This window comes from Rhodococcus sp. IEGM 1306 (assembly GCF_036541985.1).
GTDB lineage: Bacteria > Actinomycetota > Actinomycetes > Mycobacteriales > Mycobacteriaceae > Rhodococcus_F > Rhodococcus_F qingshengii.
The window spans coordinates 1,473-57,328 of sequence record NZ_JAZHFF010000011.1 but is presented as its reverse complement, the minus strand read 5'-3'; the positions used below and the strand labels follow the sequence as shown (position 1 = coordinate 57,328).

The window sequence follows — 55,856 nt, the reverse complement described above, 5'->3', positions numbered from 1 at the left end:
GCGCTGTCGAGGGGATTCTCTGCTATCTGCTTGCTCCGGTAGCGCCACAAGCCCTGGCATTCTTCGCCGAGGAGATACGGGGTCAGGAGGTCGGGTGCGAGTTCCATTGCAAGAGTGGCGTTGTCTTCACCCAGTGCGTGCAGGGCGAGTGATGGAACCTGGACCAGTTGAAGTCCACGTCCGCCGAGTGTCCAGGGTAGTTCGGTGACTGTCACAGGTCGGCGATCGGAGTCGACAGCGTTATGTCGACACCGATGCTCCGGAGATTGCCGTCGAGGACTTGCCAGATGGAGCGTTCGAGGAATTCGGCCAATTCCGCACTGGTCACATCGGAACCCGGCTGGCTGAGCCAACGGTTGACGCTGACGTCGACCAATCCGATGACGCCGAAAGCCAAGGGCTCCGCCATCTTCGACGGTTTGCCACGGCTGGTGAGGATCGTGCCCAACAAATTTCCCAATTGGACGGCGATTGCCGTCTTGGTTCCGGTCACCACTTTCGAACCGGTGGCCCGCGTACTCGGCGAGCCCTTGCCTAAAAAGTGGTGCAGTCGTGGATATTTCACAATCCACTGAAGGTAGGTCTCGACGGCCCGTGAGATGGCCTCGCCGACGGTGCCCTTCGGCGTGAGAGTGGGGGCCAGGTCGGTCATCATCATCTCGAGGATGCGGACTCGCAGCTGCTCGTCGAGGTCGGCTCGATCCTTGAAGATCCGGTAGACAACAGAGCGGGGGACGTCGGCGCGCTCGGCGATCTGCTGGACGCCGACGTCGGCGCCACCTTCGTTGACTGCATCGAGTGCTGCGTCGAGGATCCGCGCTTTGCGCTGCTCCTTGTGATCGTTCCAGCGAGTGCTGCGCCCGTCGGGCTGCGCCGACTCGGCTGTTTTTGTCATAAATCGAACGATACTCACCCCGCCATTGACTGGACAAGATGTCTCACATACTTTGGTGGGACAGCGTGTCACACACAGATACCGTTCTCTTCAGGAGTGGCAATGAGTAACAGGGTTTTTGTCGTCGGCGTCGGCATGACGAAGTTCGAGAAGCCGGGAGCCCGCGAGTGGGACTACCCCGACATGGCACGCGAGTCGGGTACCAAGGCGCTCGAAGACGCGGGTATCGACTACACCGAGGTCGAGCAGGCATACGTCGGCTACGTCTACGGCGAGTCCACCGCAGGTCAGCGGGCTGTCTATGAGCTGGGTCTGACGGGCATCCCCATCGTCAACGTCAACAACAACTGTTCGACGGGATCGACCGCGCTCTACCTCGCCACGCAGGCAGTCAAGAGTGGTCAGGCAGACTGCGCACTGGCGCTGGGCTTCGAGAAGATGCAGTCCGGGTCCCTCGGATCCACCTACGACGACCGTGAACAGCCACTCATGCGGCACCTCCTCGCTCTCGCCGAGCTGCAGGAGTTCGCGATGCCGCCCGCTCCGTACATGTTCGGCGCGGCCGGCGTCGAGCACATGGAACGCTTCGGAACCACTGCAGAGCAGTTCGCGAAGATCGCCGTCAAGAACCACAAGCACTCACTGAACAACCCGTACGCGCAGTTCCAGGACGAGTACACCCTCGAGCAGATCCTCGAAGCACGCCAGATCCACGGGCCGCTCACCAAACTCCAGTGCTCGCCTACCTCGGACGGATCCGGCGCGGCGATCATCGCCAGCGAAGCATTCGTCGAGAAGCACGGGCTCACTGCTCAGGCGATCGAGATCGTCGGGCAGGCCATGGTCACCGACATGAACAGCACCTTCGAGGACAAGAGCGCGATCAGTCTCGTCGGCGCGGACATGACCCGTAAGGCCGCTGAGAAGGTGTACGCGCAGGCCGGGATCACCGCCGACGACGTCGACGTCATCGAACTCCACGACTGCTTCTCCACCAACGAGTTGCTGACCTACGAGGCACTCGGACTGTGCGCCGAAGGTGACGGCGGCAAGCTCGTCGACGCCGACGACACCACCTACGGCGGACGCTGGGTGGTCAACCCGTCCGGCGGCCTCATCTCCAAGGGTCACCCCCTCGGCGCAACCGGTCTTGCCCAGTGCGCCGAACTCACCTGGCAGCTCCGCGGAACCGCCGACAAGCGTCAGGTCGACGGCGCGAAGGTCGCTCTCCAGCACAACATCGGACTCGGCGGCGCAGTTGTCGTGACCGCATACAAGCCCTACGCACGCTGAATCACACCCACAACCCGCCAGCTACCCACTAGGAGTTTCATCATGGCTTCCGTTTCCGTCTCCGCTGTACTGCCCGCATCCCCCGAGAAGACCTGGGATGCGCTCTCCGACCTGTCTCGCTGGGAAGAGTGGCTCACCATTCACCAGGGCTGGAAGAGTGAACTCCCCACCCAGGTTGCGTTGGGCGCCAAGTTCACCGAGGTCGTCTCCGTGATGGGTATGGCAAACAAGATCGAGTGGACCGTCGAAGAGGTCGAGGTTCCGAAGATGGTCAAGATTGCCGGTACCGGAATGGCCGGCGTCACCGTCGAATTCGTTCTCTCGGTCGAGGCCGACGGCGCCGGTTCGAAGGCAACCGTCGACGCCAGCTTCAAGGGCACCATGATCGTCGGGCCGATCGGCAAGGCAGTAGCCAAGAACGCCAAGGCTGATCTCGAGGCCTCGCTGGCCAAGTTCGCCGAGTTGGTCGGGTAACGGCTCAATGACGACACCGAAGACCAACGCGGTCGAATTCGATACGTCCGGGCTGGACGTATGGACCGATCCGGAGCACTTCGAGGTGACAGCTGAGCGCATCGCTGAATACGCCGCTGCCACCAACGATCCCATCGAGCGACACCTGAAGGGCGAGATCGCTCCACCGGTCTTCGCGGTGGTACCCGTCTTCATGTCGATGGCACCCGCTGCGCTGTCGGTGGCGCCGGTCGAACTGCTGATGAAGCTCGTTCACGGTGAGCAGGACTTCCTGTTCCACCGTCCGATCTACCCTGGCGACCATCTGGTCGCTCGCGCCAAGCCCATCGGATTCGAGGGCCGGGACAACGGATCCACCGTCGTCATCTACGTCGAAACCAAAACCGACAAGGGTGAATTGGTCAACGAGCAATGGATGACGGCCTTCTTCCGCAAGGTCGACGCGGGCCCCGGACTGGGCGAGAAGGCTCCCGAACACCGATTCGGCGACGCTCTTCGCGCGGGTAGTCCCGCAGCGGTGGTGAACCAGCATATCGACGAGGACCAGACGTTCCGGTACTCACCGGCTTCCGGCGATCCGATGCCGATCCACCTTGACGAGGAGATCGCTCGGATGTCCGGGCTCCCCGGAATCATCAACCACGGACTGTGCACGATGGCGTTCACGTCGTGGGGAGCCCTGACCGAACTGGCAGGCGGCGAGACCGAGCGGTTGCGCCGTCTCGCAGTGCGATTCGCGAAACCCGTACTCCCGACACAGGACATCGAGACGGTGTTCTACAAGTCGAGTTCGGCAGACGGAGCCACGTCGTACTCGTACGAAACCAGTGCGGTCGGCGACCTCGTGATCAAGGACGGCCTCGCGGTCATCGCCGACAAATGAGTCTTCATGTCCGACAACTGAACTGATGGGAATCTGAACTGATGGGAAGTCTCGACGGTCGCGTAGCGATCATCACCGGAGCAGGACGCGGCATCGGCCGTGAGCATGCGCTGCTCTTCGCTCGTGAGGGTGCGAGCGTCGTGGTCAACGACCTCGGCGGCGCAAACGACGGTTCCGGTGCAGATGCCGGCCCCGCGCAGCAGGTAGTCGACGAGATCGTCGCTGCAGGCGGCAAGGCTGTTGCCAACACCGACAACATCGCCACCTGGGACGGCGCCGAGGGCCTCGTCAAGCAGGCCGTCAGCGAGTTCGGCCGACTCGACGTACTGGTCAACAACGCCGGCATTCTTCGTGACGCCTTCATCGCCGGTATGGACGAGAGCCAGTGGGATGCAGTCATTGCCGTGCACCTCAAGGGGCACGCAGCGACGCTGCACCACGCTGCCGCGTACTGGAAGGACCAGAGCAAGGCAGGCGAGACCGTCAACGCTTCGGTCATCAACACCGCTTCGGCTTCGGGTACCTTCATGCCCAACGCGGGCCAGGGCAACTACGGCGCCGCCAAGGCGGGCATCGCAGCCCTGACTCTGGTGGCCGCTGACGAGCTCGATCGATACGGCGTGCGTGTCAACGCTATTGCGCCGATCGCGCGTACTCGGCTGACGCTGGCGACACCCGGTATGGGCGCGTTGTTCGCCGCCGAGGTCCCCGAGGGTGAGTTCGACGCGTTTGCGCCGTCCAACATCTCCCCGCTGGTGGCCTATCTAGCGGCAGCGGATTGCAAGCTGACCGGCAAGGTGTATGCCGTTCAGGGTGGGGCCATCACGGAACTCGCCGGCTGGCACGGTGTGAACACCATCGAGAGCGAGGGTCCCTGGACCACCGCCGACCTCGCAGAACGACTGTAAGCGCATGGCACGCAACGCATACGAACTCGGTCTCGGGCTGAGTGAGGAGCACACCGCGCTTGCAGATTCGGTGCGCTCCTTCGCCGAGCGCACCATCACCACCGAGCAGGTGCGCGCGGCCGTGGAGTCGCGGACCGAGGACAAGTTCCCCCAGTTCTGGACGGCGCTCGTCGGGCAGGACCTTCTCGGGCTCGCGGTTCCGGAAGAGCAAGGTGGTCACGGCGCCGGCCTGCTGACCTTGGCAGTGGCACTGGAAGCATTGGGCCGCACAGTCTCTCCCGGCCCGTTCGTTCCGACGGTATTGGCAAGTGCCGTTCTCGGTGTCGCCGATTCCAAGGCGGGACCCGAGTTCCTGCCCGGTCTGATCGACGGAAGTCGTACGGCAGCAGTCGCCTTGGGTGCACCGTTTGCGGCCGAGTCGTCGGACGGTGGGTACAAGATCACGGGCGCACTCGACGGTGTGCTCGGTGGTGAGCACGCCGACGTACTGCTGGTTCCGATCCAGTTGCCCGAGGGCGTTCGCTACGCGGTGCTCGAGAGCAGCGCAGTCGCGATCACCGTTCAGGACAGCATCGACGTGCTGCGCGGTAGTGCGCGGATCGAAGCTGACAATGCTCAGATCAGCGCCGAACGGATACTCGACGGTCTCACCGAGGCGCGGGTACGGTCCATTGCCGCAGTCGTTCTCGGCGCCGAAGACGTCGGCGTCATGTCCTGGTGCGTTTCCACTGCGTCGGAGTACGCCAAGACACGCGTGCAGTTCGGGCGACCCATCGGCCAGTTCCAGGGCGTCAAGCACAAGTGTGCGCAGATGGGCATTGCGCTCGAGCAGGCACGCGCCGTTGTGTGGGATGCGGCAAGCGCATTGGACAAGGGCGACGACACGGCAGATTTTGCCGCCGATATCGCAGCAGTCATCGTGCCGGACGCCGCAGTGCAGGTAGCGCAGGATTGTGTGCAGGTCCACGGCGGCATCGGCTTCACGTGGGAGCACGACGCCCACCTGTACTACCGGCGCGCGCTCTCGATCCGCGGCATTCTCGGTACCCGCGAGGATCGTGCCAACCGTGTTGCGCAGCAGGCACTTGACGGTGTCAGCCGGGCTTCGGTTCTCGAACTGCCGCCGGAGGCAGAGGAGATCCGCGGCGGCATCGCGGCCGAGCTTGCCAAGTTGGTCGAGCTCGACGAGGACGACCAGCTGATCGCGCTCGGCGACGGCGGCTGGGTTCAGCCTCACCTGCCGAAGCCGTACGGGCGCGGCGCCGCTCCGCTCGAGCAGATCGTCATCTCCCAGGAAATCAAGGCTGCCGGTATCTCGATGCCGCAGCTTCTGATGGGAACGTGGGCAGTGCAGGCCGTCGTGGCACATGGTTCGGACAAGCAGAAGCAAGAGCTGGCCGTGCCTACCCTGCAGGGTGAGCTGGTGTGGTGCCAGCTCTTCAGCGAGCCCGGTGCTGGTTCCGACCTTGCGTCATTGTCCACGAAGGCCGAAAAGGTCGACGGCGGTTGGAAGATCACCGGTCAGAAGATCTGGACCACGGTTGCGCAGTTCTCCGACTGGGCAATGCTGATCGCCCGCACGGACGCCACCAAGCCGAAGCATCAGGGCATCACCTACTTCGTGCTCGATATGTCGACACCGGGCATCACCGTCCGCCCGCTGCGTGAGATGACGGGCTCGGCGTTGTTCAACGAGGTGTTCCTCGACGACGTGTTCATCCCCGACGAGAACGTGGTCGGTGAGGTCAACGACGGGTGGAACGTCGCCCGGACGACGCTGGCCGGCGAGCGCGTCGCGCTCAGCCAGAAGATGGAGGCGTACGCCTCGGACTCCGATCTGCTGAAGTTCGCGAAGTCGGCAGACCTGAGCCCGATCGGACGCTACCGTGTCGGCGAGCTGGTTGCGGAGAGTCAGGCGATCGATCTCATCGGTTCCCGCGTTGTGCTCAAGCAACTTTCGGGAATCGACGTGAGTACGACGTCGAGCGTCGGCAAGCTGTTGGCGATGAAGATCAGCCAGTCGATTGCCGAGTTCGTCGTCGCCGAACTGGGTGCTGCCGGAGCGGTCAGCATCCCAGGTCAGCCAAGCGACAAGGCGATGGAGCAACTCATTTCGGGCCGTGCCACCACCATCTACGGTGGCACAACCGAGGTGCAACTCAACGTGATCGGTGAGCGCATGCTCGGATTGCCGCGAGACTGAGGGTATTTACCGGCGAGGCTCAGTCCTGGATTCTTCTCCAGGGCTGAGCCTCTTCCAGTTCGAAGGCCAATTCGAGGAGCGTGCGCTCGTCGCCGAGATCGGCGGAGAAATGCGCAGCCAACGGCAAACCGTTGCTGGTCTGATGCATCGGTAGCGAAATCGCGGGACCTCCGGAGATGTTGTTCAGTGGCGTGAACGATGTGTACGCGATCAGCTTGTCGAAGAGTTCCTCGAAAGGCTGAGCGGGAGAGAGGTATCCCAGCTCGGGGGTGGTGTGCCCCAGGGCCGGCGAGAGCACGACGTCGTACTTCAAGAACATGGCGCTGTATTGCTGCTGGAGCCGTCGCAGACGATAGAGCACGCGCGGCGTCTTCACCAGGTTCTTCCGGTACAGCGTGTAGAGGCCCTTGGTGAGATTGTCGGTGCCGGACTTGTCGAAGTCGGGTCCGAGCATTTGTTTGCCACCGGTGGAGATGGCAAACGACAGAAAGCCCCAGTAAATGCTGAAGTCGTCGATGAATTCGGGGCCGACGGGCAGTGCTGCGTCCTCGACATGATGGCCAAGGCTTGCAAGGAGTTCGGCCGTAGCTTCGACGGACTTGCGCGTCTCGTCGTCCGTCTTGGTGACGGTGACGGAATCGGCGATCACGCCGACGCGCAGGCGGGTTGAGCTGGGTCCTTCGATCAAGCGAACCGGTGCGAGTCGCGGATTGCGGTAGTAGTTCTCAGCCGCAGACATCCATCGTGCAGTGTCGCGAACAGTCCGAGTAACGGCGCCCTGGGCAATCAACCGGATCGGCATCGACTTGTCGGCCGGATCGGCGATGGTGCGTCCGCGAGTGGGTTTGAGTCCGACGAGTCCGCAGGCAGCGGCGGGAATGCGAATCGATCCACCGCCGTCGTTGGCGTGCGCGATCGGGAGTACGCCGGCAGCAACAAGCGCGGCTGCGCCTCCCGAGGAAGCGCCCGACGAGTACGCCGGATTCCACGGGTTGTGCACGGGTTCTTCCGTCATGTATTCGGTGGACGCACTGAACCCGAACTCGGGCAGTCGGGTCTTGCCGATCGAAATGGCCCCGGTGGAGAGGAACTGCTTCGCAAAATCGCTGTCGGCTTTGGCGGGGACCGCGGTGAAGGCGGTACTGCCCTGCTGGGTGGGAAGGCCGGCGCTGTCGGTGTTGTCCTTGATCGCGGTGGGGACACCGGCAAAGACGCCCTTGGCGGGCCGGTTGCTCCTGGCGAGGGCACGATCGAAATCAGTGCAGGCCAGACCGTTCAATTGCCCCTGCACTGCCTCGGCGCGGGCGATCGATGCCTCCATGACTTCCCGTGCGGTCACCTCGCCTGATTCGATCCGGGCGGCGACGCCGGTGGCGTCGAGGTCGCCCAGGGCGTCGTCGGTGAAAGCGTGGATGGGGGTGTTCGCGGTCATGGGGATCCTTGTCAGGCGGAGGCACTCAGGTCGTCCGTCCAGCATATTGGACGGACGACCCCTGAGTGGCGCTATCTGTGGATTGCGGTATCAGCTACCGAAGATCGTCACTGCCTGCTCTGCTGCCTGCGGCGCCTGCTGGAACACTCCCTGTGGGATGAACTGCTGCGGAATGAACTGCTGGGGGCCCAACTGCTGGAAGTTCGTGACCATCGGGTGGATCACGTTGTTGAATACATCGTTGAACATGTGTTGTGTCCTTCGGTTACAGCGTTTTTCGAACTTCTGACTCCATCGACACTAAGCACGGTTCTGACGAGTTTCAACGAAAATTGCTGATACACAGGCAAGTTCAAGTTCATTGCCAGCTGGGGGCCAGGAACCGGTCTTCCTTCACAGCTTGGACGCTGCGCCGTGCAGGTTCTTGGCTGTCGGGGAGGTCTCGACGGATTTGGGATCGGGGTACGTGCCCAGTACTCGATCGGCAGTTCCCGCGGTGGTGACGGTGAACCAGTAGTGCTCGTTCTTGAAGTGGTGGTTGCGGTGGTTGCGCCAAACTGACCGGTAGAGAGCAGTTTTCGGCTTGTAGTCACTGTGGATGAGGAAATGTGTCCACTCGTAACCGAGGCCGAGCACGGAAATGCAGGTCAGGAACGTCAGACCGAGTTCGACGCGGGGAAATGCCAGGAGGGCGACGGCTGTCAGAACGGGAATCACGATCAGGAGCGTCTGCCACGGGATGAAGATGAGTGAGACGGTTCGCGGCGCAAAGTGGTGTTCCCGATGGCTGCGCGCCAGCCGTGAATCGAGTGTGACGCCGGCAATGGTTCGTGGCTTCCAATGAAGAACGAAGACGTGAATGATCCACTCCACGAAGGGGAATGCGGCAAGCATCACGAGCGGAACGAGGGCGTCGGTGATCTGCCAGTTGCCCACTGCGATGCGCGCCGCCGCGGCGGCCAGCAGCATGGTGCCGATCATCCACGGCGTCGGTGACTTGCGGAACGTCCGTGCCGCATCGGCGAGAGTAAGAGGCTTGCTCATGGTTTCAGTCCTTCCAGGAAGGTGAGAGCGTCGCCGATTGCCGTCGTGCCGGTGTGAAGGAGCTGTGCGGCTGACGCCTCGGCAGTTGGCTCGTCGTGTGAAGTGATGGCGGAGGCCAGTTTTCGATACAGGTCGGTCTGGCCGACTTCGGCGACCATGACGGATGCAAGTGCAGTCATAGCCGGCTCGTATGCAGCCCGAAGGCTGTTGAAGATCAAACGGAAGGCAATGGAATCTGCGCTGTCGACGACGACGTCCCAGAACGCCAGAGCGCGGTCTTGCAACTCCACTGGATCTTCGGTGGCGCCTAGTTGATCAACGGCCGTGTCGAGTTCTCGGGCGGATTCCGCGGAGATGCGACGGGCGGCCAGCACAGCGATCTGCGGTCCCATCAACTCGCGAGTTTCCAGGACGCTGCGCACCACGCTCAGGTCGGGGACGCCGTCGCGCACCAGCAGCTGGGGGAGAAGTTCGGGTCCGGCCTGGCGTCGAAAATCGCGCACCGACGTGGACTCGCCCTGGCGGACCTCGACGAGTCCGGCCTGGGCGAGCTTCTGAATTGCCTCGCGGACTGCGGGCCGCGAGACGCCGAATGCCTCGGCGAGCTTGCGCTCGCTGGGTAGTGCCTCACCCGCAGCCAGCTCTCCGGCCAGCACTTTCACCGATATCTGATCGAAGACTGCGCCGGAGGCCGAGGTACGTGCAACGGGTTGGAACATGTACCGACCTTAAGCGCTTGCTGGTGAGAGGTCAAGTGGTATTACCAGTTGAGCACTAGCGTGAAAGAGATACCCCTTGGCCAACAAGCTTTACCGTAACGGCGCAGGTGAGAGTAATTTTAGGCGACCCTAATTCGGAATACCGTCAGGAAGCCCATGACACCTCTCCTGTTACCGACGCTAGACACCGACGCAGAGTTCGCTCGCATCACCGCGGCCTTGACCCGACGCGGCTTTCTGGGCGGAAGTGCCGCCGCACTGTCCATGCTCGCCCTTGCCGGATGCAGCAGTGAGGACGGCGGTGACGGTGCGGAAGGCGAAACTCGGACGGTGCAGACGCATTACGGACCCGTGGATGTTCCCGTCAATCCGCAGCGCATCGTCGCCGTCTCCTACAACACCCCGTGGCAGTTGCAAGCCGTCGGCGCCCGACCCGTCGCGACGCTCGACTACAGCGCGTACATCGACCAGTTCACCCCGACACAGCAGAAGTTCATCGACGGCTTGTCCACGGTGGGGGTTTTCCTCGAGGTCAACCGCGAAGCCGTCGTGGCTGCCGCGCCTGATCTCATTGTCGGCGATGCGTACGAGATCGACGAGGACATGTTCCGCGAGCTCTCGAAAATTGCTCCGACAGCGGTGTATTCGGGCACGAACCGATCGGATTGGCGCGCTGTCGCCGAGGGTGTCGCAGACGCGGTCAACAAGGGTTCGGCATTGACGTCGAATCGCGAGAAGTATCAGGCGATGCAAGAGCGAATCCGCACCGAATACGCCGCGCAGCTTGGCGAGAATCGGTGGGCCCAGGTTGCTATCGGTGGTTCGGAAGGGCTCTTCTCCATCCTGTATCCAACCGGAGTGACCGGCGCGATGCTCGCCGACCTGAACGTGACCCGCGGCGAATTCATCCCGGACCTGCGCCCAGCCACCGGCTTCGAAGCCTTCCCGCTCGAACAACTCGAAATGCTGCGGGACGTCACCGTCGTCATCTACCCGAAGCAGCCGAACGGAACTGATTCTGCAGGAATGAAATCCGTCTTCGCCAGCCCGCTGTGGAGCCGCATTCCGGCAGCAGCTTCGGGCCGGGTATTCGGAATCAGCACTCAGGTCACCGACTACGGCACTGCAATCAACTGGCTCAACGAACTCGAAACCGGCGCCTTGGAGGCACTTTCATGACATCACTTCTATTGCCCACCGCTGACACCGATGCCGAATTCGCTCGCATCACCGCAGCACTTACCCGACGCGGTTTCCTCGGAGCCGGTGCCTTGGCGGGGATCGGATTGCTCACGGCCTGTGGAACCAGCTCCGGTGAATCGGCCGAGGGTTCGATGCGCACCATCAACACGGCTCTGGGGCAGGTGGAAGTGCCCACCAACCCGCAACGGGTGGTCAGCGCCGATTACTACACCGGCCCCGCGATGTTCGACGCCGGGTTCACACCGGTCGGATTGCCGGTCGACTACGAGAACGCCGACGGCGTCCCGGAACCCTATGCGTCCGCTCTGCGGTCTCTCCCGAAGGTGGGACGCTGGTACGAGCCCAACGCCGAGGCGATAACGGCTTTGTCTCCCGACCTGATCGTGATGACCAACCTGCTGTCGGAGAACAACCCGGATCTTTACGAGCAGATCCGGTCGATCGCACCGACCGCGGTTTTTGCCGAAGACGGGCAGTACGCATGGAAGGAGCGCGCCTTCGGAGTCGCGGACGCGCTGAACCAGAGCGCGAAGGTTCAAGAGTTGGCAGATCGGTACGAGGCGCGGATCGCCAAGTTCCGCAGCGACAACGCTGATGTGCTGAGCAAGGTGAAGGTCGTCTACACCACGTACTTCGAGGAGAGTGGTTTCTCGCTGTACTCGCCGACCAAGTATCAGACGACGGTCATCAGCGAGGCCGGGTTCCAGTTCAACGACCGTTCGCTCGCAATTCCCGCCGGCAGCAACGAGTGGTTCCCGAAGGAGCAGTTGGAGCTACTCGACGAGGCCGACGTCATCATCACCAACAGTGGCAAGGGCCCCATCAACGAGAAGTTGGCGAACGACACCATCTTCCAGCGTCTGCGCGCCGTCAAGAATGATCAGGTGTACTCGTTCGACTACGAGGGCGTCGCGTCCTTCGGTTGGGCCCTGACATTCCTCGAGCAGTTCCAGCCGATCGCTGAGGAGATCAGAGCCAAGCTCTGATCTCCTCAGCAATCAAGAGGACGCCGGCGTCACCACATTCAGCTTCGGTTGATGCTGGTCGGTGTATGCCCACGGGCGGATCTTCTCCAGTGCTTTGCCGATCCGGAACACGGTCGGTTCGTCGTACGTATGGCCGACGATCTGGACGCCCGTGGGAACACCGTTGTGTGCGTGTCCACTCGGCACCGCCAATACGGGGCACCGATTGGCGACGTTGAACGGCAATGTGAGAAGTGCTTCGGCGGTGTTATTCACGTGCTGACCCGCCACAGTGAGGCCGTCGAGCAAAGACTCGCCTGCCGGGAAGGCGATGGTGCCCGAAGTCGGGCAGATCAGCGCATCGAAGGGAGCCATCGCCTCGGCGAGCTCTCGTTGCATTTGGGTCTCCTTGCGAAGGCCGTCCAGAAATGACATTTCCGCAGCGCCCTTCGACGTGATCGCGACGTTGTCGAGCGTGTAGTCGGCAAGAAGATCACCGTGGACGCGAGCAACTTCCGCGACGGATGCACCCATGATCGTTCCGAAATGGACTTTCACCGCTGCTGCCATCGAATCACGAGTCCACGGCAACTCGATCTCCTCGACGATCGCGCCGGCATCGACCAACGACTGTGCGAGAGCCCGGGTGTTCGCCTCGATGTCAGGCTCGATGGGGAAGTCACCGAGCCGCAGGCACAGGGCAATTCGCATTCCCTCGACCGACGGGTACTCGTGTGGCAGCGTGATCGCCGGCCTCAGGGAAGAATGGTCACGCGGATCCGGCCCGATCAGAACGTTGGCCAAAAGAATTGCGTCGTCGACAGTTCGGGCCATCGGACCGTCGCCACGGTAGGAATCCATGGACAGCGGGGCGACCCCGGCGATACGCCCGTACGAGGCCTTGAGACCGACGGTGCCGGTAAAGCCTGCCGGGCCTCGCGTCGACCCGCCGATGTCGGATGCTGTTGCCAGAGTAGTAGTTCCGGCGGCCAGTGCGGCGCCGGCTCCGCCGGATGAGCCGCCGGGACTGTAATCGAGGTTCCAGGGATTGCGGGTCACGCCCCACAAAGGAGAGTGTGTGAACGCCGCGACGCAGAATTCCGGTGTCGTCGTGCGTGCGTGAATCAGGCCGCCTGCTGCCAGAACTCGGTCGATCACCGGTGCGTTCTCGCGGGCGATGTTGCCGCGTCCCGCCAGCGAACCTTCGGTCAGAGACTTTCCCGCAATGGCATGTTTTTCCTTGGCAGCTACCGGAATTCCCTCCAACGATCGAGGTTCGGGTCCGTGGCCGAGGTATCGGCTCTCGGCATCCCGGGCGCCGGCGAGGGCCTCGTCGAACATCTCTTCGGTGAAGGCATTGATGTGAGGTTCGAAATTCTGTGTCCGGTCGATGATTGCCTGTAGCAGTTCGACCGGAGACAATTCTCGCGCGCGAAAGTGAGCAATGGCTTCGGTGGCGCTGAGGTAGTGCAGTTCGTCTGACATGACGTTATCTCCCTGGGTAAGTCTGTGTGAGAATCACGCGCTCCGCGCAAGGGCTCCCAGTGCAGCTGCGGTCATGGCCGTGACACCTTCGGGTAGGGCAGCGGCGGGATCGGGGGCGAAGCGCGGTGAATGATTGGACGGCGTGCCGGGTGGTATCCGTCCCTCGGCGAGCGCGGCAAGGGCGGTTCCGTCGAAACTCTGCAGTGCCGTTCCGCCGAAATGCCAGAACACGGAGGGGCATTGGGCGGCGGTGCCGAAGATTCCGAAGTCCTCGCTACCTGAAAGTGGTTGTGACAGAGTGTGCATTCCCAAGCCGGCCTGTCGCAGGTCGGACATCACCGTGGACGTGGCGTCCGGAGTGTTGACCGTGGCCGGAAAGCCGTTGTACGCATGAACGTCCGGCGTCTCGACGGCGCCGGCTCCGTCCGCTTCTGCGCGGGCTATCCGGCGCACCGATTCGAGCATGTTTTCTCGTGACGTTGCGCTGAAAGTCCTCAGGCTGAGCAGTAGTTCGGCTTCATCGGCGATGATGTTCGCAGCCGTGCCGGCGTGCAAGGCTCCCACCGTGAGCACAGGTGCTGTCGGGGTTGCCGCTTCATGAGCGACCAGACTTTGAATGCGCAGCGCGAAAGACGCTGCCATCAACAAAGGGTCGATGCATGCGTACGGTGAGGACGCGTGTCCACCACGGCCGTGAAAGACCACTCGTATCGTGTCGGATGCTGCCATCAAGATGTCGGGTTTGCTGACCAACATCCCCGCAGGAGTCGGGCCCACGTGCTGTCCCAGGCAGAGGTCCGGTCGTGGGAAGCGGTCGAAGATTCCGTCGTCGACCATCGCACGAGCGCCGGAGCCGGTCTCCTCAGCAGGCTGGAAGACCGCGACAACAGTCCCGGTGATCGATGTCGGATCCGCGGAAAGTGCTGCGCACGTGGCAAGTAGCGCGGTTACGTGGACATCGTGGCCACACGCATGCATGACTCCATCAGTTCTGGAGGCGTAGGACAGCCCGGTGTCTTCTGCCACCGGCAACGCGTCCATGTCGGCGCGTAGCAGGATCACCGGACCGCTGCTCCCTTCGAGAACACCGACGACACCCGTACCGCCGACCCCGACCGTGACGTCCCAGCCACCGATTCGCCGAAGTTCCTCGGCAACAATTGCGGCGGTGCGAGTTTCGTCGCCGGACAACTCGGGGTGTGCGTGTAGGTCCCGGTAGAGCTCGAACCAGTGCGGCTCGACGGTTCGCAACCGCGACGGGTCTCCGAACTCGAGATTCGAAAGCAGTTGATTCATGGTTGATCTTCTTTCAGTTGGCGGTTTTCAGTTGCACCAGGTTCAGCATCTTTTCCCGGGTTTGTGGTGCTGCCATGACCGCGACGATCGCCACGACAGGCCCGAGCGCGAGAGATACGAACGCCGCTGACCAGGAGAGGTGGTCCACGATGAATCCGAATACCAACGGCGCGACTATTCCGGCGACCATGCCGCCGAAAATGATCATCGACGAGGCTGCTCCGACCACCGACGAAGGCAGGCTACGAAGCGGAAGTGCAAAACACGGCATGAAAGCGAAAGAGGCAGCGGCAGATCCGAGGGTGACGAGAACGACGAACAAGACCGTGTTGGAGACGAAAGGAATCGAAACGAGCATCACGATGCACGCGAGCATGGACGGCACCACGACGACACGACTGTTGCCAGCCAGCCGATCGGAGATTCGCCCGCCGATGACGGTGGTCACGGCGGCCACCACGGTAGCCGGAATCAGAAGGAGGCTTGCGCTCGAGAGGGCGATTCCACGTTCGTCATGGAGGTACGACGGAACCCACGACGACATCCCCCAGATCACGAAGTCGTATCCGAAGAACATCAAGGCGAAGAGCCACATCGCGCGGGAGCGAAGTACGGTGCGCATGTTGTCCCAGGAGGAATCCGGACCGTGGTCGTTCTCCGCCGGAAGTGCCGGCGGGAGCCACAACTTGATGCTGACGAGCGAGAGTACGCCGAGCGCCGCGACGGCCAGAAACATTCCACGCCAGCCGATCAACGGGAGAAGTGCTGCCGCAACAACGATGGCAAGAAGCGTACCGACGGCGTTGGAACTGTTCATCCATCCTGTGGCAGTGGCACGTTGCTCCGGGATGCTCCGCTCGGCAACGAGCTTTACTGCAGCTGCCGGAAACACGCCCTGCGCGAGACCGAAGAGAAAACGAACAACCAGAAGCGTCCCGAACGACCAGGCAAGGGCAGTGAGGCCGGTGAAGACACTCCACGCCACCAACCCGATCAGAGCCATCCGGACTGCGCCGTATCGATCGGCGAGCAGTCCACCAGGCAGTTGGGCCAGCGTGTATGCAATGAAGAACGTGGAGATGATCAATCCACGCTGGGAGTAGTCGAGATCGAACTCCTCACCGAGCAAGGGGAGAGCGAGGTTGATCGCCAGCCGATCTATGTAGTCGATCGCGTACGCGACGAACAGCAACGCGACCGTGACTTTGGTGGAGCGAAGCACTGGGCCTCCAAGTGGTGAACCTGTGAAGTGATTCACACATCTTTGGCAAACAGGCAGGGATCACCGACCAGAATGCAGTAATCCGGCAATACTGGGCCGATGAAGCCGGAATCCGACGCATTTGTCATCGCGGAATCTGATCTGGAGATCATCAATGCACTTCAGCTCAACCCCCGCGCGTCGTGGACGCAGTTGTCGTCAGTGCTCGACATGGATTCGACGACGATCGCCCGCCGGTGGCGTCGCCTCGTCTCGAACGGTCATTCGTGGGTCAACGCGGTCGCAATCGGTCGAACCCACATATTCGGCTATCTCCTGATCAGGACCACACAGGATTCCGTTGCCGACGTGGGGGAGCGGTTACGTCAACTCTCCTGTGCCTATCTGTTGGCCAGGACGGAAGGCGAGTACGAGTATTTCGTCGGAGTCGTGGCCGCCGACCACAAGAGTCTGGACGCCTTGGTGTGTGAGCACCTTGCCGCCGATCCTGGAATTCTGTCGATCAGAAGCCGGGTCGGGGTGAAGGTGTACCGGGACGGGTTCAGCTGGGAGCCGGGCGCTCTGGGGCAAGCGGGTCGGGCTCAGCTGGCAACGGCATCGACAAAGGGCGCTGCGGTGCCGGCAGATCCGACAGAGTTCCGCGAGTCCGACGGTGCCCTGTTGGAGGCGCTCGGCCGTGACGGACGTGCCAGCTACGCGCGTCTCGCCGCGATTTGTGGAACGAACGAGACTGCGATTCGACGGCGCTTGGCCCAACTGACTGCATCGCGACAGTTGATTTTCCGCTGCGATGTCTCGCAACAGGCTGTCGGTTCACCGTTCGAAGTGATCTTCGACGTCGCTGTGGACGGTTCCACCGACGAACTCGGCAATCTTGTGTCGAGTTGGCCGGAGATCAGATTGTTGGTGGCGACCACCGGAACAGCGAACATGTTGATCAGCGTGTGGCTGAGCAGCCTCGCGCAGAGTCTTGTCGTCGAGGATCGACTCCGCCGAATCGGTAGTGTGCGGATCCTCGATCGACGTGTCTCGCTGTACCCGATGAAGCGGTTCGGACAGCTGCTCGGACCGAGCGGAGTGGCGGAAGGTCATGTCCCGGTCGCAATTTGGGGCGCCGGCGACGTTATTCGTTGAGCGTCAGTCGATCGGCGTCCGATTGTCGTCGACGAGGTGCGTAGCGGAGTCGGTCGCACGGGAGCGCTTCCAGATCATCCGTGCCAGCGCACCCAGTACGGACACTGCCAGGACAACGCCACCGCCGATGATGCCGGCCGACGAGTCGGGGAAGATGCCCTCGAGCAGCAGCCAGACACCGAAGACGAAGAACAGCACCGCGGCGCCGATCTTGATGAATCCGTCCGGAAGGTGCTTGCCCAGCACCGAGCCGACGATGATGGCGAGAGCGTCGGCCGCCACCATGCCTACCGTCGACCCGATCCAGACGCCGATCCAGTCGTTGTCAGTCGCAAGGGTGATGGTGGCGAGCATGGTCTTGTCGCCGAGTTCTGCCAGGAAGAAGGCCGAGGCGACGGCGATGAAGGCGGATCGCGTGACGCGGCCGGCCTTGTTCTGCTCGTCGTCGGTGAGATCGTCACCGCGCAAGGTCCAGAGGCCGAAGATCAGGAAAGCGATACCGCCGACGATGGAAATCGCCGCGGTGGGGAGGGCGACGCCCAGGTAGTGGCCGACGGCGACCGAGACGAGGTGAACAAGGGTGGTGGCGACGGTGATTCCGCCGAGGACGACCCACCAGCGATAGCGCAAGGCAAACGTCATTGCCATCAGTTGGGACTTGTCACCGAGTTCTGCGACAAAAATGACGCCGAAACTCAAAAGTATTGCGGCAAGCAAGATTTACTCCTCCGGTCGGTGTAGGTCGGAGGAAAAATGCGAGCCTCCGGCCTGGGCAGGCGCAGTGGGTGCGCTTGTCCGGCCGAAGGTCTCGCCCACCGAGGCCACAGGACCTTCGGTTCGCCAGGCCGGGTGCTTCGCGATCCGCACCAGGCGGAGCGCGTCGAACCAGTATGTCGACACGGGCGATTGGGGGCTACTCCCCTTCGTTGCTGCCCACGTTAGCGCGCCTGAAACGAATTGGCAAAGCGCACAGCAAGTTTGGGAGTCCGAACTTATCGCTTACCGGGGCCGTCACGAGGCGAGGAGCATGGCCAAAACAGCGGTGTCGGGATCGCTGATCGGATCGATGCCGACACGACTGATCATGGAGACGACTGTGCCGTCCGGCTCAGCCTCGACCCACGCCGCACGATGCTCCAAACCCAGATAGGGAAGGCCTGGCAGCAGTACGCACCCCGACGCGCTGCCCTCGCATTCCGGCAGGCTGGGCGTGGTTTCCGACGGTGGGTGCAGCATGATCAGCGCCGGTGGCTGATGGTCGGAGAAACGGCCGGGTGTCAAGGCGAAATCGCCGAGTACCGGACCTTCGGCAACCACCAGACCGACGGTGCCCGGCTGCGGATCTTCGGGAACGTCTTCACGGACCCCGAAGACCGTCGTGGTCGGCAACAAACCTGGCATCGAGGCCACGCGGACAGCCAATGCGAGAAGCTGCGCCCACTCCTGGGTGGTGTCCGGCCAACGACCGGAAATGACGAACCCCTGCAAAGACCCAGCGGCTTGGAACGGAGAAATGCCTATTGCTTCGTTTCTGTTCATTTCTGTTCCTCCCTCGGTGCTGGGGCAAATCTCGGGCAGACGCGCATGCGTCGGTCCGGCACACCTCGTTGGGTAATCGAAATATGCACCCATTCGGTACTGGCACACAAGACAGGGAGAGTGCCAGCCAGGTTTGCGCTGGTGAGGGCGGTGGTATGCGCAGACATGACTCTGTCGAAGAACCGTTCTCGGCTGGAAGACCTGGCAACGCAGGCGTGGATCTTCGGATATCCCCTGTTGATTGCTGCGGTATCGCGGGATGTCATGACGGCGGTGCCTTCGCCGGTGGCGATGAAAGCCCCGCTCAACCAGTTCGCATACGCGCGTACGACGCCGGATGCGACCTTCACCGATGTCGTCTCACCCAACGCGGACACTCTCTACTCGTCGGGGTGGCTGGACGTCTCGACGGAACCGCAGGTGCTCTCACTGCCGGACTTCGGCACGCGGTACTGGCTGGTCCCCATCCTCGACGCGTGGAGCGACGTGTTCACGGTTCCGGGATCTCGGACAGTCGGGCGGACCGGGGGACCGTACCTGGTGGCCGGGCCGAATTGGAAAGGCAACGTGCCCAAGGGTTTGACGCTGCTGCGGTCTCCGACGGCGATGAACTGGATAGTCGCCCGCTACGCGACGTCGGGGGGAACCGACCTGGCAGAAGTGCACAGCCTGCAGGACCGGACGCGACTCACTCCTCTGTCGGAGTGGACGGGTGACCCGCAGGACTACACGCCTGGTGAAATGCCGGTGAACCCTGCCGTCGACACGCGGACGCCGCCGGTGGACCAGGTGGCCGCCATGGACGGCGAGGCATTCTTCACCAGACTCGACGCACTTCTCGACGACAATCCTCCGCGTCCGGAGGACACCGAGATGATGAAACAACTGTCCGACATAGGAATCGGCTCCTCCTTGCCCTGGAGGTCTCGTCCGCAGGAGGTACGTGATGCCCTCGATAGAGCTGCGCGAACCGGTATGGACGTGCTGAGCGAGATCGCCGAAGAGGCCGAGGGCAGTCCGAAGAACGGCTGGACGATGCACCGCGGCTTGGGACACTACGGAACCCATTACGCTCAGCGGGCTCTGATCGTCTGGCTCGGTTTCGGGGCCAATCTCGACGCTGATGCCGTGTACCCGCATGCCACGACGGACGTCGACGGGAAGCCGCTGACCGGGGCGAAGAAGTACGTCCTGCACTTCGAGAAGGACGAGCTGCCACCGGTCGAGGGCTTCTGGTCGCTCACGATGATGAACGAGCGGCAGTTCTTCGTGGACAACCCGATCGACCGATACGCGATTGGCGATCGAAGCGATCTGGTGTTTGCCGACGACGGTTCCCTCGACATCTATCTCCAGCACGAATCCCCTGGTGGTGAGAAGGAGCGGAACTGGCTGCCGGCTCCGTCCGGCGACTTCAACGTCTTTCTGCGCCTGTACTGGCCGAAGGCGGCAGTGCTGTCGGGATCGTGGACTGCGCCCGGTATTCGAGAAGCAAGTATTCGAGAAGCAGGCTGAAAGTCCCCTCGCTTCGTACCCGAAGAGCACAACTCGGTATCAGCCGCGCGTTTCGATGGGCGGAAAGGTCACAAGAGTCATACGATCTGTCGGTACTGCCCTGTTTGAAGAGCTGTTGAATCGGTCAGAGACACCCGCTTGTTTCGGAGGCTACTGATGGTCACGCAGAATCCGTTCGTGCAGTACGGCAAAGAGATCTGGTGGATGATCCTGATCCGCGGAATCTTCGGTGTGATCTTCGGAATCATCGCGCTCGTGTGGCCGGGAATTACCGTGGTGGCCTTGGTTTTCCTGTTCGGTATCTACTCCATCGCCGACGGTTTGATCACGATAGTTCGCGCCATCCGGGACCGCGAGCATCTGAGCTCGTGGGGTTGGTGGGTGTTCACGGGCGTCGTCTCGGTCGGAGCCGGCATCGTCGCGCTGGTCTGGCCGGGCATCACTGCGCTGGTGCTGCTGTACATAATTGCCTTCTACGCCATCATGTTCGGAATCTTCGGAATTGTCGGCGCCTTCAAGATGAAGGCGCTGCCCGGATCCAGTTGGGGATGGTTGCTCGCCGCATCGGTGCTTGCTGTCATCTTCGGCATCATTCTTCTCATCGCGCCCGGCGAAGGCATCATCAGCCTCATCTGGTTGTTGGGTTGGTACGCAATCCTGTTCGGCCTCTTCATGATCGTGGGAGCATTCCAGATCAGGAGCCGGGCAAAGGAAGCCGGTGTTCTCTAAGAAGGGAAAGCCGGCCGTCGAGGCTCCCACTCCGATCCCCACGCTGTCCGGTAGCGAGAACTGGTCGATCCCGCGCGGTTTGATCGTCCTGCTCGGAATTGCCGCCACCGTGGTCGCCGTCGGCGGAATGAAGGTGTTCGGCGGCATCCTCGGACCGGTATTCCTGGCCCTGGTGCTGACGATTGCCGTTCAGCCCATTCAGGATTGGTCACAGCGCCGAGGGTGGCCCAAGTGGGTCGGGATGCTCGGCTCACTGGTCACCGTGTACTTGATCCTGCTCGGGTTGGCGGCGTCGTTGATCGTGTCGACGGCTCAGTTGGCGACGATCCTGCCGCAGTACTCCGAGGAGATGACCAACCTCCTCAACGAGGGCCGCGACAAGTTGGCCGACTTCGGAGTGAGCACCGAACAGATCCAAAGCACGCTCAGCAGTGTCGATCTCACGAAGGTTGTGGGCGTACTCGAAAGCGGGCTGGAGGGCCTGCTCGGCATCCTGTCGGATCTGGTGTTCATTCTCGCGTTGTTGTTGTTCATGGCCTTCGACGGCATGAGCATCCGCTCGCGGTTGCATGTGTTGTCCGAGCAACGTCCCGAAATCTCCTACGCGCTCTCCACCTTTGCCGCCGGAACTCGCAAATACCTGGTGGTCTCGACGGTCTTCGGTCTCATCGTGGCGGTACTCGACGGTGGCGCGCTGTGGCTCATGGGCATTCAGCTGCCCGTCCTGTGGGCGTTGCTGTCCTTCATCACCAACTACATCCCCAACATCGGGTTCGTCATCGGCGTGATTCCACCGGCGCTCCTGGGACTGTTGCAGGGCGGGCCGTGGCTGATGCTGTGGGTGATCGTCGTCTACTCCGTCATCAACTTCGTGATCCAGTCCATCATCCAACCCAAGTTCGTCGGCGACGCCGTCGGACTGTCGGTGACGATGACGTTCCTCTCACTTGTCTTCTGGTCGTGGGTTCTCGGGGCGCTCGGAGCGCTGCTGGCGATCCCGCTCTCGTTGTTGGTGAAGGCCGTCCTGCTCGACATCGACCCAGCCACGCGCTGGGCCGACATCCTGATCAGTGGGCCTCGGGACATGCCGAAGGAGGAACCCGAGGAGTCTGAGAAGCCGGCCACGCCCGCAGACTAGGGCTCTCAGTGTTTCTACAAGTTGTTGCTTTATCGTCTCGCCCATGAGCGCCGAGAACACCACAGAAAACTCCCATCGCCGGCCGTCACGACTCGGGCGACGGCTGGCAGTCGGTGGTGTGGCCGCGATCGTCGCGGCTGCGGTGGCGGGGATCGGGTTCGTGATCTTTGCGGGCGGTGCCGACACCTCGAACACCGTCGCGATCGTGAACGCCGACGCGGGAACCACGCTCGACGGCAAGGAACTTCGGGCCGGCGACACGCTGGTGGACACGTTGGGCAAGAACGAAGACTTCGACTTCCAGGTGGTCGACAACCCCGGCGGGAACTACTTCGCGACGTTGACCGTGCCGGAGGACTTCAGCGAAACCGTCGCGTCGATGTTCGGCATGGATCCACGGCAGGCGAGCGTCGACCTCGAGGTGAAGGGCTCGGATTCGGAGAAGTCGGCCGAGTTGACTCGGGCCGTATCGGCGCAGGTCGGCGCGGACGGCATCAAGGGCCTGCTGGCTCAGACGTCGGCCGCCAGACGCTCGATCGATCAAAACCTCACCACCGCACAGATTCTGGTCGCCGGAACCAACGAGGCCGGAAAGTCCATCGATCAGGTGAAAGCAGGCGCAGGCACTCTGCTGCCGTACCTCGAGACCGCACGGTCCGGGGCGTTGGAGCTGATGAGCGTCGCGGATCAGGTGTCCGGTGTTGTCGATCAGGCGTCGGGGTCGGCGGAAGAGCTGGCCACGCGCGCGGACTCACTGGGCCTGACGCTTGGGGAGGCGTCGTCCTCGACCGCGGAACTGAAGACACGAATCGACACGCTGCAGACTGCGCTGAACGGCCTTCCGATCCCGCCTGACGTGACAGCGCAACTGGCCGGTGTGAGTTCGGATCTCGGTGCGCTGAATGCGCAACTGGGGACCGTTCCGGCGCTGTTGGGTGGCTCGGTCGGGCCCGATACGGAGCTCGGTGATCTAGTCCGCACCGCTGTCGGGCAGCTGCAAGGCGCGAGCGATCAACTGAGCAGTGCTGCCGGACAATTGAACGACGGCCTCATTCCCATCGCTGATCAGGCGCCGCAGATGCTCGGTGACGTGACCGATCAGATCACCCAGGGATTCACGACGCTGCAAGGAATCGCCAAGTCACTGGTCACGGGCCTCGACGGCGCAAAATCCGGTATTCCCGCGATGACCACCCCGCAGCAGGTTCAGCTGACCTCGGTGCTGTCGGATCCGGTGGCCGTGAATCAGACCACCGCGGGCAGCGGTGACTCCGGAACTCGCACACTGGCATTGGTCTTCGGAGCCACGACGGTCCTGCTCGGTGGTGCTCTGCTGACACGAACGGCGGCGCCCCTGGTGAGGCGCCGCCGTTCGCAAGAAGAGCGTGACTAGACGATCAGACCTGCGGTCTGGGTACGTGCACGGTCGAAGCGAGCCGAAACGTCGTTCCAGTTGACGATGTTCCAGAATGCCTTGACGTAGTCGCCCTTGACGTTCTGGTAGTCGAGGTAGAAAGCGTGCTCCCACATGTCGAGGAGCAGCAGCGGCGTGAGGCCGATGGAGATGTTGCCCTGCTGATCGTAGAGCTGGACGATGATCAGACGCTGTCCGATCGAGTCCCACGCGAGGATGGACCAGCCGGAGCCCTGGATGGCGTTGGCGTTCGCGGAGAAGTGAGCGCGGAAGAGATCGAACGAACCGAAGTTGTCGTCGATCGCTGCGGCGAGTTCACCTTCGGGCTTGTCGCCACCGTCAGCGCTGAGGTTGTTCCAGAAAACGGTGTGGTTGGTGTGGCCACCGAGGTGGAACGCCAGGTTCTTCTCGAGCAGGTTGGCCTGCGCTGCGATGGTGTCGTTCTCACGAGCCTCGGCCAGCTTCTCGAGTGCAGCGTTGGCACCGGCAACGTAAGCCGCGTGGTGCTTGTCGTGATGCAGCTCCATGATCTTGCCCGAGATGTGCGGCTCGAGGGCTGCGTAGTCGTAGGGGAGTTCCGGCAGCGTGTAAACAGACACGAGGGTCCCTTCTTTGCGGGCTGGTGAGCCCTGGTGCTTTAGAGTGCGTCGATCACCGGTCACGGCGTGACGTCACTCGCGTATGTGCAAATCATTCTTCGGGTTTCCACCCAATAACATTCGTACACCGTCCGCAACAGTCCGGCTCAGGTAGTAATCACCAAAGAATAAAGTTTGGGACACCGAACTTGCCCCGATCTAAGGGTAAGCTAATATGCGCAAATTCGTCGTAAAGGTGAACGGAACCTTAAACTTGCGCGATGCCCGCACCAGTTTTCCTCCCGGAATCACCAGAGGCGGCCGCGCCTCGGGTGAATCTTCCGGGCGCTGACCTGCTGCGAGCCCTGGCGGTTGCCGCCGTGATCTACTCCCACATCTCTTTCTACGTCATCGACGATCTCGGCTCGGGTTGGTGGGTGATCGACGTCGTCTACGGCGTTTTGATCGAGCCTGCCGAACTCAACCAGCACCTCTCTTTTGTCGGCGTCGCAGTATTCATGATGCTTACCGGTGCTCTGGTGACGCGATCCGCGATTCGCGACGGCCCCGGAAAGTTCTTGACCAACCGATTCAGTCGACTGCTGCCCGCATTCTGGGTGGCGACCGCGATTGCCATTCTTCTGGTCCGCCTCGGAATCAACGGAATGTTCAGCGGTCAGGAAGGTATTTCCGATACCGAAGCGTTGATGAGCTTTTTTCTCGGCGGATTCTTTCTCAAGCCCGAGGTAGCAGTTCTGGGAGTGACCTGGACACTCACCGTTCAATTCCTCTTTTATCTCGCATGTGTAGCGGCTCGCCCGATACTGCGGCTGCGACCGATCGTCATGCCGCTCGCCGGTGGTGCGCTGTGCTCGCTGGTGCTGCTCTACAACGTCTACGCGCCGCTGCCGTACACCGTGCCGATGCTGTCCAAGATCGCCGCGACGCTGCCGGCCGTCTTCCTCGGCCAGATCATGTACCTCGCGTGGGCGAAGCTCGCTCCCGGCCGCTGGCTGATCGCGGCCGTCCTCGTCCAGATGCACGTCATCATCGTGGCGACCCAGTTCCGCGTCTACTGGGCCGGTGAGCACTATCTGTGGACCATTTCGGTAGTCGCCGCAGCGGTAGTTCTCATCGGCCGCTACGACGGCGTCCCGACGCGCTGGCCGGTCGTGAAGTGGCTCTCGACGCGTAGTTACGTCATCTATCTCGTGCACACCCTGATCCTGTACCGCGTCGTCGAGAACACTGTTTTGTACGTCGGACCGACCCTGGCGTTTGCGCTCTTCCTTCTGGCCACGGCCGCGGTAGCAGAAATCGGCTACCGGTGGGTGGAGCTGCCCGGCGCCCGGGCGATCACGGCGTGGCGAAACAGTCGCTCGCGCGTAGCATCGAAGCATGAGCTGGTACGACGACATTCTGGGACGAGCGTCCGCAAAATCCACGCTGATCGCGCCTGAGGACGCACTCCCGGGCCGAGAGCAGAAAATGCCGGTTCCGACCGCGCACTACGTCAACGGGCATCCGCTGACGCCGCCGTTTCCGGCCGAACTGCAGACGGTCGTCGTAGGGATGGGTTGTTTCTGGGGCGCCGAGAAGGAGTTCTGGCAGCTTCCCGGCGTGTACGCGACCGCTGCGGGTTATGCGGGCGGCTTCACGCCCAACCCGACGTACGAAGAGACGTGCTCCGGACGTACGGGTCACACCGAAGTCGTGCTGGTGGTCTTCGATCCCGCAGTGATCTCCTACGAGCAGATCCTGGCGCACTTCTGGGAGAACCACGATCCGACGCAGGGGATGCGTCAGGGTAACGACCAGGGCTCGCAGTACCGTTCGGCGATCTTCACGACGTCCGCGGAGCAGGAAGAAATCGCTCATGCGTCGGCCGTCGCTTTCGGTGAACGGCTTGCCGAAGCCGGATATGGAGCGATCACCACCGAAATCGGCCCGCTGCGCGACTTCTTCTACGCGGAGGATTACCACCAGCAGTATCTGGCGAAGAATCCCGGCGGTTACTGCCCGGTGCATGCCACGGGCGTCAGTTGCCCGGTCGGATTGCTCCGTCAGGATCAGGTTCCGGCGCAGACGGACATCCTTCCGCCGAGCGAATAACTGGACAGGTGTTGGAGGACACATGTGATTCAGCTCGTTAACACTTGCAACTAGATCGAAACAAAGGGAATCTCGATGTAAGAGTGTGTCGTCGAGAGAACTGAGCTCACAATGTCAGGTAGTACGCGAGGAACTGCGTCGCTGCTCCGACGCACCATTCATGTAGGCCACGATCCGATGGTTCGCCGCAGTGATCGGATCGAAGGGTTCATGTCCTTCGGTCTGATCATTTTCGCGATTCTTCTGCTGCCTCTCGCGGTATGGGCAGGGGCTGCGACTGCTTCGAGCCAGAACGCACTGATCGCCAAACAATCCGCCGAATTACACAGTATTTCGGCGACGACGACTGCAGATTCGACGCAGACCACCGCCTCGACAGCCGATTACATTGCGCCGACCACCGAAATGGCCAGCGCGCAGTGGAACTGGAACGGCCAGGTTCATACGGGTGATGTCACTGTCGACTCGGCGACGCCCGCCGGCACCGAGGTCCCCATCTACGTCAATGATCAGGGCGACAAGACCGTAGCTCCGATCACTCAGAGCGCTGCCGACGTCGCAGCCGTGGTGACCGGGGTTTTCACCTGGTTCAGCGTGATGTCGTTGCTGGTCATCGCTTTCATGCTGGTGCGCGTCTTTCTCGACCGTTCCCGCTCGGCCCAGTGGGACCGAGACCTACGCGCGTTCCTCGACGCGAACGCGCTGTAGATCCCGGCCCATTCTTTACTGCAGTTGGGGCATGACCTCGCTTGCGACGAGTTCGAGATGATCCAGATCGGCGAGATCGAGAGTCTGCAGATACACGCGCTGTGAACCGGCCTCGGCGAAAGTGCCGATCTTGTCGACCAGCTCCGAAGGTGTTCCGGCCAGACCGTTCTCACGTAGCTCGTCGACGTCGCGTCCGATAGCCTCGGCGCGCTTCTTGATCTCCGCCTCGTCGCGGCCGCAGCACAGGACGAGAGCGTTGGAGTACACCAATTCGTTCGGATCGCGCTCGTGCTCGACGCAAGCCTGACGAACCCGCGCAAAGATGTCCTTCGTTTCCTCGAGGGACTTGAACGGGATGTTGAACTCGTTTGCGAACCGAGCGGCGAGCGCCGGAGTCTTCTTCTTGCCCGTGCCACCGATCAGGATCGGCGGACCGTCGACCTGGTGCGGTTTGGGAAGCGCGGGAGAGTTCTTGATCTGCACGTGCTTACCGTCGTAGTCGAACGTGTCGCCGACCGTCGTACGCCACAGACCGGTCACGACGTCGAGAGTTTCCTCGAGCAATTCGAAGCGATCCTTGAGCGCCGGAAACGGGATGCCGTACGCCTGGTGCTCTTCCTCGTACCAGCCGGCGCCGATGCCGAGGTCTACGCGGCCACCACTCATCTGATCGACCTGTGCGACCGAAATGGCTAGCGGTCCGGCGTGACGGAACGTAGCCGACGTCACCAGAGTGCCGAGGCGGATGGTGGACGTTTCGCGGGCGATTCCGGCGAGCGTGATCCATGCGTCGGTGGGTCCGGGAAGACCGTCGGAATTCATGGCGAGATAGTGGTCCGAGCGGAAAAATGCGCCGTAGCCGAGTTTTTCGGCGGTCTGGGCAACAGTCAGTAGTTGTTCGTAGGTAGCGCCCTGCTGGGGTTCGGTGAATATACGCAGCTCCATGAGTTCTACTCTGCCACTATTTCACTTGGTCGGGACGACGGCACCGACTTGTCCGGCGCCGAAACACAGGGTCGGTCCCGGTGTTGTCGGCGTGATCTTCACACTGTTTCCGTGGCCGACCAGGCGCACGAACACCGAGTGCAAACCTTGGGTGACGGGTACGGATACTGCGTCGCCGGACTCCAACGCAACATCGATCGTTCCGTCGGCGCTGGCGAGGTAATTGAGCTGAACCGTCCATTCCCAGCCGGCCAGGGGGCCGTCGAGGGGGAGCTCGGTCGGGCCTTCGGCACGGGTGCCGCAGTTCGGCGCCGTTCCTTCGGGAATCCTTCTCGTCCAGGTCACTTCGGCATCGACGATCTGACCGCTGTCGTCGATGGTGCGCAGAATCGGAGTGCTGGAAGAGAATTCGGGGCGATCAGGCAGCGGCGCGAGAACGTTGCTTGCCAAATTGTTCGGAAAGGCGACGGGAAGGAGCACTTCGATCGCGACGGGTTGCTCGAGCAGTGGAGCATCCTGATTCTGTGACAACGACATTCGCGCGTTCGCGAGGTAGTCGCGGGTCGGGTTCTCGCGCCAGATGTCGACGAACGTGACGGTCGAGACGAGCGAACTGATCACGAAGAGCACTGACAGGCCGGCGGCGACTGCGACGGGTATACGGGCCGGACGTCGCCGAGGCGCAGCGAGAATCAAAGCGGCGGCGAGGGCGAACACCGTCGCCGAATCCGTGAAGTAACGCAAGGTCTGCGCCAACTCGTACGTGGTGTCGGCGTCGGATCGGGTAGCGGTCATCGCCACCACTGAGGCCAGGAAGTACAGCGCCGCGGCGACCCAGATCCAGGCAGCGCCGCGTCGGGCACGCACTGTCATCACGGCCGTCGTCAGCAGCGCGGCCCAGGCTGCGACCACCAAAAGCGTCGGCGGATCGGCCCAGGCGGGGCTGGGGATCCACCGCTCCCAGCGCCAGGGGCCGCCGAGAAGAGTGGGAAGCATCCCCAAAGACGTTCCGTGATGCAGCAGTTCGGTGGACATCGAACGGCCGTATCCGGTGATCGGAGATTCGACAGTTGTCAGATACACCGGAATCCAGAACGCGAGCACGGCGGCAGAGGCCGTCCACAGGAGTCGGCACTTCGTGACCGCACTTCGTATCGGCGTTCCTTCACCTTGTGTGCGCAAGTACAGCACCAGAAAAGCGAGTGCGACGAACGGAACGAGCACTGCTTTCTCGAAGAACAGCAAGGAGACGACAAAAACCGCGGTGCCCGAGAACACGTAGCGCACCTGCCCGGTGCGGTACAGCTTGATCGCGTCGCCGCATGCCCAGGCCAGCGCGATCTGGAGCGGCAATGCATTGAGCGCGGCTGCCCACCACGAGAACGCCGGAAGTGTCAGCGGGACGAACAGATACAGGATCAACGGAATCAACAGTGCCGGTCGCCGGCCGAGGACCAACCGAAGAGTGCGCAGAAGCGCCAACGACGCGGCGGCCTGACCGACGACGAGCAGTGCCGCCGACAGCGCCCAGTTGTACGGCGCGAAACGGGCGATCAACCCGGTGAAGAAGAAGGCCGCGGGCATGAAGTGACCGTCGTGGTCGTAGAGCAGGAGTTCGCTCGAGAAGAGTGGGAAGCGTCCTCCACGGCCCATCAGGATGAGGTCGTCCCAGTAGAAGTAATTGCTCGCGGCAACCCAGATGCGAATGACGAGCTGACATCCGATCAACACGAACGCGAGCTGCGTGACCCGTCTCGGGGTGAACGTCAGAGTTGGCTCGGGCTGTGGAGAAGTCATCGACGGTCATGCTTCCAGGTGTGTCAAAAACCGACTTCTCATAAAAAGGGGATACCGGTCTTTTCTGTCTTTTCGGGAGCAATTTCTGAATGGATTGTGAACTTTGCCGGGATAAATGACGTCGACGCCCGAAAGTTCACTGACCTGCGGTGTCAAATTCATCCTCGAGCCTGTGCATCGTTCGCTAACACCTGTCAGCAAATTCTCAGGGTCTTGCCCGTGACCTGTGGATAAAGCCCGATTCATTCATCCAGAACTGTGGATGAACCTGTGGAAACTGTGGATAACTCGAGTTTTTAAGTGGCGGAGGTCACATTATTCGAACAATGCAGGTGAACGCGGTGGAGGTTCGATCACAAATCGGGAGTGAATCCATTTGCTGCCGTTACCGATACGGCGTGACAGAATCGAAGTTGTGAGTGTCGTTCAGGTCTGCGCCCGGTGCGCCGCACGCTGGCCTGTCGTCGGCGGCCCGACGCAGTGGTGCCCGCGCTGCAGCGGCGTCCTGCTGATCCCCACCCGCACCGAGATCTACCAACCGCCCAACCGCCGTGGCTTCCGCTGGATCGCGCGCTCCCCGTCCGACCCCCGCGGCGTGGGGGACGCACCAGTGCGTCGTAGCTTCTCCACTCCGCGCTACGACGCTGTCCCGCAGTGGGGACTCCAGGACGTCGTCGACAACTCACCGGTGCCGCCCTCGCGAGCGGACCGGATGGCCGACCGAGTCGGGCCGTTGCTGACGCTCGCAACGATCCTCTACGGACTGGCAGTGTTCGCCGAACTGGGCAGATACGCGATCCTGGTCCGCAACCGCACCAGGCTGATCCCGCAGTCGCTGCTCACGGTCTCCGACGCCGCCGTGTACTTCACTCAGTTGGGTGGACTGCTGATCTCGGTCTTCGCGGCAATCGCCGCTGTGTGCTGGCTGCTTCGTCGGCGTCGTGAACACTTCGCAGGTGCCCGGGAATCCGATCCACGCACAGCGTCGGAAGTTGTCGTCGGCTGCGCTGTGCCGATCCTCAACCTGGTGATGCCGGCCGTTTATCTCTTCGAGTTGGTCCGCCGCGATCCGCGCGGAACCCTGCTGGTCAAGATCTGGTGGGGCTTCTGGGGATTCAGCGCTCTGCTGCTGGTGGTCAACGCGTACTGGCGATCACGCCCGGGGATTCAGGCAATGGCCGACGGGGTTCTGCTGAACGCTTTCATCGCACTGATCGCTGCCGTCACCGCGGCGTTGACACTCGTCGTGATCCGCCGGATCGAGCGCAAGAGCTGGCGCGGTGAACCGGAATCGGAAACCCGGTGGGTGCCAGTGCCGCGCTCGGTGCTGGAAGAGAAGACGGTGCTGGAAGAGAAGACGGTGCTGGACGAGAAGGAGACCGCTGCCCTGTGAGCCCAGATCGTCGAGGTCCACTCGTCGTTGCGCACCGAGGTGCGTCGGCTGCGCGGCCGGAGCACACCCTCGCCGCGTACGAACTGGCCCTCGAGGAGGGTGCGGACGGGCTCGAATGCGACGTCCGGCTCACCCGCGACGGACACCTGGTCTGCGTTCACGACCGCAAGGTCGACCGCACCTCCAGCGGGACGGGGATCGTCAGCGAGATGACGCTCGATTCGCTGACCGCTCTGGACTACGGGTCGACGAGCGAACCGGCCGAACTGCTGACTCTCTCCGATCTCATCACCCTCGCTCTGGATTTTGCGCGCCCGGTGAAGCTGTTCATCGAGACCAAGCACCCCGTGAGGTTCGGCGGATTGGTCGAAGCCAAACTCCTGGCGGAACTGCACCGCTTCGGGATCGCGTCACCGCCGTCGGCCGATCACTCGCGGGCAGTGGTCATGTCTTTCTCGGCGAGTGCGGTCTGGCGAGTGCGTCGTTCGGCACCGCTGCTGCCGACGGTCCTGCTCGGTGACGCGTCGCGGTACCTCGGCGGCGGTGCGTCGACGGCTGTGGGCGCTACTGCGATCGGGCCGTCGATCAAGGCGCTGCGCGAACATCCCGATCTGGTCGATCGGGCCGCCGCTGCGGGTCGCGCGACGTACTGCTGGACCGTCGACGACAAGGCGGATGTGGACCTGTGTCGTGAGCTCGGGGTCAGTTGGGTTGCCACCAACCATCCCGGGCGCACGAAGCAATGGCTGGGCAGCGTGTAGATTTTGCCCTCGTGGCCAAGAAGAGCAAAAGAAACAGTGGACCGAAGCAGGGCAGCGCACGCGCAGAGAAGCTGGCGGCACGCCAAGCAGAGCGTGAAGCCGCTGCCGGCGTAGTCAGCCGCCCGTTCGAGGGCCTTGCCGCCGAGTGCGATCTGGTCGCGCTGCGTGAATTCGTTCCGTCCGCCACGGCTCCGTTGCCGGTCATCGGCTCCGACCGTCCCGTCACGTTGGCAACGGTCCTCCCCGGCGCTGTTGCCGCACTCGTCCGCGACGAGGGCGAGACGGCCACCGGATTTGTCGGTGTCCAGGTTCAGGCGCACTCGGCCGACCTCGGCGCAGACCTCGCCGCTTCGGTGAACTGGATCAAGGACGCGGCCCCCGGCGACGCGCTTTCTGCCGCGAACCCCGATTCCGAGACCCCCGCTGTCACCGCTGTCGTCGATCCCTCGGCACTGCTCGACATCACCGTGCACCAGAACTTCAACTGGTGGATCCCCGAGGGCGTCGAAACCGATCCCGAGGTTGCCGCCACCGTGCAGCACGCCAACTCGGCGATCATGCCCTCTGCACGCCTCGAAGGCGACGGCCTCGTTGCCGCGTGGTGGGTCGACGCCGGCGAGAAGGCGCACCTGCGTTGGGTTCGTCCCGAGAGCGAAGACGACCTGATGCTCGCGCTGGCGCGCGTGCACGCGACCGGTGGACTGCATCTGGGTGAGGGCTCGCGCTACGCAGGCTCGTTCCGCACCCACGGCCTGTTGGTTCCCGTCTTCGACCTCGACCGCGAAAAGCATGCAAACGAGTGGGTAGCGGCAACCGTCGAGCTCGGTGAGCGTCTTGCCGAGGCTCTGGCCGTCGATGCTCCGCTGACCTCGGCCGAGCTTCGCTCGCGCGACGGACTTCGTGGTCGTCAGGTCACGCTGCGCTGATTTTTTCGCCCGAACTATAGGCGTTACGCGAAGTTACGGTTAATGTTGGTGACATGACCTTGTCGCATGACATCTCCGGTAGTGGTCCCACGCTTGTGCTCGTCCATGGCATCGTCCATCGACGGCAGGCGTGGGATTCGCTTTTGGACCAGCTGACGCCGTACCGCCGCGTCGTCACCGTCGACCTGCCGGGTCACGGAGAGTCGCTGCTGCCCGAACTCGGTCCGGACGTCATGGGACAGCTGATCGACGATGTCAGTGAGTTCGTCAAGGAAGTGACGCCGGCGGGGGAGCGTGCCCACGTCGCGGGAAACTCCCTCGGCGGCTGGATTGCCCTCTCGCTGGCAGCGCGCGGAGATGTCGCGTCGGCGACAGCTCTTTCGCCGGCCGGGTTCTTTGTCAATCACCTCGATCAGGTGCGAGCGATCAACACGTTCCGTGCACTGCGTGGCACGGCCAAGCTCATGGGTGACGGATTGCCACGCGCATTGCGGTACAAGCTGATTCGCTATCCGGCGCTCGCCGCGTTCTTCGCTCACCCGAGTCATGTCGGTTATGCAGCGGCGTTGGCCGACTGCCGTTCGCTCGTGTCGAACGAACTCGTCGATCTCGGTCTCGAGATGGACTTCGTGCTGCCGCCCATCGTGGATCCCACTGTGCCGGTGACGGTTGCGTGGGGTCGACGCGATCTCATCCTGCCCGTGTATCAGGCGCAGCGCGTGAAAAAGCCGTTCCCGCAGGCAAAGTTGATGGTTCTGCCCGGCCTTGGGCACGTACCGATGACAGATGCCCCCGAGCTGATCAGTTCGATCCTGCTGGCAGGAAGCGAACCGTTCGGCTCGAGGGCAAAATCCGTGAGTGCTGCAGGCTAGATGGTTCCGCCGGCTGCGCTCGGTGCACCGGTGGTGTCACCGACGGTGCTCATCTCGCGGGACACGAAGTCTTCGAGGTCGAACAGGTTGGCGCCTGCGCGGTCCGCGATGGTGAGAAGTGTTGTCATGCTTGCAACTTCCTCGACCTGCTCCTTGAGGAACCACTGCATGAACTGCTCGCCGAGGTAGTCGCCTTCTTCGCGGGCAGTGCTCGCGAGCTGGACGATTTGCTCGGTGACCGTCTTCTCCTGCGTCAGCGCGAGAGCGATGGGCTCGCGGGCATCCTTGAAGTCGGCCTTCGCGGCGTCGACGCCGGTGAGTTCGACATTGATGTCGCGATCGAGGAAATACTGAACGATCATCATGGCGTGGTTACGCTCTTCCACAGCCTGCTTGTAGAAGTGCTTTGCCAGCTGTGGCAGATCCGCATTGTCGAAGTAAACCGCTGTCGCGATGTACTGATGCGAAGCGTTGAACTCGTTGCGAATCTGGTCTCGGAGTAGTGCGTGGAATTTGGTCATGTGAGTCTCCCCAGAAGTCATGAATTCCAAGATAGTGCAGGTCAGAGGCCCTGTCATCCCAGTATGACCTTATTGTGGTAAGCGTTCCCAAACTAAAGAAGACCTAATTTTTCTTCGAATTCGGTGAGGTTATCGAGCCCGGTGAATTCGAATGTTTCATTTAGGAATGTCCATTTCACCAGGCGAGTTCCGCGCATTTACCGTCGCTTCCCTGTAGTTCCACCTGTACGGTGGCGTGCCCCAGTTCGAATACCTCGGCAAGCAAGGTTCGGGTTGCTGCGAGCACCGTTGTGGGATCGGCGTCACTGACCGCGGTGACGTGAACGGAAGCAACTTCCATCCCCGAGGTGAGTGTCCAGACGTGCAGATCGTGCGCGTCGACGACTCCCGGCAGAGCGTTGATCTTCTCGATGATCGAGGTGACGTCGATGCGGTCGGGAGCCTGCTGGAGGAGGATGCGAACGGCGTGGCGGCCCAGGTTGAAGGCACGTGGCAAGACGAAGAGGCCGATCGCGACGCCGATGACGGGGTCGGCGTAGCGCCAACCGAACGCGAGCGTGACCAAGCCGCTGACCAGGACGCCGATGGACCCGACCATGTCCGCCATGACTTCGAGGTAGGCGCCGCGGATGTTGATGCTTTCCTTCGCGCCGCTGCGCAGCATGAGGAAGGCGATGACGTTCATCGCCAGACCGACGACGGCGACTGTCGCGACGGGAAGGCCGGGAACCTCGGGCGGATCCGTGAAGCGGCTGGCGGCCTCGTAAAGCACCCACCCGGCGACTGCGAAGAGCAGGATCGCATTGGCCAGTGCCGCAAACACTTCCGTGCGGTACATGCCGAAAGTACGGTCGGGGCGCCGGGCGGCACGCTGTGCGACGAGGATCGCGGCGAGCGCCATGAAGATGCCGAAGATGTCTGTGAACACGTGCGCCGAGTCCGAGAGCAGGGCCAGTGACGAGGTGAAGAGGCCGACCGTCACCTGCAGCACGAAGGTCACCAACCCGAGGCCGGCGGCGATCCACAGTTTGTTGACATGCTTGCCGCTGTTGCTGGTCGCAGCCTCGGCGGGGGAGATTCCGTGCCCGTGTCCGTGTGACATCGAAGGTCCTTTCGTCGACGCCAGCCTATACACATATGCATATATGCGCAATAGTGCATGTTTTAAAAACTATGCAACATAGTTGTAAGGTGGCGGCGTAGACCTTCATTTGTCATCGACGCGAGGACCGAGAAGTGGGAAGACATCGAAAATCCGAGCCGATCAGACCCGGTGGGCGCATGGCCGCGGTTTCCGTGGCGACGGGTGCAATCCTCGCGTCCGGCACTTCCATCGGGCACGCGTCGCCGCCGTCGGTTGTAGTCGAGGATGCATCTGCGGTGTCGGCGCCGGAGATCCTCGACCTTGTCCGGTCGACGGATCTTGCCGGAATAGCCGAACAACTCGGCAAGACGCGACAGCTCGAATCCGAGCGAGCGGCGCTGGCGTACGAGGCCGAAAAGCCACAGGTGATGGCCCCCGTCAGCGGGACGATGACGTCCAACTTCGGTCCACGGTGGGGAACCACCCACTACGGTCTCGACATCGCGAACGCGATCGGAACGCCCATCGTGTCGGCGACCGACGGTGTGGTGCTCGAATCCGGTCCCGCCGCGGGATTCGGGCTCTGGGTCCGCATCCAGCAGGACGACGGGACCGTCGGCGTCTACGGACACATCAACGAGGCGCTCGTGGTTGCGGGTCAGAAGGTGCGGGCGGGTGAGTTGATCGCGACCGTGGGCAATCGTGGACAATCGACAGGACCACACCTGCACTACGAGGTGTGGCAATCTGACGGACAGAAGACCGATCCGCTCGTGTACCTGAATTCCCGGGGCGTGTCGTTCGGGGAGAAGACCACGGGCGACTGAAGTTCTGTCACGACGCGATGGAGGAGCAATGCAGGGGCTGGGCGGACTCGAAGCCGAGGTCATGGATGTGCTCTGGCAGTCCGACGACGCGCTCTCGGTCAAGGATCTGGTCGAGATCCTGGGTGAGCGTCGACAACTTGCGTACACCACGATCCTGACCGTCGTGACGCATCTCTTCGACAAGGGCTGGGTGAGTCGTGAGAAGAAGAGTCGCGCCTACTTCTATCGGCCGAGTCGCAGCCGTGAAGAGGCCACATCCAGAGCGCTGCGCGAATTGTTGGACAGCAGTTCCGATTCCGCTGCCGTGCTGTTGCACTTCGCCAAGACCATGACAGATGCCGAGAACGAGGCCCTGCGCCGGGGTCTTTCCGGGGAAGGTGTGCAATGACATTGGCGTTGCCGATGTTTCTCGGTGCGATGCTCGTGGGATTCCTGGTTCCGAGAGTGTTGCGAGCCGTTTCCTCGGCGTTGTCACCGGCGGTGCTGCTCGCGGCGTGGCTCGGCAGCATGGCGTCGGCTCTGTATCTCGCTCTCTCCGCGGTCTTGGTTCTGGTGTGGCCGAGCCACGCGCCGGTCGAGGGGCTGGTCGACGGTATCGCTCGGTGTTTCAGCGCCTTCGCGCACGGCACGAGTTCATGGGTGGGTGAACTGATCACCGGCACAGCCGTTGCTGTGGTGGGTGTGATCGCCGTTCGGATCGTGCTGGCCGGCCGCAAGCAGGCACGTGAGCACGCGAGGGTCCGAGATTTCCATCGTGATGTTCTCTCGATCGTCGCGCGCCGCGACAACTCGGAGTCCGACGTGTTGTGGTTGGATCATCCGCTGCCTATGGCGTACAGCGTCGCCGGAAAGCCTGGATTTGTTGTTGCGACGCAAGGCTTGTCATCCGCTCTCAGTGGAGGCGAGCGTGATGCTGTCCTCGCGCACGAGCGTGCACACCTGAGCGGCGGTCATCACCGAATTGTCGGTGCGTGCGAAGTCTTGGCCGCTGTTCTTCCGCGAGTGCCGTTGTTCGCGGCGGCACCCGCTGCCGTCGGCGCGATCGTCGAACTGTCGGCGGACAGACACGCCGCTCGCGTCACCAGCCCGGCTGCGGTGCGTTCCGCCCTTGCCGTGGTGTCGAAATCGCCGCTTCCTCAGCCGGACTGGAGCTTGAGCGATCGCGGCAGCGCGACCGCGGTGCGATTGAGTTCCCTGGTCGACGGCGACGTGGCGTCGCCTCGGCGACTGACCTGCGCGGTGGCGGCCTGTGCGCCGGCCGCTGTCACGACGGCCGTTGCCGCAGCCGTGACGGTGGCCGTCTCCGCGGGGATCTGCGCTGTTCTGACCTGATCATTCTCCCAAGGCCGAATCGATCTGGGCTTTCAACTGCTCGTAGCTCGGCATCTGGTCCAGCTTCACGTCGTTGAGGAACAGCGTCGGAGTACCTTGGACGCCGAGGCGTCGGCCTTCTTCGAAGTCGCGCTCGACCCGCTCGCGGACGCCGCGGCTGCCGAGGTCGGATTCGAATCGGGCCATGTCAAGTCCGAGATCTTGTGCGTAGGAACGGAACAGCGCCTCCTGTGATTCGGCGGATTCACCCCATTGCGACTGCGTCTCGTACATTTGCTTGTACATCTCGACGAATTTGCCCTGGCGAGATGCGGATTCGACGACCTGCGCCGCGAGAGTGCTGTTGGTGTGACTCGGAATCGGAAAGTATCTGATGCCGAACGTGATTCGACCCTCGTACTCCGCTCTGATCCGCTCCATCGTCGGGTACAGCGCGAAACAGGCTTCGCATTCGAAGTCGAGGAACTCGACCAGGTTCACCTTGCCGTCGGCGGCCGAGGTCAATCGGTACGCGTCGTCGGTGAGGACGGCGGTGGATTGTGCTGCCCGATCGGCGTTCTCGTTGTCTGCCCGAATCGGATCGACGGTGATGAACGTGATCAGTGCTACCGCGAACACCGCGATCAGGGCGGCGGATATCTTCATGCTTCTGGACACTGCTGTGCACCTGTACCTTCCGTCGAATTCCTAAATACTATCCAACATAGTAGTTAGGTGTAGAGTCGACGGTACCCGCATGGAGACGAAGGAGGACCCGCCGGTGAAGCGTTCGTGAATGACACGCCGCCGCCGTCGATCGGGCAGATGCTGGAGTGGGATACCTCATCCCTCCCGCTTCTTCCTGCCCTGGGAGTTGTTCTTGCACTCTGGTATTGGACTGGCGCTCAGCGAGTTCGCGCGAGTGGGCGACCGTGGCCGTGGCATCGGACAGCATGTTTCCTCGGTGGGTGCCTGCTGCTGATCGCGGTGACCGGACTGAAGGTCGAGAGCTACGGCTACGAACTCTTCAGCGTCTGGATGTTCCAACACCTGACGCTCTCGATGGCGATCCCGCCGCTCTGGGTACTGGGCTCGCCGGGACTGCTGCTACTACGTTCGACGCCGCACCGAGGAATAGGAAAAGGCATTCTCGCGCTTGCCCTCTCGGCATTGCGCAGCCCGCCGGCGCGGTGGATGCTGCACCCCGGGTTCACGATCCCGGTATTTCTGTTCAGCTACTACGGGATCTACCTGTCGCCGATCTTCGACACCGTCTCGGCGTTACCGGCTGGACACGTCTTTCTCGAGATCTTCTTTCTCGCCAGCGGTCTGCTATTCATCATGCCGGTGCTCGCCACCGGCCCACTGCCGGTGCGACAGAGCTACCTCGGCCGGTGTTTCGACCTGTTCGTGGAGATGCCGCTGCACGTGTTCATCGGCGTCGTACTCATGATGGCGACAAAGCCGCTGCTGACCACGTTCGTGGATCCGCCTCCCGAGTGGGGCGTGGACGTGATGCAGGATCAGCAGCTGGCGGGCGCCCTCGCGTGGTCGTACGGAGAGCCCGTCGCGCTGGTGGTGGTCGTGATCTTCGCGATGCGCTGGAACCGCGACGACAAACGGATGAATGCCGACCTGGACCGCCGCGCCGAGATCGACGGCGACAGTGATCTTGAGGCGTACAACAATTTCCTCAGATCACTGAACGCCGCCGAGCGGCCTGAGACTCGGTAGGCCGGTGGCCCTCAGACGCCGCCGCCGGCGGGCGTCGGCGCCATTGCGTCGGCAGCGGCCGGGGTGTTCATCTCGCGTGCGACAAACGTTTCGAGGTGGAACAGGTTGTCGCCGGCGCGGTCGACGATGGTGAGAAGTGTTGTCATGCTTGCCACTTCCTCGACCTGTTCCTTGAGGAACCACTGCATGAACTGCTCGCCCAGGTAGTCGCCGGTATCGCGCGCGGTGCGTGCCAGCTGCGTGATCTGCTCCGTGACCGTCTTCTCCTGCTCGAGTGCCAACTCGACCGGAGCCCGGACACTGTCGAACTTCGTCACGACGTCGTCGATGCCCGGAACGTCCACGTCGAGGTCGTTGTCGAGCAGGTACTGGATCATCATCATCGCGTGACCGCGTTCCTCGGTGGCCTGGCTGTAGAAGCGCGCGGCCATCTGCGGAAGATCGTGTGCATCGAAGTACACCGCTACCGCGATGTACTGCTGCGATGCAGTGAACTCGTTACGGATCTGCTGACGCAGCAGAGTGGTGAATTCGCTCGAGTTCTTCGCCTGTGTCATCCCAACAGGTTACTGGGTCGTCGCCGCTGAGAGGGAGCTACTTCTTGTCGAGCTGATCGATGACGAAGCCCACAGTTTCCGGTCGGTACCCGTAGACGAACGAGTCCTTTTCGCCGACGTACCAATCGCCGCACTGAAAAGAACTGCCCTTCTCGACCCCCGTCGGCCACCACTGTGCGGACAACGATGCGGGACGAGTTTCGACGGTGGGTCGTGCGATGCAGCTGTTGTGATCTATCTCCGCGATGTTCGCAGTCATTCGCAGGATGCGTTCGTTGCCGGTGGTGCGGATGACCTCGTCGATACCCGTTGCGCCGGCGGGAACCCAACTCGGCAGTGTGTCGATTCCGTTGGATGCTTGTGCAAAAGAGAAGGTTTCGGTTTTCTTGTACGCCTTGGAGTCGTCGAACTTCTCGAAGGTTCCGGAGCAGGACGTCACGAGTGCAGCAGCTCCGACGGCGGCGGCAACGACGGCGAGAGTGCGGAATCGGCGGTGTGTTGTGTTCATACCTTCACGGTATTTTTCGGCCGCCGATTCCGCGTCCTGCCGGAAAGCGATTTGTTCGCCGGGCTTGTCCTCCCGCGGTACTACCGGAACTCAGGGCGATTACCCCGTGGTGATCAGATCCTGTGGAATCTGCTGATCGTTGGCCAGGGCGTCGAAGAACTGCGAAGCGCGCGCCTTGTCCCACAACAACACGTTGCCCGAACCGTCCACGTCCTCGAAACCGGCGACCGGAACCGTCGTGGTGGTCATCCCGCCGCGAAGCGCCCAGGCGAGTGAGGCCAGATTCCAGATGTGATCGCCTTCGTCGACCTGTAGAGATTTGGCGGTATCGGAGACGAGTGGCCACAACCGGAACGGATTGAGGAACGTGGTCGGACTCGTCGCCTTCGACAGCAACGCCGACATGAACTGGCGCTGGTTGTTCATGCGGTCGAGGTCGGCGAGCGCCGTCGCGCGAGTTCGCACGAACCCGAGTGCGTCCGAACCCTTCAAGTCCTGGCATCCGGCGGGGAGGTTGATCCCGGCCAGCGGATCGTCGATCGGCTGTGCCAGGCACACGTTGACGCCACCGACGGCGTCGACGATGCCGGCGAACCCGCTGAATCCGATCTCGGCGTAGTGGTCGATGCGAAGCCCCGTTGCCTCTTCGACGGTCTGCACCAGCAATGGAGCGCCACCGAAGGCGAAGGCGGCGTTGATCTTGTCCGACCCGTAGCCGGGAATCGGAACGTACGAATCGCGAGGGATGCTGACCATGGTCGTCTTCCCACTTTTGGGGACGTGGACCAAGATGACCGTGTCAGTGCGCTTGGGGCCGGTGTCACCGCCCGTCGCAAGGGCTTGCTCCTGCTCGGGGGTGAGCCCCTCACGACTGTCGGAGCCGACGATCAGCCAGTTCGTGCCCGGAGTATCGGCGACGCGTCCCGCGTAGTCGGGCAGCGCGTCGATTCGATTGAGCGAACTGTCGACGTAGTAGATCGCGCCGGCCAGCGCGAGCAGCAAGACCAACAACGTGATGCCGATACGTTTACCCCAGCTACGACGCTTGCGGGGGCGTCGCTGCTTCGGAGGTTCTGGAGGGCGCGGCGGGGCGTTCGGCGGGGTTCGGCGCGGCGGTGCGGGCGCGTACTTCGCCTGGCGCTGCGGATCCTGACGCGGCGGCCCCTGCCTGCGCGGGTCGTCCTGAAACGGTTGCGGGCGCTGGGTCGGCGCCCAGTCCTCACGCCTGGGCTGCTGCGGCGCTTGTGGTGGGACCTGTGACCAGGCCTGATTGGCCGGATTCTGCTGCTGCGGGCGTCCGTCGCGGCGAATGACCGTCGGCCCTTCCGGCGGCATCGGTGGACGCCGCTGCGGGGGTGGGCCCTGACGGGGTGGATTCTGGCGTGGAGGGTTCTGCCTCGGAGGCATCGGTCCACGCGGAGGTGGCCCTGGCGGCTGGCGCCGCGGAGGGCGCTGAGGATATTCGGAGTCGCCGGTCACCAGTTCACGGTACCGGTCACGGCAGCCAGGAGACGTGATCGCGCAGGAGGGCGTAACCGATGAACGCCACCATGTCGATGAGAGCGTGGGCGATGACCAGCGGCCAGAGTTTCCCGGTGCGCTGCCAGTACCGGCCGAACACGAGCCCCATGATCACGTTTCCGACGCCGCCACCGAATCCCTGATAGAGGTGGTAACTGCCGCGCAGGAGTGACGACGCGAGCAGTGATTTGTTCTCGCTCCAACCCAGCGTTCGGAGGCGAGTGATCAGGTAGGCGACGACCAGCACCTCTTCGGCACCGGAGTTTGCGATCGCGGACAGTACGAGGATCGGCACCCGCCACCAGTGATCGTCGAGCGCACTGGCCTGGACGGTGAGGTTGATGCTCAGTGCCTGAGCCACGAGATAGAACAGCAGACCGGGGAGACCGATCACAGCGGCGAGGCCGAATCCCGGTGCTATGTCGCGCCCGAATCGAGGCTTGGGGGTCAGTCCCGCAGCACGTGGACCGATCCCCGAACGCCACAGTAGATAGAGTCCCAGCGCTGCCCACGCGAGAAGCTTTGCGACGCCCAGCAATTGGCGCGCCAGGTCGATCCAGTCGATGGTGGCCCGCGACGGGTTGAGTGCAACCGTCTGATCCGAGAGCGCAACCGGCGTCGCCAAGGATTCGGCGAGCGAGAGGATCCCGGACAATCCGCTGAGTCCGAAGGTGACCAGCAGGACGATCGTGATCTCGATCCAGACTCCGCGTCTGGCGGCCGGATCGAGGGCCGGGCCGGCCGGGACGGGAGTCGGCGGCCGTAACCAGGTGCGGACGGTTTCGCGGGCATTCACCCGCGCAACGCTAGCCGTTTGATGCGCCGCCCGATCGGAGGCCGTTGAGGAAAGGGCACCCGACCAGCATGCGGATGGCGCGGCTCAGCGCGGGAGCGTCGTCGACGGGGTTGGCGAACGGCATCCACACGTCGCGGTCACCTGTGTGATCCTCGACCCGCAGGCGAAGTCCGTAGCGGTCGATGCCGACTGGGCGAACGCGTCCGGTGCGCATGTACGGGGGAAGCTTGCGCACGAGCAGGTCCACGAGGTCGCGGTGGTCTTCGTCGAGATGCTGCAGCCATGCGGTCTCCATTTCCCAGAAGGGATCGGGGCTGGCGTTCAGCAGTTCGTCCACGGCGACGGGTTCTGCCCCCGTTGAATCAGCGACTACAGCCGAGGCCAGGCTCAAGCGAAGGAGGACCGAGGTGTGGCCGATGTCGAGGAGCCCCGGGTGTGGATGTTCGGATGCGACGTCGTCGGCGAGAACGCGTGCCTCGTAGTCGGGCACGGCGTGCAACGAGCCGCGAAGCCACACGAGGGAGCGCACGGGCTCACGCAGCCGCAGTGGTGCGTGATCGGTGATCTCGAGGACGGCAGGCAGGCCGCCGCCGCCGGAGTTCCAGGCCAGAGCCGCAGCAGCGGAGGCATGTGGGACTGCAACGACGACGTCACCGTTCGAACGCAGGTGATGCACCGACGTGACGGTGGGATCGCTGCCTTCGATGGCGAGAACTGCGTCTTGTGCGCGCACACAGGCGCTGCGGACGCGTTCGGCGGTGGACGGGCCGGTGCTGGTCTTCGTTGCCATGCTGCCCCCTTGGCGGGTGTTCTCTCGAACTCCATCGGATGATTAGGTAAACCTAACCTAAGGCACTTCGGTGTGAATCGCAAGACTTTTGCGCAACTCGCGTGGAATCCGCCGCCTGCGCCGGGGTTACGGTTTGTCTGTGGCCATTCCTCTCTCACTCGGGCTGCCCGCCCCGAGAAACTCGCGCGGACTCCTCGAAGCACTCTTTCTCCCGGTTGTTCCGGCGTCGGTTCTGATCGGTGGCGAAGCAGCAGGCCGGGTTGTCGTCCGTCTCGATATCGATCCGGAAGAACTGCGTGCGGACACGGAAGCGTCGTACGAGGCCGTCCGATTCGACGTCGACGTCACCACCGACCAGATCGACGACGCGATCGCGCTGCGCCTGCCCGCTCCGCTCGCTGTGTATGTCGACGGCGGCGAAGAGGATCTGACACCCGCCGAAGCGGCGCTGCGTCTGTGCGAAGGTGGCCGGATCCCCGGACTCGCCGCCGGTCTTACGCCCACCGAAGTGGCTGATTTCCTGGCGGTACTCGCGCACGAGTCCGTCGGTTTCGTAGCCCGCGCGGCCGACGGCGACGAGGTGATCGCCCTGCTGTGTGGCACCGTCGCTGCACTGCGCGGCGACGACGTGCGCGCCGCGATGGTCGATCCGAAGCCGGAAAAACTTGCCGCGCTGATCCCCGAAGCCGCGTCGGCCATGCGTGAGGTGCTGCTCACGATCGAGGTCGCGGATCTGCCTGCAGTGGAAACGGCTTTGCGTGCCGCGGGTTTGCAGTGACCGGCGTGGGTCGGTGCGTAATCTTTTAGGCGTGCCAAGAATCGCGTATTTCGGTCCGTCGGGAACCTTCACGGAGATAGCTCTCGCCCAGTTGGAGGCTGAGGGCGCGTTCGGCGAAACCGTCGAGCGAGTACCGGCCGGCAGTCCGCCGGCGACTCTCGACATGGTTCGCGACGGTTCCGTGGACGGAGCCGTGGTTCCCTTCGAGAACTCGGTGGAAGGCGGCGTAGCTCCGACGCTCGATTCACTCGCTCTCGGTTCGCCGCTGCAGATCGTCGCCGAAACCGATCTGGACGTGAGTTTCTCCATCCTGGTTCGGGCCGGGACCACCGCCGATCAGGTCCGAACGATCGGCGCGTACCCGCATGCGGGCGCGCAGGTCCGCGGATGGATCGCCGAGAACCTGCCCCAGGCCGAGGTGGTGTTGGCCTCGTCCAACGCCGGTGCGGCCCTGGATGTGCAGGCCGGAACCGTCGACGCCGGTGTGTCCACGGCTTTGGCCGGTCAGATGCTCGGACTCGAGAGCCTGGCGGACAACGTCGCCGATGTAGGCGGCGCCCGCACACGTTTCGTGTTGGTCACCAAGCCGGCCCCGGTTCCGGCGCGGACCGGTGCCGATCGCACCGCGCTGGTGCTTCACCTCGACAACGCTCCCGGCTCCCTGGTGCGTGCACTCTCCGAATTCGCCGCTCGCGGTATCGATCTGACTCGGATCGAATCACGGCCGATGCGAACGGAATTGGGCACGTACCGGTTCTTCGTGGACTGCGTCGGACACGTCGAGGACTCGCTGGTGGCCGAGGCGATGCGTGCGCTGCATCGTAAATCCGGAGTCCGCTTCCTGGGGTCGTGGGCGACAGCGAATTCGACCGGGCCACAACCTCCTTCGGACGAAGAAGCGATTCGGTGGATCGACGAACTCAAGCATGGAGGGGGAGAACGATGACCGGAAGGCTCATCCTCGTTCGGCACGGTCAGACGGAGGCGAATGTCGCCAAACGTCTCGACACCGCACTACCCGGAGCAAAGCTCACGCCGGAAGGGTTGGCGCAGGCCGAGACTTTGGGCATCGGCCTGGCTTCGGCGCCGCCGCTGGCACTCGTATCGTCGTTGGCTTTGCGTGCCCGGCAGACAGCAGGTTTCGTGGAGCAGGCCGCCGGTGTCTCTCTGGACGTGCGGGACGGATTGCACGAGGTGCAGGCCGGTGACCTCGAAGATCGTACCGACGAGGCCGCGCACCGACTGTTCATGGAGACGTTCCATCACTGGCACACCGGCAACCTCGGCGCTCGCATCCCCGGTGGTGAAACGGGATACGACGTCCTGGAGCGGTACGTCCCCGTCGTCAATTCGTTGCGCGAAGAATTTCTCGAAGGCTCACGAGACGGCGGCGACATCGTCGTGGTCAGTCATGGTGCGGCGATCCGTCTTGTCGCAGCCCAGCTTGCCGGTGTCCCCGGTCTGTTCGCAGCCAACAACCACTTGGCCAACACCGAGACCGTCGAACTGTTGCCTTCGGTCGACGGCGGTTGGGAGTGCCTGCGCTGGGGAACCGTCAACCCGCCGTTCGAGCACCGACTCATCCCCGGTGCCGACGACGTGATGGGCTGACGGCCGGCTTCACCACCAACCGGTCTGGACGCTCAGTTGGCGCCCGAGTTCAGCGGACAGCGTGCTCACGTAGCTGGCTGTCAGGTGGTGGGAATCGTGATACACCAACACATTTCCCTCCACGACGCGGCACAACTCCGGTCCGCAGACGCCGTCGCTAAGGTCGAGTAGACGGACGTTGGTCAGATCGCCGATCGCCGACGGCGCCGGATTGACGTCGCTGAGCATTTCGGACCGTGGCATCGCGCAGTGATCGGGTGACGTGGTTGTCGCCAGACAGTCGATCGCGCGGTAGGCGACGCCGTCGTGGTGCAACCACGGGGTATCGCGGATGGCGAGCACGTCGATACCGTCGCGCCCCAGTTCCTCCCACACGTGTACGTAAGACTCGGGCGTCACGTCGCCAGGGCCGTCGGAACTCGGCCTGGTTGCCGTCGTGAACACGAAATCGGGTGAGGCGTCGGCCAACTCGGTCAGCACTCCACGCGACCAGTCGACGCAATCCGGATAGTCGTTGTCCGACAACGTCTGCATGGAGTCGATGGTGAGCGGGCAGCCCATCTTCAGATACGTGTCGACGCGGAACCCGTGACTCTTGCCGAGTTCGTCGAGCGCAGTGAGCCAGTGCTCGGAGTGCGAACCACCCGCGAGCGCGATGGTTCTGTCTGCGTCGGCGTCGCCGTAGGTGCAGTGGACGACGTCCCGCTCGAGAAAATCGGCGATACAGCCGTCGAGCGTACTGGCCGGAAGGTCCAGTGGCGCATCGAAGATCGAGGGAACCATCGACGCCTTAGGTACTTCGGCACCGTCGGTGAGCGCGAGTGCGCCGGGATGGGTCGGGAGGTCGAGGGTGTCGACTGCCCGCTGGCCCGTCGTCTGGCTGCTCGCGTACGACTGCCAGGCGACCGAAGCGGCGAGGACCACGGCAGCGGTGACGACGCAAGCCAGGACGGTGTACCGGCGCGAGCGGCCTCCGCGCTCCACCGGAACCTCGACCAGGCGCCGGAGTGCAAGCGCCCCCGCGACGGAGAGGGCGATGATCAGTGCCCCGCCGAGCAGGCCGGCTTCGGGGCGTCCGGTGATCACGAGTGCAAACACCAGAATCGGCCAGTGAATCAGGTACAGCGCGAATGCGAACGAGCCGAGCCACGTCAGTGCCGGATGGGCAAGAGTCTTCGACGTCCAAGGCGTGTCGTCGCCGACTCCGGACAGGATCAGCGCAAGAGTGGCCAGCACCGGCACCAGCGCCCACGGGCCGGGGAACTGCTGGGCGCCGTCGAGCACTATGCCGCACAACAGGATCGACGAAAGCCCCGCCCAGCCGATCGTTGCTCTGACCGAGAACGGCAGGGATGCGATCTGCCGACTGCGTGTGCTGGTCATCAGAACGGCCAGCAGACCACCGAGGGCCAATTCCCACAACCTGGCGCCGGAGTCGTAGTACGCCCAGGCTTGGTGACGCGAAGATTTGGCGAGTGCGTAGAGAAAAGATCCTGCGGTCAGAACCAGAAGGGTGACCGCGAGTGACGGGCGGAAATAGTTGGGATTCACGCGTGAAGCGACATAAGCGATCACGGAGACCAGTGCGATGGCCAGGAGATAGAACTGACCTTGTACGGCCATCGACCACAGGTGCTGCAGGGGAGTGACCGAGCCGTCGGCGGCCAGGTAGTCGCTTGCGGTGCTGGCGAGCTGCCAGTTCTGGAAGAACCCGAGCACCGCGATCAGTTGATCGCCCAGATCGGCCCAGCGTGTGCGTGGCAGCAGCAACGCGGTCCCCAGTGCGGTCAAAATGCTGACCACCGCGATCAGGGGGAACAGCCGCAGAAACACCCGCCGCAGGGCCGGGACCGGGTTGAGTGAACCCCCGGCTTCGGCGCGTCGAACCAGTGAGCCGACGAAGAAGTATCCGGACAGAACCAGGAAGACGTCCACCCCGCCCGATACCCGTCCGAACCAGACGTGGAATACGACCACCAAACCGATGGCGAGGCCACGCAGTCCGTTCAGGTCTTGTCGGTGCGGTGTTGTTGCCCGTTCTTCGTTCGGCCGGTCGATCGTGGCGACCGAGCCTTGTTCGCCCGGTGACGACGGTTGACGCGAGAACTGCATGCTGAAGTAAGGCTCCGGGCGTTGAAGGGACGCCCCGAGGTTACCCGGAAGTCTCCGGCGCCGATTCCTCGAGTTCCGTTACCAGAGCGTTCACGGCTTGTCGGAGGCGATGGGATGTTCCGGAACTGATGGACGTCCATTCGGTGCCGTCGGCGGCCCGAGTGGTCGAACCGACCAGCCGACCCGACAAGGTGTCGTACACAGTCACTGCGCCGGTCATGAGCGTCGTCGCTCCCAAACTGTGTGGTATTCCGACCAATTCGGCGAAGGCGGTGCATGTGACGATTGCGCCACCCAGTTGGCGCGCGTCGTCTTCGGGTATTCCGGCGTTGATCAAGGCCGAGGTTACGCTGCCTGCATCCGGGCCGGCGCCGAATGCCAGGCTGAGCATCTCGGTCGGTGCGTTGATCACGGCAATCGGCATTGCTTCGGCGCTGCCGAGCGCGGTGACAACGGGTGCAGTCGGTTCGGCGGTGACGCTGCACAATGCGAACGAAGAATCGGTTGAAGTCGCTTCGACACAAAGGAACTCGCCCTGTGCGACGCAGAGGCGTGAAATCCTTCCACCGACATGCCGACGCAGCGCCAACTCCCATTTGGGGTGGGTCAGGACGCGCAGGCGGGCACTGAGGTCGTGATGGATCTCCCCGCCGGGGAGGAGATCGCGCTCGGAGAGTGAATCTGCCGCGGACTGCATCGCCGTACGGTGAGCGCTCGCACTGCCGTGAACCGTCGCACCACCGAGAACCACGGGAAGCGCATCGAGTCCGAGTCGCTCACGTACATAGTCGATTTCGTCCTGTGACAGGGCGACGACAGGTAAATTCCACCCCTCAGGTGAGGTGCCGAGGTCCACCATCAATGCTCTGCAGTTTCGAGTGCGCCACCGATCACGGACGGGATGACTGTTCGGCCGTCGGCGAAGTGCTCGAAGTGCTTCAGGTAATCGGGTGTGTCGTGCTCGGTCTCGTCTTCAGATTGGGCCGCATGACGGCCGCCGGCGATCGGCGCAGATCCGCCTGCGGTTCGGGCCGGATCCACCCTGACGGTATCTGTGGTGCCCTGAACCGGCGAGGTCACGGGGTTCTGGCGCGTGGCGCTCTGGCCGGTGGAGGGATCAGGAAGAGCGTGCCGACCGGTGCTGCTGCTCGACGACGAGCCCGCGATTGCTCCGGTTCCGGTAGTCGCGGAAGCTGCGCTGACCTGTGCCGGTGCCCGGCTTGCCGACGGGGTGCCGAACAGTGATGGTGTGGAAGCGCCGAGTCTTGCGCCGCCGAGTCCCGCGCCGCCCAGTCCGGTGAGTCCTGCTCCTGCCGTCGCGAGAGCTGATGCGGCAGTGGTGGCGCCTGTGACTGCGGTGGTGGTGGCGCTGGCTGCGGTGGCAACTCCACCGGAGATGGCACCGGCTTGTGAGGCAGCGGCGGCAAATACCGGGTTGGAAACTACGGATGCGACAGCAGCGGTGGCGGCGCGCACGGGATCCGCGATTGCGTCAGCGAGCGTGGATGCCGCTTGCACGACGGACTGTCGTGCGGCGCTGCCTGGGCTTTCGGCCGAAGCGGATGCCCCAGCTGTGGGTTCCGCGATGGACGGTGGTGAGTCGAAGTTCTGCTGCACGGCCAGATGGGCCGTTGCGGCGTCGTACGTTTCCATCGTCACCGCCGCTCGAATTTTGAGAGCTTCTTCGGCAGCCTCGGCGGCAGCGGCACCGCCGACCAAGGCACCGCCGATGGAGTACGCGGCGACCTTGGCCGCTTGAACTGCTGCAATCTCGGCCAGGGACGGCATGGCGAGGGTGGCAACCGTGTACGAACCGGACTGCACCTGGGCCTTACCTGCAGTTTCTCCCGCGAGCAACGCGGCAGCAGCAGCCCATTCCTGAAACGGCGCGAACTTACTCAATGCGGCATCCGCTGCTTCTCCGGACCACCCGGTGCGAAGATCCGCCATCACGCGAGAGATGGACGCAGCGGTGTCGGTCAGTCCGGACGACACGGTGGACCAGGCTCCGGCCGCCACGCCGAGAGGGACCGGCCCGGCTCCGGCGACCAGTGCTGCGGAGTTGGGTGCTGCGCCCCGTGGATACCAGATGACGCCGGTGATGCCGACCATTGTTCTTCCCCCCAGGAAGTGTGACTGTGTTGCCGAGTTACCGAGCTCGATTTCTGTCGATCAGATCGGTGCGGCTGCCAGGCTGGACTTGGTGAGCTGGTCTTCGAGCTCGTAGGCAGCTGCATTCTTGCGCAGAGCTGCCGCAGCCGCGGTGAGCTCCTCGATTGCCCGATCGGTGGACGAGGCAAGGCTGCCCGAGATGGTGTTGAAGTAATTTGCCGCGCTACCGGACACTTCTTCGGATCCCGCTGGGAGAACGCGTAGCGTCGGCTGCGCAGTAGAGACGATTCCGCGCAATCGCGTCGCCGCGGACTCGAGTTCCATTGCGGCGGCAACTAGGGCTTGAGGGTCGACGTGCATAGTGCCGAACTCCTTCCTGACCAGGGCGGATAAGTGGTCGGGAGGCCGTGCGCACAGCCGTCGATATCCCCCCCGCACATACTTTGATGCATACCGCCCGCTTTTGGTTCCCCCCGAAATCGGACGACTTTGCCTTCAGCCCCAGCCGAGTTCGTGCAATCTGTCTTCTTCGATGCCGAAGTAGTGCGCGATCTCGTGGATGACGGTCACGGCAACCTCGTGAACAACCTCGTCCTCGGATGCGCAGATGTCGAGTATCGAATCGCGGAAAATAGTGACCGTGTCCGGCAGGTACCCACCGTAATGAGAATCCCGCTCGGTCAGAGCGACGCCCTGATACAAACCGAGCAGCCCCGGTTCTTCCTCGTCACGTGCTTCGACAAGCACCACGACATTGTCGATTGCCTTGGCAAGTTCGGGCGGAATCAGATCGAGCGCCTCGCCGACCAGTTCCTCGAACCGGTCGGGCGTCATAGTTACCGTCATGGCTTACGACGGCGGAGCTGCGCCGGGCAACGGCGTCGGCAACGACCGACCTTCCGGTGCAGCGGGTGGCGGGACCGGAGCGGCGCCGTTGATCAGGATGTCGCCCTTGGCGCTTCCGGTGATCGCGGCAAACCCGCCGGTTTCGACCTCTTTGCCGATCGAACAATTGACTCGGCGGCTGCCGGCCAACCAGCTTTCCAGTGAAATGTTGTCCCAGAACAGTGTCAGCGTCTTGTCGCGAAGCGCGTCTGCGGAACCAAGGTACTCGTTGGACGCCTGAGTGCAGACGCCCTCGAGATAGCGGTCCTGATCTTCGACCGACGGCATTGCGCCCGGGAATTGAGTGCCGAGGTCTATCACCGAAATAACCTCGTATGCATGCGGTTTCGCGCAATCGACCGGATCGGTGGGGAGGTTCTGGTTGATGCCGATGCACGTGCCGACGTCCCACACGTTCGACTGGTCCTGGTCCGCCACGCGGCCAACGAACGGTTGTAGCTCGCCGGTCGTGGTCGAGAACTGCAACCCGCAACGCAGTGCGCGCTCGCCCGAAGCCCAACCCGATTCACTCGGGAACATCAAGCCGACGCTGAACTTGCCCTTGGGATCGAATTTCGAATCGAGGTAGGACATGACGATGGGTGTGCAGTGCTCGTCGCGTAGTTCGGCGAATCGAAGGGCGCCCGGGTACCGGGAACCGGGGCCGAACTCGGCACCCGGGAACACCGAGAGGTCGAGTGGTCCGGCTACCTCGAAGCGGTGTTCAGTTCCGCACTGAACCTTCGACATGTCCGTGCGGTCTCCGCCCGACTCGGTCGCAGGCGTCCAGTTGAGACAGTCGCCGGCCGCAGCCGCGGTGAAGGCGTCGTCGCGAGTAGATCCCGTCGCTGCGGGACCGCCACCACTGACACTGACCGAGGACGAGTCGTCCTTGTTCAATCCACCGGAAATCGCGATCGTTGCGATCGCGGCGACCACCGCACCTACCGCCACGGCAGCCAGGACCCGACGGGTGCGACTCGCGGAGACAGTTTTCTTCGCCGGCGTCCCCTGGGGATCTGCCGGATCTGGCGACTTCTCGATCTTGTCTTCGGACATCGATTCCATCATGCCTGTTGCCGTGGCGATATCGAACCTTCACTACAAAACTCACAATCGCGTCTGTGAGTATTTTGTAGTAATGAGCGAAAACACCCCACTCGATCCCGAGGCTGTCGAGCTGGCGGGCCGGCTCTTCGACATGGCACGAACCGGTGATGCAGCCGGGCTGGCGTCGTACGTCGATGCCGGAGTTCCCGTCAATCTGACCAACGAGAGTGGCGACACGCTCGTCATGTTGGCGGCGTACCACGGTCACGCTGACGCCGTCGTTGCCCTGATCGAGCGCGGCGCCGACGTCAACCGGCCCAACGACAAGAACCAGACGCCCCTTGCCGGGGCGGTCTTCAAGGGCGAGGATGCGGTGGTGAAAGCGCTGGTGAGCGGGGGAGCCGACCCGAAAGGTGGACACCCGACGGCGGTCGACGCGGCTCGGATGTTCGGACGCGAGGACTACCTGAGTCTGCTCGAATCGTGATCTCTCCCTCTCCGACGTGGACGTGACCGTCGGAGAGCTGCAGTGAGTGGGTAAAGTTCGAAGTCGTGATTGACCTCAAGTTTCTCCGTGAGAACCCCGAAATCGTCCGCGAGTCGCAGCGCACCCGTGGAGAAGATCCAGGACTGGTCGACGCTCTGCTCGAAGCCGACGCGTCCCGACGCGCTGCCGTTCTGACCGGAGACAACCTCCGTGCAGAGCAGAAGGCCTTCGGCAAGAAGGTCGGACAGGCATCTCCGGAGGAGCGTCCCGCACTGCTCGAAGGTTCCAAGGAACTGGCGGCAAAGGTCAAGGAAGCCGAGGCCGCGCAGCACGAGGCGCAGGCCGCGCTCGACGCCGCACACCGCGCGATTTCCAACGTCGTACAAGAAGGTGCGCCGGCGGGCGGCGAGGACGATTACATCGTTCTCGAACACGTCGGTGAGATTCCGAAGTTCGACTTCGAGCCGAAGGATCACCTCGAGCTGGGCGAGTCGCTCGGCCTGATCGACATGGAACGCGGCGCCAAGGTTTCGGGTTCGCGCTTCTACTTCATGACCGGCTACGGGGCCATGCTCCAGCTCGGACTGCTGCAGTTGGCTGCGCAGAAGGCGATCGCCAACGGATTCACGATGATGATTCCGCCGGTGCTCGTACGCCCGGAAATCATGGCCGGTACCGGCTTCCTCGGTGCTCACTCGGACGAGATCTACCACTTGCAGGATGACGACCTGTACCTCGTCGGAACTTCCGAGGTACCCATGGCCGGCTACCACTCGGGCGAGATCCTCGAACTGAACGAAGGCCCGAAGCGCTACGCCGGTTGGTCCTCGTGCTTCCGCCGCGAGGCCGGAAGCTACGGCAAGGACACCCGCGGCATCATCCGTGTCCATCAGTTCGACAAGGTCGAGATGTTCACGTACTGCCGTCCCGAGGACGCCGACGCCGAACACCAGCGTCTCCTAGGGTGGGAGCGAGACATGTTGGCAGCCATCGACGTTCCGTACCGCGTGATCGACGTCGCCGGCGGAGACCTCGGTTCTTCGGCTGCGCGTAAGTTCGACTGCGAGGCATGGGTCCCGACGCAGGGCACTTACCGCGAGCTGACATCGACGTCCAACTGCACGACGTTCCAGGCCCGCCGCCTCGGAGTTCGGTACCGCGACGAGAACGGCAAGCCGCAGACGGCCGCCACTCTCAACGGCACCTTGGCTACGACGCGCTGGATCGTGTCGATTCTCGAGAACCATCAGCAGGCCGACGGCTCGGTGCGAGTGCCCGAGGCATTGGTGCCGTTTGTCGGCACGGATGTGCTTCGCTGACACGCTGAACCAACACAATCAGGGCCGCGACGGACTCCGTCGCGGCCCTTTTCGTACTTTCGTACTGGTAGGTTTGGAACTTTTTCTGAACTGACGAAATATCAACTTTTTCCCGCCGATTGGCGCGGTGACCACCAAAAGCGTTGTCGATGGGCCGCTTTGGCGATAGTTTTGCGTTCAATCGAGTTTCCATACCCTGCTTTTCCATCCCGCGTCTGGTGATACGAGGGTGAGTCCGGGGTGAATTGGACAAGTGTCTTGCCAAAAGTAGTACACGTACTAGTTTTTTCGTTATGTTGTGACGGCGCGCACACGTTTTGTCCGAATCCACTGCTCATGTTTGCCCTTCCGAAGGAAGTGCCCATGCCCCAAATCTCTCAGTTGCGGCGATTCGCCGTGCCCATAACCGGAACCGCCATGGTCGCCGGAATGCTGCTGGTCGGGTCCCCAGCCTCAGCAGTTCAAAGCCAATTCAACTTCTCTACCTCTTGCCAGGCGAAAGCACTCATCACTGTCGACAAAGTGACTACGAGTTTTGTCACCGTGGATGCCCCCACATCAGTTGCTCCGGGTGAAACCTTCACTATCCGAATGCAATCCAATGGACAGTCTTTTCCGAACTCGGATTCGGGCGCCACAACAACCAATTTGTCGCGCTTGAAGAACGATTTCGATGTCCCGGCAAATGCCACCTTCATCAGTGCGGCGATCGTGCCCGGAACCTCGTTCAACTTGGAGAACGTCGCTCCCAGTGTCATCCGCATCAACGAGGCTGGAAGCCCTGACGCGGCGGGTCCATATCTCCGAATCTCGGGTAACAACGAGGTGATCGGAAACAGTCCCAGTACCAGCACGAACAGTGAGGGTGGGATCCGCGCACCCAAGACGAAAAAGAACCTCGACGGGAGCACCAACACCAACGGTGACAGTTGGTTCAGGATGCCTGCAATCGATATTACGATGATCGCCGGCGCATCCGGTGTGATTCAGCCGAAGGTCAGAACTGCCGGTGACGCTGCTACATACGGCAACGACAAAAATTTCAATACACAGCTTGCAAAAGCGAGTCTCCTCGGCACGCAATGGGCTCCGACCAGATGCACGCCTCGAGATGCGAAGGGTAGCGCTCTCAACGCTGGTGCAGGTCCACTCGCGACGATCAGCATTGCTTCGGCTCCGGTGGATGTCGAGACCACGACGTCACTCTCGGTTCCGGCTACTGCCATCACAGGTACGGCGGTTGATCTGACGGCGACGGTTGCTCCGAACAATGCTGTCGGTACGGTGCAGTTCAAGTCGAATGGCGCTGCGATCGGTTCGCCGGTGACGGTGACTGGTGGTGTTGCGACTCTGTCGCACGCGTTCGATGTTGCTGGTGCGCAGAGTGTTACGGCTGACTTCACTGCTGGTGCAGGGTTTGTGAGTTCGTCGGCGCCTGCTCAGACGGTGACCGTTTCTGATCCGGCTCCGGTGGATGTCGAGACGACGACGTCACTCTCGGTTCCGGCGACTGCCGTCACGGGTACGGCGGTTGATCTGACGGCGACGGTTGCTCCGAATACTGCTGTCGGTACGGTGCAGTTCAAGTCGAATGGCGCTGCGATCGGTTCCCCGGTCACGGTGAGTGGCGGTGTTGCGACTCTGTCGCACGCGTTCGATGTTGCTGGTGCGCAGAGTGTTACGGCTGACTTCACTGCTGGTGCTGGCTTTGTGAGTTCGTCGGCGCCGGCTCAGACGGTGACCGTTTCTGATCCGGCTCCGGTGGATGTGGAGACCACGACGTCACTCTCGGTTCCGGCGACGGCGATCACGGGTACGGCTGTTGATCTGACCGCTACCGTGGCTCCGAATACTGCTGTCGGTACGGTGCAGTTCAAGTCGAACGGCACTGCAATCGGCACTCCGGTCACGGTGACTGGTGGTGTTGCGACATTGAGCCATGCGTTCGATACTGCTGGCGCTCAGAGTGTTACGGCTGACTTCACCGCTGGTGCAGGCTTCGTGAGTTCGTCGGCGCCTGCTCAGACGGTGACGGTGTCCGATCCGGCTCCGGTGGATGTGGAGACCACGACGGCGCTCTCGGTTCCGGCTACGGCGATCACGGGTACGGCTGTTGATCTGACCGCTACCGTGGCTCCGAACAACGCTGTCGGTACGGTGCAGTTCAAGTCGAACGGCACTGCAATCGGTTCCCCGGTCACGGTGACTGGTGGTGTTGCGACATTGAGCCATGCGTTCGATACTGCTGGCGCTCAGAGTGTTACGGCTGA

At 62.7% G+C, this 55,856-nt stretch carries 57 protein-coding genes (1 of these 57 only partly in view); 29 read left to right on the top strand and 28 right to left on the bottom strand.

Annotation, left to right across the window (positions count from 1 at the left end; genetic code table 11):
• Both V3587_RS25490 and V3587_RS25485 read right to left on the bottom strand, forming a co-directional pair.
• On the bottom strand, positions 1 to 215 hold the 5' end (the start) of the coding sequence (locus tag V3587_RS25490) for a GNAT family N-acetyltransferase (RefSeq protein ID WP_283377334.1). Its footprint begins 352 nt before the window's first position; 215 of the gene's 567 nt are visible here — the first part of the coding sequence; its start codon is at positions 213 to 215; its stop codon lies off the left edge, out of view.
• Positions 212 to 895, bottom strand: coding sequence for a TetR/AcrR family transcriptional regulator (locus V3587_RS25485; protein ID WP_158170479.1), 684 nt, complete (start codon positions 893 to 895; stop codon positions 212 to 214). The genes V3587_RS25490 and V3587_RS25485 overlap by 4 nt, the downstream gene beginning before the upstream one ends.
• Before the next feature lie 102 nt (positions 896 to 997).
• Here V3587_RS25485 and V3587_RS25480 point away from each other — a divergent pair, with 102 nt between their 5' ends.
• The 5 genes from V3587_RS25480 to V3587_RS25460 are packed head-to-tail and all read left to right on the top strand — an operon-like array spanning position 998 to position 6,656.
• Entirely contained in the window at positions 998 to 2,188 is a 1,191-nt protein-coding gene (locus V3587_RS25480; protein ID WP_064073614.1) for a lipid-transfer protein, read from the top strand.
• Between the two features lie 42 nt (positions 2,189 to 2,230).
• The gene (locus V3587_RS25475; protein ID WP_019746343.1) at positions 2,231 to 2,662 is read left to right on the top strand and encodes a type II toxin-antitoxin system Rv0910 family toxin; all 432 of its coding nucleotides are present in this window, start codon (positions 2,231 to 2,233) and stop codon (positions 2,660 to 2,662) included.
• Between the two features lie 7 nt (positions 2,663 to 2,669).
• Positions 2,670 to 3,545: a MaoC/PaaZ C-terminal domain-containing protein gene (locus V3587_RS25470; RefSeq protein WP_283377333.1), complete on the top strand. Its 876-nt coding sequence runs from the start codon at positions 2,670 to 2,672 to the stop codon at positions 3,543 to 3,545.
• 41 nt (positions 3,546 to 3,586) lie between these two features.
• Positions 3,587 to 4,453 (top strand): SDR family oxidoreductase, encoded by an 867-nt coding sequence (locus tag V3587_RS25465; RefSeq protein WP_007735961.1) that lies wholly within the window; start codon positions 3,587 to 3,589, stop codon positions 4,451 to 4,453.
• A 4-nt stretch (positions 4,454 to 4,457) separates the two neighbouring features.
• Complete coding sequence (locus tag V3587_RS25460) at positions 4,458 to 6,656, top strand: acyl-CoA dehydrogenase (RefSeq protein WP_030535855.1); 2,199 nt, start codon at positions 4,458 to 4,460, stop codon at positions 6,654 to 6,656.
• Between the two features lie 19 nt (positions 6,657 to 6,675).
• Here V3587_RS25460 and V3587_RS25455 read toward each other — a convergent pair whose 3' ends face one another.
• The 4 genes from V3587_RS25455 to V3587_RS25440 all read right to left on the bottom strand — a co-directional run bounded on the left by V3587_RS25455 (position 6,676) and on the right by V3587_RS25440 (position 9,851).
• A complete protein-coding gene (locus tag V3587_RS25455) occupies positions 6,676 to 8,088 on the bottom strand; it encodes an amidase (protein WP_277377826.1) in 1,413 nt (470 codons plus the stop codon).
• A gap of 90 nt (positions 8,089 to 8,178) precedes the next feature.
• Positions 8,179 to 8,337, bottom strand: coding sequence for a hypothetical protein (locus V3587_RS25450; protein WP_003944172.1), 159 nt, complete (start codon positions 8,335 to 8,337; stop codon positions 8,179 to 8,181).
• A gap of 144 nt (positions 8,338 to 8,481) precedes the next feature.
• Positions 8,482 to 9,132, bottom strand: a complete 651-nt coding sequence (locus V3587_RS25445; protein ID WP_020968076.1) for a sterol desaturase family protein — start codon at positions 9,130 to 9,132, stop codon at positions 8,482 to 8,484.
• On the bottom strand, positions 9,129 to 9,851 hold the full coding sequence (locus V3587_RS25440; protein ID WP_007735969.1) for a FadR/GntR family transcriptional regulator: 723 nt from the start codon (positions 9,849 to 9,851) through the stop codon (positions 9,129 to 9,131). Before V3587_RS25440 ends, V3587_RS25445 begins: the two co-directional genes overlap by 4 nt.
• 156 nt (positions 9,852 to 10,007) lie before the next feature.
• Here V3587_RS25440 and V3587_RS25435 point away from each other — a divergent pair, with 156 nt between their 5' ends.
• Both V3587_RS25435 and V3587_RS25430 read left to right on the top strand, forming a co-directional pair.
• Positions 10,008 to 11,030, top strand: coding sequence for an ABC transporter substrate-binding protein (locus tag V3587_RS25435; RefSeq protein WP_283377332.1), 1,023 nt, complete (start codon positions 10,008 to 10,010; stop codon positions 11,028 to 11,030).
• Positions 11,027 to 12,040, top strand: a complete 1,014-nt coding sequence (locus tag V3587_RS25430) for an ABC transporter substrate-binding protein (protein ID WP_058227354.1) — start codon at positions 11,027 to 11,029, stop codon at positions 12,038 to 12,040. The genes V3587_RS25435 and V3587_RS25430 overlap by 4 nt, the downstream gene beginning before the upstream one ends.
• Before the next feature lie 12 nt (positions 12,041 to 12,052).
• Here the strand turns inward: V3587_RS25430 and V3587_RS25425 are convergent, their stop codons facing one another.
• Genes V3587_RS25425 through V3587_RS25415 form a run of 3 tightly spaced genes read right to left on the bottom strand, consistent with a single transcriptional unit; the run spans position 12,053 to position 16,022 of the window.
• Entirely contained in the window at positions 12,053 to 13,504 is a 1,452-nt protein-coding gene (locus tag V3587_RS25425) for an amidase (protein ID WP_283377331.1), read from the bottom strand.
• Between the two features lie 33 nt (positions 13,505 to 13,537).
• Positions 13,538 to 14,800 carry an amidohydrolase gene (locus V3587_RS25420; protein ID WP_054188675.1) on the bottom strand — a complete coding sequence of 421 codons (1,263 nt, stop codon included), beginning with the start codon at positions 14,798 to 14,800 and terminating at the stop codon, positions 13,538 to 13,540.
• A 13-nt stretch (positions 14,801 to 14,813) separates the two neighbouring features.
• Entirely contained in the window at positions 14,814 to 16,022 is a 1,209-nt protein-coding gene (locus V3587_RS25415; RefSeq protein ID WP_058227352.1) for an MFS transporter, read from the bottom strand.
• 99 nt (positions 16,023 to 16,121) lie between these two features.
• Between V3587_RS25415 and V3587_RS25410 the strand changes: the two genes are divergently transcribed.
• A complete protein-coding gene (locus V3587_RS25410; protein WP_283377330.1) occupies positions 16,122 to 17,156 on the top strand; it encodes an Lrp/AsnC family transcriptional regulator in 1,035 nt (344 codons plus the stop codon).
• 3 nt (positions 17,157 to 17,159) lie between these two features.
• Here the strand turns inward: V3587_RS25410 and V3587_RS25405 are convergent, their stop codons facing one another.
• Positions 17,160 to 17,873: a TMEM165/GDT1 family protein gene (locus V3587_RS25405; RefSeq protein ID WP_058227350.1), complete on the bottom strand. Its 714-nt coding sequence runs from the start codon at positions 17,871 to 17,873 to the stop codon at positions 17,160 to 17,162.
• A gap of 294 nt (positions 17,874 to 18,167) precedes the next feature.
• A complete protein-coding gene (locus V3587_RS25400) occupies positions 18,168 to 18,695 on the bottom strand; it encodes a hypothetical protein (protein ID WP_003944138.1) in 528 nt (175 codons plus the stop codon).
• A gap of 165 nt (positions 18,696 to 18,860) precedes the next feature.
• Between V3587_RS25400 and V3587_RS25395 the strand changes: the two genes are divergently transcribed.
• The 4 genes from V3587_RS25395 (at position 18,861) to V3587_RS25380 (ending at position 23,470) form a co-directional block, all read left to right on the top strand.
• Positions 18,861 to 20,210 carry a DUF1254 domain-containing protein gene (locus V3587_RS25395; protein WP_003944160.1) on the top strand — a complete coding sequence of 450 codons (1,350 nt, stop codon included), beginning with the start codon at positions 18,861 to 18,863 and terminating at the stop codon, positions 20,208 to 20,210.
• 156 nt (positions 20,211 to 20,366) lie between these two features.
• Positions 20,367 to 20,939, top strand: a complete 573-nt coding sequence (locus V3587_RS25390) for an HdeD family acid-resistance protein (RefSeq protein WP_003944155.1) — start codon at positions 20,367 to 20,369, stop codon at positions 20,937 to 20,939.
• Positions 20,929 to 22,077, top strand: coding sequence for an AI-2E family transporter (locus V3587_RS25385; protein ID WP_042920602.1), 1,149 nt, complete (start codon positions 20,929 to 20,931; stop codon positions 22,075 to 22,077). The genes V3587_RS25390 and V3587_RS25385 overlap by 11 nt, the downstream gene beginning before the upstream one ends.
• Before the next feature lie 43 nt (positions 22,078 to 22,120).
• Entirely contained in the window at positions 22,121 to 23,470 is a 1,350-nt protein-coding gene (locus V3587_RS25380) for a hypothetical protein (RefSeq protein ID WP_209448230.1), read from the top strand.
• On the opposite strand, the gene V3587_RS25375 is transcribed toward V3587_RS25380, so the two are convergent.
• On the bottom strand, positions 23,467 to 24,090 hold the full coding sequence (locus V3587_RS25375) for a superoxide dismutase (protein ID WP_003944189.1): 624 nt from the start codon (positions 24,088 to 24,090) through the stop codon (positions 23,467 to 23,469). The two genes, V3587_RS25380 and V3587_RS25375, sit on opposite strands and share 4 nt — an antisense overlap.
• Positions 24,091 to 24,350: 260 nt before the next feature.
• Between V3587_RS25375 and V3587_RS25370 the strand changes: the two genes are divergently transcribed.
• From V3587_RS25370 to V3587_RS25360, 3 genes are all read left to right on the top strand, one after another.
• On the top strand, positions 24,351 to 25,529 hold the full coding sequence (locus tag V3587_RS25370) for an acyltransferase family protein (RefSeq protein WP_047272742.1): 1,179 nt from the start codon (positions 24,351 to 24,353) through the stop codon (positions 25,527 to 25,529).
• On the top strand, positions 25,468 to 26,181 hold the full coding sequence (gene msrA, locus V3587_RS25365; protein WP_283377329.1) for a peptide-methionine (S)-S-oxide reductase MsrA: 714 nt from the start codon (positions 25,468 to 25,470) through the stop codon (positions 26,179 to 26,181). Before V3587_RS25370 ends, msrA begins: the two co-directional genes overlap by 62 nt.
• Positions 26,182 to 26,292: 111 nt before the next feature.
• On the top strand, positions 26,293 to 26,889 hold the full coding sequence (locus V3587_RS25360) for an Rv1733c family protein (RefSeq protein ID WP_223304488.1): 597 nt from the start codon (positions 26,293 to 26,295) through the stop codon (positions 26,887 to 26,889).
• 15 nt (positions 26,890 to 26,904) lie between these two features.
• On the opposite strand, the gene V3587_RS25355 is transcribed toward V3587_RS25360, so the two are convergent.
• Positions 26,905 to 27,834: an LLM class F420-dependent oxidoreductase gene (locus tag V3587_RS25355; RefSeq protein WP_058038067.1), complete on the bottom strand. Its 930-nt coding sequence runs from the start codon at positions 27,832 to 27,834 to the stop codon at positions 26,905 to 26,907.
• Between the two features lie 21 nt (positions 27,835 to 27,855).
• Positions 27,856 to 29,631 carry a hypothetical protein gene (locus V3587_RS25350; RefSeq protein ID WP_283377328.1) on the bottom strand — a complete coding sequence of 592 codons (1,776 nt, stop codon included), beginning with the start codon at positions 29,629 to 29,631 and terminating at the stop codon, positions 27,856 to 27,858.
• Positions 29,632 to 30,046: 415 nt separating this feature from the next.
• On the opposite strand from V3587_RS25350, the gene V3587_RS25345 reads away from it, so the two are divergent.
• The 4 genes from V3587_RS25345 to V3587_RS25330 are packed head-to-tail and all read left to right on the top strand — an operon-like array spanning position 30,047 to position 33,583.
• Positions 30,047 to 31,024 (top strand): DUF4328 domain-containing protein, encoded by a 978-nt coding sequence (locus V3587_RS25345; protein ID WP_192712854.1) that lies wholly within the window; start codon positions 30,047 to 30,049, stop codon positions 31,022 to 31,024.
• Entirely contained in the window at positions 31,021 to 31,785 is a 765-nt protein-coding gene (locus V3587_RS25340) for a glycerophosphodiester phosphodiesterase (RefSeq protein WP_042920594.1), read from the top strand. Before V3587_RS25345 ends, V3587_RS25340 begins: the two co-directional genes overlap by 4 nt.
• Before the next feature lie 11 nt (positions 31,786 to 31,796).
• Entirely contained in the window at positions 31,797 to 32,711 is a 915-nt protein-coding gene (locus V3587_RS25335; protein ID WP_003944127.1) for a DUF5926 family protein, read from the top strand.
• Between the two features lie 53 nt (positions 32,712 to 32,764).
• Positions 32,765 to 33,583, top strand: coding sequence for an alpha/beta fold hydrolase (locus tag V3587_RS25330; protein ID WP_003944129.1), 819 nt, complete (start codon positions 32,765 to 32,767; stop codon positions 33,581 to 33,583).
• On the opposite strand, the gene V3587_RS25325 is transcribed toward V3587_RS25330, so the two are convergent.
• Together V3587_RS25325 and V3587_RS25320 are read right to left on the bottom strand one after the other, a co-directional pair.
• A complete protein-coding gene (locus tag V3587_RS25325) occupies positions 33,580 to 34,125 on the bottom strand; it encodes a ferritin (protein WP_030535839.1) in 546 nt (181 codons plus the stop codon). The genes V3587_RS25330 and V3587_RS25325 overlap by 4 nt on opposite strands.
• Positions 34,126 to 34,279: 154 nt before the next feature.
• Complete coding sequence (locus V3587_RS25320) at positions 34,280 to 35,206, bottom strand: cation diffusion facilitator family transporter (protein WP_007735998.1); 927 nt, start codon at positions 35,204 to 35,206, stop codon at positions 34,280 to 34,282.
• A gap of 179 nt (positions 35,207 to 35,385) precedes the next feature.
• Here V3587_RS25320 and V3587_RS25315 point away from each other — a divergent pair, with 179 nt between their 5' ends.
• From V3587_RS25315 to V3587_RS25305, 3 genes are read left to right on the top strand one after another with little or no spacing between them, the layout of a single operon-like run.
• Positions 35,386 to 36,015: a M23 family metallopeptidase gene (locus V3587_RS25315; protein ID WP_064113814.1), complete on the top strand. Its 630-nt coding sequence runs from the start codon at positions 35,386 to 35,388 to the stop codon at positions 36,013 to 36,015.
• Between the two features lie 28 nt (positions 36,016 to 36,043).
• The gene (locus V3587_RS25310; protein WP_063315268.1) at positions 36,044 to 36,403 is read left to right on the top strand and encodes a BlaI/MecI/CopY family transcriptional regulator; all 360 of its coding nucleotides are present in this window, start codon (positions 36,044 to 36,046) and stop codon (positions 36,401 to 36,403) included.
• A complete protein-coding gene (locus V3587_RS25305) occupies positions 36,400 to 37,347 on the top strand; it encodes a M56 family metallopeptidase (RefSeq protein WP_003944128.1) in 948 nt (315 codons plus the stop codon). The genes V3587_RS25310 and V3587_RS25305 overlap by 4 nt, the downstream gene beginning before the upstream one ends.
• Here the strand turns inward: V3587_RS25305 and V3587_RS25300 are convergent, their stop codons facing one another.
• Entirely contained in the window at positions 37,348 to 37,992 is a 645-nt protein-coding gene (locus tag V3587_RS25300; protein WP_064113813.1) for a DsbA family protein, read from the bottom strand.
• A 126-nt stretch (positions 37,993 to 38,118) separates the two neighbouring features.
• Between V3587_RS25300 and V3587_RS25295 the strand changes: the two genes are divergently transcribed.
• A complete protein-coding gene (locus V3587_RS25295; protein WP_042920585.1) occupies positions 38,119 to 39,060 on the top strand; it encodes a cytochrome c oxidase assembly protein in 942 nt (313 codons plus the stop codon).
• An 11-nt stretch (positions 39,061 to 39,071) separates the two neighbouring features.
• Here V3587_RS25295 and V3587_RS25290 read toward each other — a convergent pair whose 3' ends face one another.
• The 5 genes from V3587_RS25290 to V3587_RS25270 form a co-directional block, all read right to left on the bottom strand.
• On the bottom strand, positions 39,072 to 39,617 hold the full coding sequence (locus V3587_RS25290; RefSeq protein WP_003944176.1) for a ferritin: 546 nt from the start codon (positions 39,615 to 39,617) through the stop codon (positions 39,072 to 39,074).
• Positions 39,618 to 39,654: 37 nt separating this feature from the next.
• Positions 39,655 to 40,125, bottom strand: coding sequence for a hypothetical protein (locus V3587_RS25285; RefSeq protein WP_042453189.1), 471 nt, complete (start codon positions 40,123 to 40,125; stop codon positions 39,655 to 39,657).
• Between the two features lie 99 nt (positions 40,126 to 40,224).
• Positions 40,225 to 41,460: an LCP family protein gene (locus V3587_RS25280; RefSeq protein ID WP_007736010.1), complete on the bottom strand. Its 1,236-nt coding sequence runs from the start codon at positions 41,458 to 41,460 to the stop codon at positions 40,225 to 40,227.
• A 160-nt stretch (positions 41,461 to 41,620) separates the two neighbouring features.
• The gene (locus V3587_RS25275) at positions 41,621 to 42,442 is read right to left on the bottom strand and encodes a CPBP family intramembrane glutamic endopeptidase (RefSeq protein WP_283377327.1); all 822 of its coding nucleotides are present in this window, start codon (positions 42,440 to 42,442) and stop codon (positions 41,621 to 41,623) included.
• 10 nt (positions 42,443 to 42,452) lie between these two features.
• Entirely contained in the window at positions 42,453 to 43,232 is a 780-nt protein-coding gene (locus V3587_RS25270; RefSeq protein WP_283377326.1) for a DUF2470 domain-containing protein, read from the bottom strand.
• 139 nt (positions 43,233 to 43,371) lie between these two features.
• Between V3587_RS25270 and V3587_RS25265 the strand changes: the two genes are divergently transcribed.
• Genes V3587_RS25265 through V3587_RS25255 form a run of 3 tightly spaced genes read left to right on the top strand, consistent with a single transcriptional unit; the run spans position 43,372 to position 45,621 of the window.
• A complete protein-coding gene (locus V3587_RS25265; RefSeq protein ID WP_007736015.1) occupies positions 43,372 to 44,010 on the top strand; it encodes a hypothetical protein in 639 nt (212 codons plus the stop codon).
• Positions 44,011 to 44,041: 31 nt separating this feature from the next.
• Positions 44,042 to 44,956 (top strand): prephenate dehydratase, encoded by a 915-nt coding sequence (pheA, locus tag V3587_RS25260; RefSeq protein ID WP_007736017.1) that lies wholly within the window; start codon positions 44,042 to 44,044, stop codon positions 44,954 to 44,956.
• The gene (locus tag V3587_RS25255) at positions 44,953 to 45,621 is read left to right on the top strand and encodes a histidine phosphatase family protein (protein ID WP_007736019.1); all 669 of its coding nucleotides are present in this window, start codon (positions 44,953 to 44,955) and stop codon (positions 45,619 to 45,621) included. The genes pheA and V3587_RS25255 overlap by 4 nt, the downstream gene beginning before the upstream one ends.
• 9 nt (positions 45,622 to 45,630) lie before the next feature.
• Here V3587_RS25255 and V3587_RS25250 read toward each other — a convergent pair whose 3' ends face one another.
• The 6 genes from V3587_RS25250 to V3587_RS25225 all read right to left on the bottom strand — a co-directional run bounded on the left by V3587_RS25250 (position 45,631) and on the right by V3587_RS25225 (position 51,801).
• Entirely contained in the window at positions 45,631 to 47,733 is a 2,103-nt protein-coding gene (locus V3587_RS25250; RefSeq protein ID WP_283377325.1) for an acyltransferase family protein, read from the bottom strand.
• 40 nt (positions 47,734 to 47,773) lie between these two features.
• Positions 47,774 to 48,592, bottom strand: coding sequence for an ESX secretion-associated protein EspG (locus V3587_RS25245; protein ID WP_283377324.1), 819 nt, complete (start codon positions 48,590 to 48,592; stop codon positions 47,774 to 47,776).
• On the bottom strand, positions 48,592 to 49,845 hold the full coding sequence (locus V3587_RS25240; protein ID WP_283377323.1) for a PPE domain-containing protein: 1,254 nt from the start codon (positions 49,843 to 49,845) through the stop codon (positions 48,592 to 48,594). Before V3587_RS25240 ends, V3587_RS25245 begins: the two co-directional genes overlap by 1 nt.
• A 60-nt stretch (positions 49,846 to 49,905) precedes the next feature.
• A complete protein-coding gene (locus V3587_RS25235; RefSeq protein ID WP_003945399.1) occupies positions 49,906 to 50,205 on the bottom strand; it encodes a PE family protein in 300 nt (99 codons plus the stop codon).
• Between the two features lie 135 nt (positions 50,206 to 50,340).
• The gene (locus tag V3587_RS25230) at positions 50,341 to 50,691 is read right to left on the bottom strand and encodes a metallopeptidase family protein (RefSeq protein WP_007736028.1); all 351 of its coding nucleotides are present in this window, start codon (positions 50,689 to 50,691) and stop codon (positions 50,341 to 50,343) included.
• Positions 50,692 to 50,694: 3 nt separating this feature from the next.
• On the bottom strand, positions 50,695 to 51,801 hold the full coding sequence (locus V3587_RS25225) for a septum formation family protein (RefSeq protein WP_003945397.1): 1,107 nt from the start codon (positions 51,799 to 51,801) through the stop codon (positions 50,695 to 50,697).
• 70 nt (positions 51,802 to 51,871) lie between these two features.
• Here V3587_RS25225 and V3587_RS25220 point away from each other — a divergent pair, with 70 nt between their 5' ends.
• The 3 genes from V3587_RS25220 to V3587_RS25210 form a co-directional block, all read left to right on the top strand.
• Positions 51,872 to 52,267 (top strand): ankyrin repeat domain-containing protein, encoded by a 396-nt coding sequence (locus V3587_RS25220; protein ID WP_003945404.1) that lies wholly within the window; start codon positions 51,872 to 51,874, stop codon positions 52,265 to 52,267.
• Between the two features lie 65 nt (positions 52,268 to 52,332).
• Positions 52,333 to 53,586: a serine--tRNA ligase gene (serS, locus tag V3587_RS25215; RefSeq protein WP_007736032.1), complete on the top strand. Its 1,254-nt coding sequence runs from the start codon at positions 52,333 to 52,335 to the stop codon at positions 53,584 to 53,586.
• Positions 53,587 to 54,243: 657 nt separating this feature from the next.
• A partial coding sequence (locus V3587_RS25210; RefSeq protein WP_317829774.1) for an Ig-like domain-containing protein occupies positions 54,244 to 55,856 on the top strand: 1,613 nt, incomplete at its 3' end.

Bases quoted from the DNA above. Each gene is read 5' to 3' on its own strand.
- V3587_RS25330 (WP_003944129.1), top strand. From the start codon at position 32,765: ATGACCTTGTCGCATGACATCTCCGGTAGTGGTCCCACGCTTGTGCTC.
- V3587_RS25355 (WP_058038067.1), bottom strand. From the start codon at position 27,834: ATGGAGCTGCGTATATTCACCGAACCCCAGCAGGGCGCTACCTACGAA.
- V3587_RS25470 (WP_283377333.1), top strand. From the start codon at position 2,670: ATGACGACACCGAAGACCAACGCGGTCGAATTCGATACGTCCGGGCTG.
- V3587_RS25315 (WP_064113814.1), top strand. From the start codon at position 35,386: ATGGCCGCGGTTTCCGTGGCGACGGGTGCAATCCTCGCGTCCGGCACT.
- V3587_RS25450 (WP_003944172.1), bottom strand. From the start codon at position 8,337: ATGTTCAACGATGTATTCAACAACGTGATCCACCCGATGGTCACGAAC.
- V3587_RS25445 (WP_020968076.1), bottom strand. From the start codon at position 9,132: ATGAGCAAGCCTCTTACTCTCGCCGATGCGGCACGGACGTTCCGCAAG.
- V3587_RS25280 (WP_007736010.1), bottom strand. From the start codon at position 41,460: ATGCCGCCGGAAGGGCCGACGGTCATTCGCCGCGACGGACGCCCGCAG.
- V3587_RS25255 (WP_007736019.1), top strand. From the start codon at position 44,953: ATGACCGGAAGGCTCATCCTCGTTCGGCACGGTCAGACGGAGGCGAAT.
- V3587_RS25290 (WP_003944176.1), bottom strand. From the start codon at position 39,617: ATGACACAGGCGAAGAACTCGAGCGAATTCACCACTCTGCTGCGTCAG.
- V3587_RS25285 (WP_042453189.1), bottom strand. From the start codon at position 40,125: ATGAACACAACACACCGCCGATTCCGCACTCTCGCCGTCGTTGCCGCC.
- V3587_RS25460 (WP_030535855.1), top strand. From the start codon at position 4,458: ATGGCACGCAACGCATACGAACTCGGTCTCGGGCTGAGTGAGGAGCAC.
- V3587_RS25225 (WP_003945397.1), bottom strand. From the start codon at position 51,801: ATGATGGAATCGATGTCCGAAGACAAGATCGAGAAGTCGCCAGATCCG.
- V3587_RS25245 (WP_283377324.1), bottom strand. From the start codon at position 48,592: ATGGTGGACCTCGGCACCTCACCTGAGGGGTGGAATTTACCTGTCGTC.
- msrA (WP_283377329.1), top strand. From the start codon at position 25,468: ATGAGCTGGTACGACGACATTCTGGGACGAGCGTCCGCAAAATCCACG.
- V3587_RS25250 (WP_283377325.1), bottom strand. From the start codon at position 47,733: ATGCAGTTCTCGCGTCAACCGTCGTCACCGGGCGAACAAGGCTCGGTC.
- V3587_RS25485 (WP_158170479.1), bottom strand. From the start codon at position 895: ATGACAAAAACAGCCGAGTCGGCGCAGCCCGACGGGCGCAGCACTCGC.
- V3587_RS25270 (WP_283377326.1), bottom strand. From the start codon at position 43,232: ATGGCAACGAAGACCAGCACCGGCCCGTCCACCGCCGAACGCGTCCGC.
- V3587_RS25325 (WP_030535839.1), bottom strand. From the start codon at position 34,125: ATGACTTCTGGGGAGACTCACATGACCAAATTCCACGCACTACTCCGA.
- V3587_RS25435 (WP_283377332.1), top strand. From the start codon at position 10,008: ATGACACCTCTCCTGTTACCGACGCTAGACACCGACGCAGAGTTCGCT.
- V3587_RS25420 (WP_054188675.1), bottom strand. From the start codon at position 14,800: ATGAATCAACTGCTTTCGAATCTCGAGTTCGGAGACCCGTCGCGGTTG.
- V3587_RS25400 (WP_003944138.1), bottom strand. From the start codon at position 18,695: ATGAACAGAAACGAAGCAATAGGCATTTCTCCGTTCCAAGCCGCTGGG.
- V3587_RS25370 (WP_047272742.1), top strand. From the start codon at position 24,351: ATGCCCGCACCAGTTTTCCTCCCGGAATCACCAGAGGCGGCCGCGCCT.
- V3587_RS25230 (WP_007736028.1), bottom strand. From the start codon at position 50,691: ATGACGGTAACTATGACGCCCGACCGGTTCGAGGAACTGGTCGGCGAG.
- V3587_RS25300 (WP_064113813.1), bottom strand. From the start codon at position 37,992: ATGAAGATATCCGCCGCCCTGATCGCGGTGTTCGCGGTAGCACTGATC.
- V3587_RS25235 (WP_003945399.1), bottom strand. From the start codon at position 50,205: ATGCACGTCGACCCTCAAGCCCTAGTTGCCGCCGCAATGGAACTCGAG.
- V3587_RS25320 (WP_007735998.1), bottom strand. From the start codon at position 35,206: ATGTCACACGGACACGGGCACGGAATCTCCCCCGCCGAGGCTGCGACC.
- V3587_RS25440 (WP_007735969.1), bottom strand. From the start codon at position 9,851: ATGTTCCAACCCGTTGCACGTACCTCGGCCTCCGGCGCAGTCTTCGAT.
- V3587_RS25360 (WP_223304488.1), top strand. From the start codon at position 26,293: ATGTCAGGTAGTACGCGAGGAACTGCGTCGCTGCTCCGACGCACCATT.
- V3587_RS25310 (WP_063315268.1), top strand. From the start codon at position 36,044: ATGCAGGGGCTGGGCGGACTCGAAGCCGAGGTCATGGATGTGCTCTGG.
- V3587_RS25410 (WP_283377330.1), top strand. From the start codon at position 16,122: ATGAAGCCGGAATCCGACGCATTTGTCATCGCGGAATCTGATCTGGAG.
- V3587_RS25240 (WP_283377323.1), bottom strand. From the start codon at position 49,845: ATGGTCGGCATCACCGGCGTCATCTGGTATCCACGGGGCGCAGCACCC.
- V3587_RS25305 (WP_003944128.1), top strand. From the start codon at position 36,400: ATGACATTGGCGTTGCCGATGTTTCTCGGTGCGATGCTCGTGGGATTC.
- V3587_RS25465 (WP_007735961.1), top strand. From the start codon at position 3,587: ATGGGAAGTCTCGACGGTCGCGTAGCGATCATCACCGGAGCAGGACGC.
- V3587_RS25350 (WP_283377328.1), bottom strand. From the start codon at position 29,631: ATGACTTCTCCACAGCCCGAGCCAACTCTGACGTTCACCCCGAGACGG.
- V3587_RS25430 (WP_058227354.1), top strand. From the start codon at position 11,027: ATGACATCACTTCTATTGCCCACCGCTGACACCGATGCCGAATTCGCT.
- V3587_RS25455 (WP_277377826.1), bottom strand. From the start codon at position 8,088: ATGACCGCGAACACCCCCATCCACGCTTTCACCGACGACGCCCTGGGC.
- V3587_RS25390 (WP_003944155.1), top strand. From the start codon at position 20,367: ATGGTCACGCAGAATCCGTTCGTGCAGTACGGCAAAGAGATCTGGTGG.
- V3587_RS25380 (WP_209448230.1), top strand. From the start codon at position 22,121: ATGAGCGCCGAGAACACCACAGAAAACTCCCATCGCCGGCCGTCACGA.
- V3587_RS25395 (WP_003944160.1), top strand. From the start codon at position 18,861: ATGACTCTGTCGAAGAACCGTTCTCGGCTGGAAGACCTGGCAACGCAG.
- V3587_RS25480 (WP_064073614.1), top strand. From the start codon at position 998: ATGAGTAACAGGGTTTTTGTCGTCGGCGTCGGCATGACGAAGTTCGAG.
- V3587_RS25475 (WP_019746343.1), top strand. From the start codon at position 2,231: ATGGCTTCCGTTTCCGTCTCCGCTGTACTGCCCGCATCCCCCGAGAAG.
- V3587_RS25425 (WP_283377331.1), bottom strand. From the start codon at position 13,504: ATGTCAGACGAACTGCACTACCTCAGCGCCACCGAAGCCATTGCTCAC.
- V3587_RS25220 (WP_003945404.1), top strand. From the start codon at position 51,872: ATGAGCGAAAACACCCCACTCGATCCCGAGGCTGTCGAGCTGGCGGGC.